67 protein-coding genes and 3 pseudogenes (2 of these 70 only partly in view) are annotated in these 54404 nt (G+C 51.6%); 36 read left to right on the plus strand and 34 right to left on the minus strand.

The window, feature by feature from the left end; translation table 11 throughout:
* The 3 genes in view from nifM to QJT81_07035 are tightly spaced (at most 4 nt apart) and all read right to left on the minus strand, a layout consistent with a single transcriptional unit that may run on beyond the window.
* Positions 1-454, minus strand: partial view of a nitrogen fixation protein NifM gene (nifM, locus tag QJT81_07025; protein ID WGZ95733.1) — the 5' portion only. It extends 428 nt beyond the left edge of the window; only the first 454 of its 882 coding nucleotides appear in the window; it begins with the start codon at positions 452-454; its stop codon lies off the left edge, out of view.
* Positions 447-887 (minus strand): nitrogen fixation protein NifZ, encoded by a 441-nt coding sequence (locus QJT81_07030; protein WGZ95734.1) that lies wholly within the window; start codon positions 885-887, stop codon positions 447-449. The genes nifM and QJT81_07030 overlap by 8 nt, the downstream gene beginning before the upstream one ends.
* A gap of 4 nt (positions 888-891) precedes the next feature.
* Positions 892-1215 carry a nitrogenase-stabilizing/protective protein NifW gene (locus tag QJT81_07035; GenBank protein WGZ95735.1) on the minus strand — a complete coding sequence of 108 codons (324 nt, stop codon included), beginning with the start codon at positions 1213-1215 and terminating at the stop codon, positions 892-894.
* 229 nt (positions 1216-1444) lie between these two features.
* On the opposite strand from QJT81_07035, the gene QJT81_07040 reads away from it, so the two are divergent.
* Genes QJT81_07040 through QJT81_07055 form a run of 4 tightly spaced genes read left to right on the plus strand, consistent with a single transcriptional unit; the run spans position 1445 to position 2936 of the window.
* Positions 1445-1576, plus strand: a complete 132-nt coding sequence (locus QJT81_07040) for a hypothetical protein (protein ID WGZ95736.1) — start codon at positions 1445-1447, stop codon at positions 1574-1576.
* Entirely contained in the window at positions 1570-1842 is a 273-nt protein-coding gene (locus QJT81_07045) for a PIN domain-containing protein (protein ID WGZ95737.1), read from the plus strand. The genes QJT81_07040 and QJT81_07045 overlap by 7 nt, the downstream gene beginning before the upstream one ends.
* 19 nt (positions 1843-1861) lie before the next feature.
* On the plus strand, positions 1862-2104 hold the full coding sequence (locus QJT81_07050; GenBank protein WGZ95738.1) for a toxin-antitoxin system HicB family antitoxin: 243 nt from the start codon (positions 1862-1864) through the stop codon (positions 2102-2104).
* 4 nt (positions 2105-2108) lie between these two features.
* Positions 2109-2936, plus strand: coding sequence for a Fic family protein (locus QJT81_07055; protein ID WGZ95739.1), 828 nt, complete (start codon positions 2109-2111; stop codon positions 2934-2936).
* Positions 2937-2947: 11 nt separating this feature from the next.
* Here QJT81_07055 and QJT81_07060 read toward each other — a convergent pair whose 3' ends face one another.
* The 6 genes from QJT81_07060 to grxD all read right to left on the minus strand — a co-directional run bounded on the left by QJT81_07060 (position 2948) and on the right by grxD (position 7432).
* Positions 2948-3481 carry a hypothetical protein gene (locus QJT81_07060; protein WGZ95740.1) on the minus strand — a complete coding sequence of 178 codons (534 nt, stop codon included), beginning with the start codon at positions 3479-3481 and terminating at the stop codon, positions 2948-2950.
* 122 nt (positions 3482-3603) lie between these two features.
* Positions 3604-3843 (minus strand): hypothetical protein, encoded by a 240-nt coding sequence (locus QJT81_07065; protein WGZ95741.1) that lies wholly within the window; start codon positions 3841-3843, stop codon positions 3604-3606.
* Positions 3844-4033: 190 nt separating this feature from the next.
* Positions 4034-5185: a homocitrate synthase gene (nifV, locus tag QJT81_07070; GenBank protein WGZ95742.1), complete on the minus strand. Its 1152-nt coding sequence runs from the start codon at positions 5183-5185 to the stop codon at positions 4034-4036.
* A gap of 107 nt (positions 5186-5292) precedes the next feature.
* Entirely contained in the window at positions 5293-5514 is a 222-nt protein-coding gene (locus QJT81_07075; protein ID WGZ95743.1) for a hypothetical protein, read from the minus strand.
* Positions 5511-7022 carry a SagB/ThcOx family dehydrogenase gene (locus QJT81_07080; protein WGZ95744.1) on the minus strand — a complete coding sequence of 504 codons (1512 nt, stop codon included), beginning with the start codon at positions 7020-7022 and terminating at the stop codon, positions 5511-5513. The genes QJT81_07075 and QJT81_07080 overlap by 4 nt, the downstream gene beginning before the upstream one ends.
* Positions 7022-7432, minus strand: coding sequence for a Grx4 family monothiol glutaredoxin (gene grxD / locus QJT81_07085; GenBank protein ID WGZ95745.1), 411 nt, complete (start codon positions 7430-7432; stop codon positions 7022-7024). Before grxD ends, QJT81_07080 begins: the two co-directional genes overlap by 1 nt.
* A 267-nt stretch (positions 7433-7699) precedes the next feature.
* Here grxD and QJT81_07090 point away from each other — a divergent pair, with 267 nt between their 5' ends.
* From QJT81_07090 to nifN, 4 genes and pseudogenes are all read left to right on the plus strand, one after another.
* A complete protein-coding gene (locus QJT81_07090; protein ID WGZ95746.1) occupies positions 7700-7951 on the plus strand; it encodes an AbrB/MazE/SpoVT family DNA-binding domain-containing protein in 252 nt (83 codons plus the stop codon).
* Positions 7941-8315, plus strand: coding sequence for a type II toxin-antitoxin system VapC family toxin (locus QJT81_07095; GenBank protein ID WGZ95747.1), 375 nt, complete (start codon positions 7941-7943; stop codon positions 8313-8315). The genes QJT81_07090 and QJT81_07095 overlap by 11 nt, the downstream gene beginning before the upstream one ends.
* 120 nt (positions 8316-8435) lie before the next feature.
* Positions 8436-9760 (plus strand): annotated as a pseudogene (locus tag QJT81_07100) (UPF0236 family protein).
* 115 nt (positions 9761-9875) lie between these two features.
* Positions 9876-10802 (plus strand): nitrogenase iron-molybdenum cofactor biosynthesis protein NifN, encoded by a 927-nt coding sequence (nifN, locus tag QJT81_07105; GenBank protein ID WGZ95748.1) that lies wholly within the window; start codon positions 9876-9878, stop codon positions 10800-10802.
* Here nifN and QJT81_07110 read toward each other — a convergent pair whose 3' ends face one another.
* The 3 genes from QJT81_07110 to QJT81_07120 form a co-directional block, all read right to left on the minus strand.
* Positions 10803-11102 (minus strand): PIN domain-containing protein, encoded by a 300-nt coding sequence (locus tag QJT81_07110; protein WGZ95749.1) that lies wholly within the window; start codon positions 11100-11102, stop codon positions 10803-10805.
* 100 nt (positions 11103-11202) lie between these two features.
* Positions 11203-11454: a hypothetical protein gene (locus QJT81_07115; protein ID WGZ95750.1), complete on the minus strand. Its 252-nt coding sequence runs from the start codon at positions 11452-11454 to the stop codon at positions 11203-11205.
* A gap of 361 nt (positions 11455-11815) precedes the next feature.
* Positions 11816-12172 carry a hypothetical protein gene (locus tag QJT81_07120; GenBank protein ID WGZ95751.1) on the minus strand — a complete coding sequence of 119 codons (357 nt, stop codon included), beginning with the start codon at positions 12170-12172 and terminating at the stop codon, positions 11816-11818.
* Between the two features lie 97 nt (positions 12173-12269).
* Between QJT81_07120 and QJT81_07125 the strand changes: the two genes are divergently transcribed.
* The 3 genes from QJT81_07125 to QJT81_07135 all read left to right on the plus strand — a co-directional run bounded on the left by QJT81_07125 (position 12270) and on the right by QJT81_07135 (position 13797).
* Positions 12270-12830, plus strand: coding sequence for a TMEM165/GDT1 family protein (locus tag QJT81_07125; GenBank protein ID WGZ95752.1), 561 nt, complete (start codon positions 12270-12272; stop codon positions 12828-12830).
* Positions 12831-12848: 18 nt separating this feature from the next.
* Positions 12849-13523, plus strand: coding sequence for a Crp/Fnr family transcriptional regulator (locus tag QJT81_07130; protein WGZ95753.1), 675 nt, complete (start codon positions 12849-12851; stop codon positions 13521-13523).
* 91 nt (positions 13524-13614) lie between these two features.
* The gene (locus QJT81_07135) at positions 13615-13797 is read left to right on the plus strand and encodes a DUF2892 domain-containing protein (protein WGZ95754.1); all 183 of its coding nucleotides are present in this window, start codon (positions 13615-13617) and stop codon (positions 13795-13797) included.
* A gap of 108 nt (positions 13798-13905) precedes the next feature.
* Here the strand turns inward: QJT81_07135 and QJT81_07140 are convergent, their stop codons facing one another.
* Positions 13906-14547, minus strand: coding sequence for a peroxiredoxin (locus tag QJT81_07140; GenBank protein ID WGZ95755.1), 642 nt, complete (start codon positions 14545-14547; stop codon positions 13906-13908).
* A gap of 394 nt (positions 14548-14941) precedes the next feature.
* Positions 14942-15079, minus strand: a complete 138-nt coding sequence (locus tag QJT81_07145; protein ID WGZ95756.1) for a hypothetical protein — start codon at positions 15077-15079, stop codon at positions 14942-14944.
* 114 nt (positions 15080-15193) lie between these two features.
* Here QJT81_07145 and QJT81_07150 point away from each other — a divergent pair, with 114 nt between their 5' ends.
* The 8 genes from QJT81_07150 (at position 15194) to katG (ending at position 20041) form a co-directional block, all read left to right on the plus strand.
* A complete protein-coding gene (locus QJT81_07150; GenBank protein WGZ95757.1) occupies positions 15194-15310 on the plus strand; it encodes a hypothetical protein in 117 nt (38 codons plus the stop codon).
* Positions 15311-15438: 128 nt separating this feature from the next.
* Positions 15439-15873, plus strand: a complete 435-nt coding sequence (exbB, locus tag QJT81_07155) for a TonB-system energizer ExbB (protein ID WGZ95758.1) — start codon at positions 15439-15441, stop codon at positions 15871-15873.
* On the plus strand, positions 15870-16253 hold the full coding sequence (gene exbD, locus QJT81_07160) for a TonB system transport protein ExbD (GenBank protein ID WGZ95759.1): 384 nt from the start codon (positions 15870-15872) through the stop codon (positions 16251-16253). The genes exbB and exbD overlap by 4 nt, the downstream gene beginning before the upstream one ends.
* Positions 16254-16331: 78 nt before the next feature.
* The gene (locus QJT81_07165) at positions 16332-16880 is read left to right on the plus strand and encodes an energy transducer TonB (GenBank protein WGZ95760.1); all 549 of its coding nucleotides are present in this window, start codon (positions 16332-16334) and stop codon (positions 16878-16880) included.
* Positions 16881-16891: 11 nt separating this feature from the next.
* Positions 16892-17083, plus strand: coding sequence for a hypothetical protein (locus QJT81_07170; protein WGZ95761.1), 192 nt, complete (start codon positions 16892-16894; stop codon positions 17081-17083).
* 73 nt (positions 17084-17156) lie between these two features.
* Entirely contained in the window at positions 17157-17453 is a 297-nt protein-coding gene (locus QJT81_07175; GenBank protein ID WGZ95762.1) for a hypothetical protein, read from the plus strand.
* Positions 17426-17782 carry a hypothetical protein gene (locus tag QJT81_07180; protein WGZ95763.1) on the plus strand — a complete coding sequence of 119 codons (357 nt, stop codon included), beginning with the start codon at positions 17426-17428 and terminating at the stop codon, positions 17780-17782. Before QJT81_07175 ends, QJT81_07180 begins: the two co-directional genes overlap by 28 nt.
* An 81-nt stretch (positions 17783-17863) precedes the next feature.
* Positions 17864-20041 carry a catalase/peroxidase HPI gene (gene katG / locus QJT81_07185; GenBank protein ID WGZ95764.1) on the plus strand — a complete coding sequence of 726 codons (2178 nt, stop codon included), beginning with the start codon at positions 17864-17866 and terminating at the stop codon, positions 20039-20041.
* Positions 20042-20094: 53 nt separating this feature from the next.
* Here katG and QJT81_07190 read toward each other — a convergent pair whose 3' ends face one another.
* Both QJT81_07190 and QJT81_07195 read right to left on the minus strand, forming a co-directional pair.
* Positions 20095-20859 (minus strand): energy transducer TonB, encoded by a 765-nt coding sequence (locus QJT81_07190; protein WGZ95765.1) that lies wholly within the window; start codon positions 20857-20859, stop codon positions 20095-20097.
* 16 nt (positions 20860-20875) lie between these two features.
* Complete coding sequence (locus tag QJT81_07195; protein WGZ95766.1) at positions 20876-21874, minus strand: hypothetical protein; 999 nt, start codon at positions 21872-21874, stop codon at positions 20876-20878.
* 224 nt (positions 21875-22098) lie between these two features.
* On the opposite strand from QJT81_07195, the gene QJT81_07200 reads away from it, so the two are divergent.
* Together QJT81_07200 and QJT81_07205 are read left to right on the plus strand one after the other, a co-directional pair.
* On the plus strand, positions 22099-23262 hold the full coding sequence (locus QJT81_07200) for a BON domain-containing protein (protein WGZ95767.1): 1164 nt from the start codon (positions 22099-22101) through the stop codon (positions 23260-23262).
* Positions 23263-23284: 22 nt separating this feature from the next.
* A pseudogene (locus tag QJT81_07205) lies at positions 23285-24333 on the plus strand (IS630 family transposase).
* A 57-nt stretch (positions 24334-24390) separates the two neighbouring features.
* On the opposite strand, the pseudogene QJT81_07210 reads toward QJT81_07205, so the two are convergent.
* Positions 24391-25715: pseudogene (locus tag QJT81_07210) on the minus strand (UPF0236 family protein).
* Between the two features lie 61 nt (positions 25716-25776).
* Here QJT81_07210 and QJT81_07215 point away from each other — a divergent pair.
* Both QJT81_07215 and QJT81_07220 read left to right on the plus strand, forming a co-directional pair.
* Positions 25777-25908: a hypothetical protein gene (locus QJT81_07215; protein ID WGZ95768.1), complete on the plus strand. Its 132-nt coding sequence runs from the start codon at positions 25777-25779 to the stop codon at positions 25906-25908.
* A gap of 116 nt (positions 25909-26024) precedes the next feature.
* On the plus strand, positions 26025-27320 hold the full coding sequence (locus QJT81_07220; protein WGZ95769.1) for a hypothetical protein: 1296 nt from the start codon (positions 26025-26027) through the stop codon (positions 27318-27320).
* On the opposite strand, the gene QJT81_07225 is transcribed toward QJT81_07220, so the two are convergent.
* Complete coding sequence (locus tag QJT81_07225; GenBank protein WGZ95770.1) at positions 27317-28828, minus strand: IS66 family transposase; 1512 nt, start codon at positions 28826-28828, stop codon at positions 27317-27319. The genes QJT81_07220 and QJT81_07225 overlap by 4 nt on opposite strands.
* Before the next feature lie 28 nt (positions 28829-28856).
* Between QJT81_07225 and QJT81_07230 the strand changes: the two genes are divergently transcribed.
* Entirely contained in the window at positions 28857-29117 is a 261-nt protein-coding gene (locus QJT81_07230) for a hypothetical protein (GenBank protein ID WGZ95771.1), read from the plus strand.
* Between the two features lie 141 nt (positions 29118-29258).
* A complete protein-coding gene (locus QJT81_07235; GenBank protein ID WGZ95772.1) occupies positions 29259-34637 on the plus strand; it encodes a CHAT domain-containing protein in 5379 nt (1792 codons plus the stop codon).
* Here the strand turns inward: QJT81_07235 and QJT81_07240 are convergent.
* Complete coding sequence (locus tag QJT81_07240; protein WGZ95773.1) at positions 34634-34831, minus strand: hypothetical protein; 198 nt, start codon at positions 34829-34831, stop codon at positions 34634-34636. The two genes, QJT81_07235 and QJT81_07240, sit on opposite strands and share 4 nt — an antisense overlap.
* A gap of 80 nt (positions 34832-34911) precedes the next feature.
* Here QJT81_07240 and QJT81_07245 point away from each other — a divergent pair, with 80 nt between their 5' ends.
* From QJT81_07245 to QJT81_07280, 8 genes are all read left to right on the plus strand, one after another.
* Entirely contained in the window at positions 34912-35784 is an 873-nt protein-coding gene (locus QJT81_07245; GenBank protein ID WGZ95774.1) for a YihY/virulence factor BrkB family protein, read from the plus strand.
* A gap of 70 nt (positions 35785-35854) precedes the next feature.
* Positions 35855-36088, plus strand: coding sequence for a MoaD/ThiS family protein (locus tag QJT81_07250; protein ID WGZ95775.1), 234 nt, complete (start codon positions 35855-35857; stop codon positions 36086-36088).
* A gap of 2 nt (positions 36089-36090) precedes the next feature.
* Positions 36091-36531, plus strand: coding sequence for a molybdenum cofactor biosynthesis protein MoaE (locus QJT81_07255; protein WGZ95776.1), 441 nt, complete (start codon positions 36091-36093; stop codon positions 36529-36531).
* Between the two features lie 21 nt (positions 36532-36552).
* Complete coding sequence (gene cls / locus QJT81_07260) at positions 36553-37986, plus strand: cardiolipin synthase (GenBank protein ID WGZ95777.1); 1434 nt, start codon at positions 36553-36555, stop codon at positions 37984-37986.
* A 52-nt stretch (positions 37987-38038) separates the two neighbouring features.
* Positions 38039-38902, plus strand: coding sequence for a DUF72 domain-containing protein (locus tag QJT81_07265; protein WGZ95778.1), 864 nt, complete (start codon positions 38039-38041; stop codon positions 38900-38902).
* Between the two features lie 90 nt (positions 38903-38992).
* A complete protein-coding gene (gene rpmB, locus QJT81_07270; protein WGZ95779.1) occupies positions 38993-39229 on the plus strand; it encodes a 50S ribosomal protein L28 in 237 nt (78 codons plus the stop codon).
* A gap of 20 nt (positions 39230-39249) precedes the next feature.
* Positions 39250-39420 (plus strand): 50S ribosomal protein L33, encoded by a 171-nt coding sequence (gene rpmG / locus QJT81_07275; GenBank protein ID WGZ95780.1) that lies wholly within the window; start codon positions 39250-39252, stop codon positions 39418-39420.
* 65 nt (positions 39421-39485) lie between these two features.
* Positions 39486-39986 (plus strand): SRPBCC family protein, encoded by a 501-nt coding sequence (locus tag QJT81_07280; GenBank protein WGZ95781.1) that lies wholly within the window; start codon positions 39486-39488, stop codon positions 39984-39986.
* On the opposite strand, the gene folK is transcribed toward QJT81_07280, so the two are convergent.
* The 4 genes from folK to QJT81_07300 all read right to left on the minus strand — a co-directional run bounded on the left by folK (position 39952) and on the right by QJT81_07300 (position 41751).
* Positions 39952-40476 carry a 2-amino-4-hydroxy-6-hydroxymethyldihydropteridine diphosphokinase gene (gene folK, locus QJT81_07285; protein ID WGZ95782.1) on the minus strand — a complete coding sequence of 175 codons (525 nt, stop codon included), beginning with the start codon at positions 40474-40476 and terminating at the stop codon, positions 39952-39954. The genes QJT81_07280 and folK overlap by 35 nt on opposite strands.
* On the minus strand, positions 40458-40829 hold the full coding sequence (gene folB, locus QJT81_07290) for a dihydroneopterin aldolase (GenBank protein WGZ95783.1): 372 nt from the start codon (positions 40827-40829) through the stop codon (positions 40458-40460). The genes folK and folB overlap by 19 nt, the downstream gene beginning before the upstream one ends.
* A gap of 101 nt (positions 40830-40930) precedes the next feature.
* Positions 40931-41407, minus strand: coding sequence for a glycine zipper 2TM domain-containing protein (locus QJT81_07295; GenBank protein ID WGZ95784.1), 477 nt, complete (start codon positions 41405-41407; stop codon positions 40931-40933).
* A gap of 68 nt (positions 41408-41475) precedes the next feature.
* Positions 41476-41751, minus strand: a complete 276-nt coding sequence (locus tag QJT81_07300) for a glycine zipper 2TM domain-containing protein (protein ID WGZ95785.1) — start codon at positions 41749-41751, stop codon at positions 41476-41478.
* A gap of 243 nt (positions 41752-41994) precedes the next feature.
* Here QJT81_07300 and QJT81_07305 point away from each other — a divergent pair, with 243 nt between their 5' ends.
* Positions 41995-43302, plus strand: a complete 1308-nt coding sequence (locus tag QJT81_07305; protein ID WGZ95786.1) for a glycoside hydrolase family 18 protein — start codon at positions 41995-41997, stop codon at positions 43300-43302.
* A 31-nt stretch (positions 43303-43333) separates the two neighbouring features.
* Here the strand turns inward: QJT81_07305 and QJT81_07310 are convergent, their stop codons facing one another.
* Positions 43334-44512, minus strand: coding sequence for a M20 aminoacylase family protein (locus tag QJT81_07310; protein ID WGZ95787.1), 1179 nt, complete (start codon positions 44510-44512; stop codon positions 43334-43336).
* Between the two features lie 89 nt (positions 44513-44601).
* Here QJT81_07310 and QJT81_07315 point away from each other — a divergent pair, with 89 nt between their 5' ends.
* Together QJT81_07315 and mltB are read left to right on the plus strand one after the other, a co-directional pair.
* Positions 44602-45315, plus strand: a complete 714-nt coding sequence (locus tag QJT81_07315; GenBank protein ID WGZ95788.1) for a hypothetical protein — start codon at positions 44602-44604, stop codon at positions 45313-45315.
* 71 nt (positions 45316-45386) lie between these two features.
* Positions 45387-46538, plus strand: a complete 1152-nt coding sequence (mltB, locus tag QJT81_07320; GenBank protein ID WGZ95789.1) for a lytic murein transglycosylase B — start codon at positions 45387-45389, stop codon at positions 46536-46538.
* Between the two features lie 35 nt (positions 46539-46573).
* Here the strand turns inward: mltB and corA are convergent, their stop codons facing one another.
* The 10 genes from corA to QJT81_07370 form a co-directional block, all read right to left on the minus strand.
* Positions 46574-47527, minus strand: a complete 954-nt coding sequence (corA, locus tag QJT81_07325) for a magnesium/cobalt transporter CorA (protein WGZ95790.1) — start codon at positions 47525-47527, stop codon at positions 46574-46576.
* Between the two features lie 23 nt (positions 47528-47550).
* Entirely contained in the window at positions 47551-48414 is an 864-nt protein-coding gene (rapZ, locus tag QJT81_07330) for an RNase adapter RapZ (GenBank protein WGZ95791.1), read from the minus strand.
* Positions 48415-48418: 4 nt separating this feature from the next.
* Positions 48419-48907, minus strand: a complete 489-nt coding sequence (locus QJT81_07335; GenBank protein WGZ95792.1) for a PTS sugar transporter subunit IIA — start codon at positions 48905-48907, stop codon at positions 48419-48421.
* Positions 48908-48913: 6 nt separating this feature from the next.
* Complete coding sequence (gene raiA / locus QJT81_07340) at positions 48914-49249, minus strand: ribosome-associated translation inhibitor RaiA (GenBank protein ID WGZ95793.1); 336 nt, start codon at positions 49247-49249, stop codon at positions 48914-48916.
* Between the two features lie 62 nt (positions 49250-49311).
* Complete coding sequence (locus QJT81_07345; GenBank protein ID WGZ95794.1) at positions 49312-50757, minus strand: RNA polymerase factor sigma-54; 1446 nt, start codon at positions 50755-50757, stop codon at positions 49312-49314.
* Positions 50758-50918: 161 nt separating this feature from the next.
* The gene (lptB, locus tag QJT81_07350; GenBank protein WGZ95795.1) at positions 50919-51644 is read right to left on the minus strand and encodes an LPS export ABC transporter ATP-binding protein; all 726 of its coding nucleotides are present in this window, start codon (positions 51642-51644) and stop codon (positions 50919-50921) included.
* Positions 51641-52117, minus strand: coding sequence for a lipopolysaccharide transport periplasmic protein LptA (gene lptA, locus QJT81_07355; protein ID WGZ95796.1), 477 nt, complete (start codon positions 52115-52117; stop codon positions 51641-51643). Before lptA ends, lptB begins: the two co-directional genes overlap by 4 nt.
* Positions 52118-52124: 7 nt before the next feature.
* Positions 52125-52565, minus strand: coding sequence for an LPS export ABC transporter periplasmic protein LptC (gene lptC, locus QJT81_07360; GenBank protein WGZ95797.1), 441 nt, complete (start codon positions 52563-52565; stop codon positions 52125-52127).
* Positions 52562-53116: a 3-deoxy-manno-octulosonate-8-phosphatase KdsC gene (kdsC, locus tag QJT81_07365; GenBank protein ID WGZ95798.1), complete on the minus strand. Its 555-nt coding sequence runs from the start codon at positions 53114-53116 to the stop codon at positions 52562-52564. Before kdsC ends, lptC begins: the two co-directional genes overlap by 4 nt.
* A gap of 442 nt (positions 53117-53558) precedes the next feature.
* Positions 53559-54404, minus strand: the 3' portion of a protein-coding gene (locus QJT81_07370; GenBank protein ID WGZ95799.1) for a tetratricopeptide repeat protein. It continues 2478 nt past the right edge of the window; 846 of the gene's 3324 nt are visible here — the last part of the coding sequence; the start codon falls outside the window, past its right edge; its stop codon occupies positions 53559-53561.

A 54404-nucleotide genomic window follows, 5' to 3' on the forward strand; every position in this document is an offset into this window, starting at 1 on the left:
GCACCAGTCGCGTTTCCGGCTGCATGAAACGCTCGCGGTTCATCTCGTAATAGAGCTGTACGTCGATGTCGCCGACGGTGATGCTGCGGGCGGCGATTTTTTGCAGGATGCCGTCGAACAGCAATTCGCGTTGCAGGGCTTGGCGCAGGGTGTCGGGGGTTAAACCGTTCTGGCTGAGGTCGATGGTGAAGTCTTCGTCGTTGGGGTAACGGTCGGCGATTTCTTGCAGTGCCATGTCGACCCGTTCCGGCTGGATGAGGATTTGGCTGGCTTCGGGGCTTTGTAAGGCGAGTGATTCGAGGTGGAAACTGCGGTCGGCACGTTGGCAGACACGGTTGAATTCTTTTTCGTCCAGATGCGGCAGGTTTTTCTGGAAGGCTTCCAGCGCATTGCGCAGCAGGTGGTAGCGGTAGGCGGGCGGCTTGCCCATGATGGCGAAACTTAGGTTAGGCATCGGGGACTTCCTCCAGCAGCTTTTCGGGGACTTGCAGCGTGCGTCCGGGGAAGCGTACATGGTAGGCGAAACCTGTCGGCAAGCCACTGATCACTTTGAGGATTTCGCCGACATCGCCGGGGTTGGCGATGACTTCGCCTTCGATGGCGAGGGTGACTTTAGTGGTTACTTTGTCGCGGAATTGGTAGAGGCTGGGTTCCCATGGGTCGTCGCCGCCGATCAGCTCTTCTTCACGGCAACCGACGGTTTTTTGTTCGTCGAGGAAGTGCACTGAATAAATGATCTGGTCTTGCAGGAAGGTGCCGACATCACGCACGTAGCCGACACTGCCACGCTTTACAAGTAGGTTGCCGATGGTTGCGCCGTAAAACGTGCCGTCGTCACGCACGTTGCGGATCACGCGCACTTTCGCGCCGTATTCGTATTGGGGCATGGCGTTACCCCTTCCCGAACAGGCTTTCCAGCGGGACGAAAGCGGTTTGCGGTTCGTTCATGCGGTAGATTTTCAGCACTTTTTCGGTCTTGGCATCCGAACCCACGAAGTCGGTATACGCTTTGGTGAGCAGGCGGGTGTATTGCTCACGCAAGCCATCGTCGTCCGCTGGTTTCGGCTCTTTCGTCAGGTAGTTGTGGAAGCGTTGCAGGATGTGCAGGCGGTTGACATGCACCACGGTCTGGTCAAACGCGATGTCGAAGTAGTTGAGGAAGTCTTCCGCGCTGACCAGTTCTTCGAGGTCGAGGGTGAGGTCGGTATCGGTCATGTCGTACTCCTTGTGCCAAATGAGGAAGATCAAGCAAAGGGCGTGCCATGTTGGAGAATTATTTGTTATTCAGTGGTTTGGGTGTTATTGGTGTGGGGGTGTGTCGGATTTGGTACAGGGACGGGCGGTCGGGGATTGTGGGGAAAAGAACATTAAACCGTAACGTGCATGATGACCTTTTGCCCTTTTCTTGGCAGCTTCAGCGATACAAGGTAATATCACATACCATATGAAACTTGTGATTGATACCAATGTCATCATTGCCGGATTCCGTTCCAAACATGGCGCATCCTTCCAGTTTTTGCAACGCATTTGGCAAGGCAACCTGCCGTTTTTGTTGTCTGTGCCGAGGATGTGCTGAAAAGGCCGGATACCCTAGCAGCGACAAATTTGACGCTTGACGAAGTGGATACTGTGCTGGATGTCTTGTGCCTGCGTGGTAACGAAATCCTGATTCATTACCTGTGGCGACCACAACTGACTGATGCAAAAGACGATATGGTGCTGGAACTCGCCGTGAACGGCATGGCAGAAGCCATTGTGACCTTCAATGTAAAAGACTTTCAACCCGCAGCCTCGCATTGGAATGTCGCTACGATTACCCCAGCGAATGCCTGCGCAACCTGAAACAACGAGAGGTGTAACCATGAGCCAATACGCACTGCGCCTGCCAGACTCCCTGTTGAAGCAAGCGCGTAAAACCGCCAAACGTGACAGCGTTTCCATGAACCAACTGTTCATCACCGCCATTGCCGAAAAGCTGGCGGTGCTGGAAGCCGAAAACCTGATTCTCCAGCGGGCAGCACGGGCAGACTTGAGTGCTTTCAAGCGCATTCTTGACCGTGTGGCGGATGTTCCCCCCATGCCCGGTGATGAAATTCTCAACTAGACATATGCAAAACCCTTCCTACAAGTTCCAGACCTCCGCCCAGTTGACCAGCAAACTGGCAGCCATTGATGCCGCGCAAGCCGACATCCAGCGTTTGCGTGCGCAACAACCTGACCGCTGGCAACCCATCCAGCAAAAGCTTCGCGCCGAATGGACGTATGACAGCAACGCCATCGAAGGCAGCACATTGACGCTTGGCGAAACCATCTTCTTTTTGCAGGAAGGGCTGACGGTAGAGGGCAAACCGTTCAAGGACTTTCTCGATGCTCGCAACCATGCCGAAGCCATCGACCTGCTGTTTGACGTGGTAGCACAAAAACGCGCCATTAGCGAAGGGTTGATTAAGGAACTCAATGCCTTATTGCTGGCTGGTGTGCAATCTACCCCTGCACTGAATTCCCAAGGGCAACGGGTACAAAAGCCCGCCACACCAGGGCAATACAAATCGCAGCCGAACCATGTGTTGCAACAAGACGGTTCAATCCACCATTACATCGAACCGTTACAAGTCCCGCTGGAAATGCAGCAATTGTGTGACTGGGTGAACGCAAATTTGAGCCAGCTTCATGCGGTCACGGTGGCGGGAATTGCCCATTACAACATGGTGCGGATTCATCCCTTCGATGATGGCAACGGGCGTGGGGCGCGGATACTGATGAACCTGATCCTGCTGATACAAGGTTATACCCCCGTGATTGTGCGCACCACCAAACGGCGGATTTACCTACAAGCCTTGGCAGCAGCGGATAGGGGGGATATTGAGCCGTTTCTGGATTTCATCGCTGACTCCATGCTGGATACGCAGCGGGTGATTCTGGCGGAATTGCGTTAGTCCAAGAGGAATTAACCCGCAGCCCTACGCAACACCGCCACCCCTTGCTGCTCATACAAATGCTCCTGCGCCAGCGTCAGCAACGCCTTCGCACCCAGCCGGTCATTGCTATCAATGTCCACGAGCGTTTGCAGCCGCCCGACCGCATCCGCCAGTTCCCCCAAGCGCATTTCCAGATAGCCCGCGCCTTTGTGCGCCATCAGGTAGAAGCGCGTCAGGGTCATGGAAACCAGCACGCCTTGCCCCAGATGCAAGCGGGTTAAATGCCGCCAGTCTTCCGGCAAGTGCAGGCGTTTGCCGCTGACGGCGATGGCTTTGTGTGCCACGTTCAGCGCATCCCGAAGGCGGTGCTGGTAGTAGAAATAGCGGTACAGCGCGACCAGTACGTTCAAATCTTCGGGGGCGAGGAAATAAGCGCGAAGTAGCAGGGTTTCGGCCTCCGGTTCTGGGTAAAGGCTGGCAGCTTCCTCCAGAAGCGCGGCAACCTCCGGGTCGATGGCGGCGTTGAAATAAAGGTCTTCGGCTTCAAAATCCTGCAAATCCATGATGTTAGTCCCCTGATTTTTTAAAGTGAATCGGATGTTCGGTGATGGGTGTGTTAGGTAATTCGTCGTCGCACAGATCACGGGCATCGCAATGATGGCATTCCGCGCTGTCGTCTTCTTGTTCAGGCAAGCATCACCACGCAAGCGCCGTGGTCGATGAAAAAGCGTCGCCCGATTTTCGCACCGGGGTGGATGTCGATATTCGTCCAGAAGCGGGCGAAGTACGAAATGAAACGCGGGAAATAGCGCCAGTTGCGCTTCCACAAGCTGTGGGCGATGCGCTGCAACATGACCGCGTGAATGCCGGGGTAGAGCGTGGCAACTTCCCAGCGCGAACGGGCGGCGGGGTCACGCTGGAACACGCAGGTGATGTCTTCGGTGATTAATTGCCAAAGGGAGACCCCCCCATCCCCAGCCCTTCCCCCGCAAGGGGTGAAGGGGGCGAAGAGGAAGAATGAGGGGCGGAACTCTTGTTCCCTCCCCCCTTGCGGGGGGCGAAGCGCGGCGATTGAGCCGCCGGACGGGTTAGGGTGGGGGGTAATCCGGGTATTTCTAATGACATATCCCCACCTCCGCCACACATGTCTGTTGCAAAAACTGCTGCAAATCGTCCGCTGTCGGTGGGCGTTTGTGTTGGGTGGAAAAACGCCGTACCAGCGCAAGAATGGCTTCGGCCTGTTCATGCTCCAGCGGTACGCCAAGCAGGGCGTAGGCACGTTGCACCCCGTGGCTACCGGAATGTTTGCCCAGCACCAGTTGGTGGTGCCGCCCCATGTCCGCTGGGTCGACGCCTTGGTAATTGCGCGAATCTTTCAGCAAGCCATCGACGTGGATGCCGGATTCGTGGGTGAACACGCCTTCGCCGACCAGACTTTTTTGCCAGCCGACCGGACGACCGGAGGCTTTTTCCACCAGCAAGGAGAGTTTGGGGAAGCGTTTCAAGTTAACGTCGCAGTCCAGCCCGTACAAACGCCCCAAGCCCAGCGCGACTTCTTCCAACGGTGCATTGCCAGCACGTTCACCAAGACCGTGGACGGTGGTATTAATGTGGGTAGCACCCGCACGGGCAGCGGCGAGAGAATTGGCAGTGGCAAGACCGAGGTCGTCATGGGCGTGCATTTCGATTTCCATGTCGGTATGCGCTCGCAGCGATGTCATCCAGTCGTGGGTGGCAAACGGTTCGAGGATGCCCACCGTGTCGGCGAAGCGGAAGCGTTGTGCGCCTGCCGCTTGTGCCGTTGCCAGCACTTGCAGCAGGAAATCGCGGTCAGCGCGGGAAGCGTCTTCCCCGCCGACGCACACGCCAACGCCCAAATCTTTGGCGATTTGTACGTGCGCCCAGATTTGCTGCAATACCCAAGCGCGGTCACGCTTGAGTTTGTGGGTGATTTGCTGGTCGGAAACCGAGATGGAAATGTCGATCATGTTCACCCCCAAATCACGGCACAGCAGGATGTCGTCGCGGCGCATCCGGCTCCACACCATCAGCCGCGCATTCAAGCCAAGGCTAGCAACGGAGCGGATGGAGTCGCGTTCTTCCTCGCCCATCGCGGGGATGCCGACTTCGAGTTCGGGTACGCCCAATGCATCCAGCCCGCGTGCAATCGCCAGCTTTTCCGTGAGGGAAAAAGCCACGCCTGCGGACTGCTCGCCGTCGCGCAGGGTGGTGTCGTTGATGGTGATGAAACGCTTGCTGTGGTGCATGGTGTTCGCCTTGCTGATGCTATTGGGCTGTTATCAGCAAGTCTTGTGCCAGATGCCTTATCTTATTGTTATTAATTGTGTTTTCGTTTTATCATAGATAATGGCTGTTAGGTTTGCGACAAGTCATTAGGAGTAGCCTGTTGCGCATCCCACAACTGCTTGAAACGCAAATCCAGCGCGGAAAGTTCCGCATCCACGCTTTCCAGTGCTTGGAAACCTTGGCGAGGTGGCATTTTGCCTTCACCCATCGCTTGTTTGAGGCTTTCGCGTTGGGCGAATACCGTGGCGATGCGGGTTTTCAGGTCGGCGAGTTCTTCGGCTGCGGTCATGGCTGGCGTTCTTTGGGTAGGTGGGAATAAGGGGGCAACATTTCCAGCCGGGTGTCGATGACGGGATTGCCGACGGTGAAGTGGTAGAGGCTTTGGAATTGGGTATCTTGCAGCCCCAATACTTCATGTACGCTGTCGTCGAAGAAGCAGCCGATGCCTGTGCCGCGTACTCCGGCGGCTTCGGCTTGCAGGTAGAGAACTTGCCCGATTAAGCCTGCTTCCCAGTAAAGGTGGCGGTAAACGGGTGCGCCTTCTGCCAGACCTGCGTCGAATTCTGCCAACATGCCGAGGCTGAAACTGCTGGTGGAGGCGATGTCTTGGTGGCAGGAAAGCGTGCGGGCGGCTTTGCGGGCATCGGCTTCCAGCAGGTGGAACAGCGGCAGGTTATCGGGGCAGCCTTCTGGGGTTTGCCAGCGGAAATCGGGGTTCATCGCAGAGCGCAAAGTCGTTGCGGCTGCTGCATGGCGGGGCAGGGCGTATAGGCCAGCGGGTAAGCCTTCGACACGATGTACGAATAAGACTGGGTGGAGGCGAATGGGCAGTGTCCATACATCCCACGGCACGGGATTGTTGGCAGGCAGTAAGGCAGACAGCATCGCGTAAAAAGTGTCGCGGGGTAGGGTGCTGGTTTTGCCGCTGAAGGCTTGGGCGCTGCGGCGTTGGCGGATAAGCGGGATTAGGTTGGGTTGGGGGATGGTTGTTGCGAGTGAAGAGGGCGTATGCAATACGCCCCTACGGGTAGATACGGTGGCGGTGGTTATTTCTTCGATGATTGGCCAGTTGTATTTGGGGAGGCCGCCTAGTGCGTTGGCTTTGCCGTGCCATTGGGTGACGGTGGGGAGGTGGAAGGGGGCGGCAGAACCTGTGTGAATGCGGAGTAGCATGTCGGGGTGTTCGGCTTCTGCGCCGGTGAAATCGTCCGTCCGGTCGAGTCCTAATAAAGTGGCGATTTCGGTATCGGTGACGGGGAGTAGTTCTACCTGTAAGCCGATGGCAGCGGCGGCATAGCGGATTGCGCCCAGCACGTGACCGGCATCAAGTTGCACGTAGCGAAAAGCACGTTCACCGTATTTCCACGCTTCGCGCCACGCGATGCTGCTCAAGCCAAGCAGGAGTTGGGGCGGGGAATCGCTGTCAGCCAATTTGCCGCGTAATTCCAGTGCGTGTTCGTGGGGGGCGTAGTGGTAAACAGCATCGCCCAGCCCGTCGATACCGTTGGCGATAACGTAGCCTTCGGTGGGGTGCAGGTTGCCGCTGGATGGGTTGCAACGCAATGCCCAGCGGTCAGGGCCGTATTGTTTCCACGCGGATAGACCGAGGGAGAGTTGCAGTAATGCTGCAATCCCCCCCTTTTCTTCCAACGGCAACTCCACCACATCCGCGCCAGCAAACCGCCGGAACGGGTTCGGCTGTTGATCCCAGTCCAGATACTGCGGCCCTTTGGCGTAGGCATCCAGTCGGTGTTTGGTGCGTTCGTGGTAGGCACGTACCGTTTGCGTGGTGTCCATTACAGGGTGAGTTGTACCAGATTGTTAGCGGCGGTTGCCGGTTCACTGCTGATGGTAGCGGAAACGCTGGGTTCTGGCAGTTTCCCTTGTTTTACCAGTGCCGCGAGTTGGGTTTGCAATTCACCGCTGTTGTACAGCTCTTCCACGATGTCGCTACCCCCGATCAATTCGCCGCCAACGAAAACTTGCGGAAAGGTCGGGAAGTGTGAAAAGCGCGGCAAGTATTCGTAGATGAAGGGTGATTTCAGCACGTTGACGTAGGCGAATTCCACCCCGGTTTTTTTCAGGTAGCTGACCGCTTTGCCGGAAAAGCCGCATTCGGGCGCGTCGGGCGTGCCTTTCATGTAAATCATTACCGCGTTTTCGGTGACTTGCTGCTGGATTTTGTCCAGTGTTTTGTTGCTGCTCATGGTGTGTTCCTGTCAGGTGAACGAATAAACAGGGTTAAAGCAGGAAACGTGCCAGCCTGAATTTTCCACTTTTTATCAATCACCTGTGATTTTTTTTGCGGTCGTTTGAATGGTGGGTTCAGGACGATTTGTTGGGTTCACGATACTGCTGCAAGCTGTTTATCGCCAGCCATGCAAGTAATCATTGGCAAAAGATTTATTTGCCAATAGGTATATTTACCACTATCTTTAAAAGACAATCTAAGCAAATCTTCCAAGGTAACAGTCATGCAAGAATGCACCATCGCCATTGGACAAAATGGTCGTCTCGTCATTCCGATGGCGATGCGTAAAGCCCTGAATTTGCAGGAGGGGCAACGCTTACGCCTGAGGCTTGAAAATGAATCTATCATCCTAGAAAAACCCGTCGATATTGTGAAAAAACTGCAAAACCGTTTCCGCAACGTGTCTGTGAGCCTAGCGGATGAGCTGATTCAGGAACGTCGTCAGGAAGCGGCAAAGGAAAACCATGATTCTTGATGCTTCGGCGCTGCTGGCCTTGCTACAGGACGAGCCAGGTGCGGACAACGTGCAGGCTGTGCTGCACCGCTCCATTATCAATACTGTCAACTGGTCGGAAGTGATTCAGAAACTCTCGGTGCATGACCCGGACGCAGCGGACATTCGTGCCGAAATAGAGTTAACCGGCTTAAAAATCATGCCGCTCAGCATCGACCAAGCCGAAATCGGCGCAAGCCTTTGGAAACAAGCCAAACCCTTTGGCCTGTCACTCGCTGACCGCGCCTGCATTGCGACAGGCATTGATCGCAAAATGGATGTAATGACCACGGACAAAATTTGGCAGGAAATGGCGCTGCCCATTACCATTCATGTCATTCGGTAAACACCTATGTGAAAATGTTGTGTCCTGTCACGAATCCCCCTACTTGAGGGTGTGAACAAAAGTGCGGTGTCCTGTAGACTAAGATGGCATCCCCTAAAACCAGAGAAAAAGGACTTTCCCATGTTGACAGTTAGCTCCCGCGACCAAAAACTTTTAGAAGCCTTGAACCGCAACCCCGCATTAAAAGCTCGGATGGAAGGGCTAATCGAGGTGGTTGAAAATGCCGGTGATGACATTATCAAAGCAGCAGACGCCGAACAGCGGGTGATAGAAGAACTGCGCCAAATGGGAAATGATGCGATCACTGCATGGGCAAACAAACGTGTAGAAAAATGCACAGCCCCAGCCTGTGAAGAAGGCATTGGGAAGTATGTAAAGAGTGGAAAAAAAACTGTCATTGGCACACGACCTACGGAAAAATCCACATAAGCGAACCGGTCTACCGGATTCCCGGCAAGCGTGTCCGCCCCTTTAGCCAGAGTGCCGAGGTTGTTTGCCGAGGCTGTTCGCTCCCGCTGCAACGGGCGGTGACGGACTTTGGGGCGGACTGTTCATTTGCTCAAGTGCCTGATAAATTAGAAGAACATTACGGGATACGGCTGGCATCCAGCAGCATCCGACACATCACCGAAGGTCACGCCAAACGCATCCATGAATCCCAAGTGTTGATAAAAGACTATCCAAGCACGTTGGGAAAAGCCTATGTCATTGCCGAAATGGACGGCAGCATGATCCCCATCGTCGAGATTGACGAAACAGCCCCCGACAAGCGCAAAGGCAAAAAGGAAAGCTGGAAAGAAGCCCGCCTGTGTCTTGCCCACGCCAAAGGCAGTGCTACGCCAACGTTTGGCGCAATATTCGGTGGCACGGTAGAAGATGCTGGAAAAATCTTATTCGACACCGCCTGCCGTGCTGGATTTGGAAAAAGCACGTTCCTCCATGCGGTGGGTGATGGGGCAAGCTGGATCAACCGTCAAGTGGATGAACAATTTGGCACACAAGGACATTACCTGATTGATTTTTATCATGTTTGTGAATACCTATCAGCAGCATCCGCAAGCTGTTCATGCCTCAAGGACAAGGATAAATGGTTTGCCAAACAGAAAAAAGCCCTACAGGATGGTCAAGCTCAAGCGGTCATCGACACACTGAAACCTTTCCTCGAAGCAGAAACGGTAGAAGACAGTAACGCCCCAGTACGAGCTTGTCACCGTTACCTGAGCAACCGCATTGAGCAACTGGATTACCCGACAGCAAAATCCCTCGGATTGCCCGTGGGGTCGGGCGAAATAGAAAGTGCACACCGTTACATCATCCAGCAACGCTTAAAAAAATCGGGGGCATGGTGGAAAAGTGATAATGCGGCGGATATGTTGGCGTTGAGGGTCATGCGGGGAAACCAGCAATGGAAGCATTATTGGCGAAACACCGCTGAGGCGGCATGAGGTTTACCGCACTTTTGTTCACACCCCCTACTTGATTAACGATTTGTAGCATTTCCCACAATCAGCCAGCAAACAATTACTATAAAAACAAAGCATTAAGCATCTGGCACAGCCTTTGCTTTACCTCCCCGATGCCGCTACCGCAGGTACGCAACCCGGTAAACGTCCGCGTCAGGTCAATGTACTGGTGAATGCCTCGCTGACCCCCGGCGATTTGGAAGCCTTGAAAGACACCATCGAACTGTTCGGCCTGCGCCCGGTGGTGATCCCCGATTTGTCGGATTCGCTTGATGGGCATTTGCCGGATGAAGACGTCAGCCCGCTGACCATCGGCGGCACGCTGGTGTCGGAAATGGCAACGCTGGGCGATTCGCTGGCAACGTTGGTGATTGGCGCGTCGTTGACGGCGGCGGCGGATACCTTGCACCAGAAAACGGGTGTGCCGGATTACCGCTTCGACCATTTGATGGGGCTGGCGGTGAACGACCAGTTTGTCCATACCCTGCACACGCTTTCCGCCGAACCTGTGCCGCCCAAGCTGCAACGCCAACGGGCGCAATTGCAGGATGCGATGCTGGATACGCACTTCATGCTCGGCCTGTCGCGCTTTGCCATTGCCGCTGACCCGGATTTGCTCAATGCCTTTTCGCAATTGCTGGCGGAAAACGGCGCGTATACCGTGGCGGCGGTTGCTCCGGCGAATGCGCCGATTCTCAAGCACATCGCCGCCGACAAGGTGCATATCGGCGATCTGGAAGATTTGGAAAAGGCGGCGGAAGCCAATGAAGCCGAAGTGCTGATTTGTAATTCGCACGGGCAGGAAACCGCATTGCGGCCGAGTATTCCGCTGTTACGTGCAGGTTTCCCGCAATACGACTTGCTGGGTGGGTATCAGCGGCAGTGGATTGGGTATACGGGAACACGCCAAACGCTGTTCGACATTGCCAATATTTTGCTGTCGCTGGAGAAGGGCGAAATTCACCCGTATCAGTCGATTTATGCGCAGAAGCGGGATGGGGAAGGGGTGCAGGCGCGGCATTGATTAAAGGAATGGGTTGATTACCATCAGCCCTGTATCTAGCTTAAAGCCGTGTTGCAGATCTTCACTCAATACAGCACTACAGCCGTATTCAGAGGCAGCAGCCAAAATCAGGCTGTCGTAAAAACTCAGCAGGTAACGTTTGGAGATGGCAACTGCTCGTTTTGTTATCTCCGCAGTGAGCGGCACGACTTCCACATCTACTTGAATATCCTGTAAAACTGCTTCGACTTCCGCAAACTTGTCGGGGAATTTCCGGCGCAACACGTTGCAAAATTCATTGAGTGCCTGCGCACTGGTCATGGTGTCTCCCGATGTAACCAAGCGTTGGGCAATTTCCTATTTGGCTGGATCTTGGGCAGTGTTGGCGTAGATGAGGATATTGGTATCGAGAAAAAAGGGTCTATCGCTCATTGGCTTCTTCCCGATTAAAGCGGAAACCACGGGTATCCAGTTGCAGCGACTTCAGTTTGCGCCGTGCAGGTTTTGCCAGCACTTGCTTCAGTCGTTGTTGCGTTGATAGTTCGCCTGTTTGCGTGACAGGCGTTGAGGTTTTCCGCAAACCATCTAGCAACCGCTGGATCAGCGTCAATTGCTCACTGAAGGTCAGGCGTTCTGCTTCATGTAAGATGTTTTCAACTGTTTGTATATTCATAAAATATTCCTGATTTTTTAGTGCGCTTACCTGACATGTTACCAGCAGTTTAGCACTCTCTCCAGAATCAGCAGATGTCAGACATGTCCCATAAGCCTCCTGCCATTGTCGCATTCCCGACAACCTGCAAAACCAAACAACCCATTACTAACAATCACTTGGATAACTGGCATACCCCTTGCAACATCCCTGTAAACACGATTACGAGGTAAGCAGCTATGGCGGCTCTGACACGGCGGCTCACAGTTCTCGGACAAGACACTGAGGAACACTTCATGGAAACAGCCATTAAAGTTGCGTTTGCATCCACCAATATGAAGCACGTTGACCAGCATTTCGGCGCGGCGGAATCGTTTGCGATTTACGCCCTGACCCCATACGTGAGCATGGGGATGTGGGCAGTATCGCGTTCTTCGGGCGATTCGTTGCGCTGTTGTTCGTGCTCAAACGCATTCAGCGGCGGGTTGGGGGTAAATTTTACCTGTTCTGGGTTGAAGCTCACTGGGGCAGGGCGGTAGCCATAACGCGCCGCCATCTCCAGCAACAGGGTGTAACTGTCCTGCAATTCGTTCAAGGTACTTTGAATGCTGTTATGGATAGTGGTGCGGATTTCAATGCCTTTGGGTACGCAGGTTCGCAGTGTGCCATCTTCGTTGAAGCGTTCGTAACCCTCGATATACCAACGTTTACGGCGAATACCTGCATCGCCACTGCGCAAATGCTCGGCATCGGCGCGTATTACCCAGACAGGGATTCTTCACTAGACACGGCTCCTCGTCTTTGTTTGAATCAGCCCCTTTTACGGGATATTCGCTGTGGAAGCTTTTCTTGTCTCAACCGGCATTGTTGCCCTCGCTGAAATCGGCGATAAAACCCAACTACTCTCGCTGGTGCTTGCGGCAAAATTTCGTCGCCCGATTCCCATTATTCTCGGTATTTTGGTTGCTACCTTGTTGAATCATGCAGGTGCGGGTGCAATTGGCGCGTGGGTTACAACTTTGCTGGGTGAAAATGCCTTGCGCTGGATTCTGGGTTTATCGTTTCTGGCAATGGCGGTGTGGATCATGATCCCCGACAAGCTGGATGACGATGATGTGAAGGTGGATGCTACGCACTACGGCATTTTCGGCGCAACCGTGGTGGCGTTTTTCCTCGCGGAAATGGGGGATAAAACCCAGATTGCGACGGTGGCGTTGGCGGCACAATACGCTTCTTTGTTCTGGGTGGTTGCCGGTACAACGCTGGGGATGATGATTGCCAACGTTCCGGCGGTGTTGCTGGGGGATAAGATGGCGGGCAATTTGCCGCTGAAGTGGGTGCATGGGATTGCCGCCGCGATTTTTGCTATGCTGGGTGTGTTTGCATTGTTTGGCTAAGTGTTACCGAGGGTATTCATGTCTGGTTTGAGTGCATTCCGTTTTGCCGAGGCATTCCCGTTTCTGGCGGTATTGGGGGAAGAAGCCTGTGCCAGCTTCCAGCCGCACATCGGTTTTGCCAGCATCCCGGCGGGGCAGCATGTGTGCAGGGAAGGCGATATTTGCCCGCAACTCGCCATCGTGCTATCCGGCAGCGTGCGCGTATACAAGGTGGGCGAAAATGGGCGGGAAATTACCCTTTACCGCATTGGGCGCAATGACAGTTGCATCTTGACCGCTTCCTGCATCCTCAGCCAGACCCGTTTCCCGGCGCTGGCGGTGGTGGAACAGGCGGTGCAGGTTGCGGTCATTCCCGCCGTCCGGCTACGTGAGTGGGTGGCGCAACATGAGGTGTGGCGCGGTTATGTGTTTGGCCTGATGTCGCAGCGGTTGGCGGATGTGATCACGACGCTGAATGAAGTGGTCTTTCGTCGCGTCGATGTGCGCTTGGCAGAATATTTGCTGAAACTGGATGCACAACAGGTGCAGCTTGCTGTTACCCATCAGGAACTGGCTTCGGAATTGGGTACCGCGCGTGAAGTAGTCAGCCGCATCCTGAAAGATTTCGAGCGGGAAAACCTGCTTGCCCTGAGCCGTGGAACGCTGACAGTGCAGGATCGGGCAGGTTTACAACGCAAGGTGCAAATCCTGTAGTTACGTGACTTTGTTACAGACGGGGCGCATTGCCGTTTGCCATCATGGGCTGTCGTTATTACAGGCTGCAAGGCAGCAGGAGATTTTTACCATGACATGCAATGTTGGTTCCACTGATAAAATGCTGCGTATTATCGCAGGTCTGATCATGATCGCGCTGGGTGTGTACTACCAAAGCTGGTGGGGGGCGGTGGGTGTAGTGCCATTGCTGACTGGCTTGCTTGGGTGGTGTCCTGCCTATTTGCCGCTGGGTATTTCGACCTGTAAAAAGTAACATCGAGCGTACTGCCGTGACCTGCAATTTTGATCGGGCATGGGGGTTAAAAAGTGCGAGCCTGCATAGTAGCAGGCCGCGCTTTGCTTAGGCGTTAGCTCGGTATGATTACAGCGATTTTTTGCAGAAATACCAGTCGGTGCATTCGTAACCTTCGTTCATGCGGGCTTCTGCGCCTGCGACATCTTGCGGCGGTGGTACGATGACTTTATCGCCCGGTTGCCAGCCTTCTGGGGTTGCTACTTTGTTGGCATCCGAGGTTTGCAAAGCTGCAACCAAACGCAGGAATTCATCAATCGAACGCCCGTTGGTCATTGGGTAGTACACCATTGCCCGCATAATGCCGTTCGGGTCGATGATGAAGGTGGCACGCACGGCGGACGTATCCGCTGCACCGGGGTGGATCATGCCGTAGGCATTCGCCACTTTCATGCTCAGGTCTTCGATGATCGGGAAGCCGATTTCCACTCCGAATTTTTCCTTGATATTGCGTACCCACGCGACGTGGCTGTAGTAGCTGTCGATGGATAAGCCCAATAGGTCGCAATTCAACGCGGCGAATTCGCTCTGGCGTTTGGCAAATGCCATGAATTCGGTGGTGCAAACCGGGGTGAAATCAGCCGGGTGTGAGAACAGTACCAGCCATTTGCCTTTGTAATCTTCCAGCTTTTTTACACCGTGGGTGGTGCGGGCTTCAAATGTCGGGGCTGGCTCGTTAATGCGTGGCATAGCGTTTGTCATGTTTTCCATTTCAGTATCCTTTACTGTGATCAGTTGATGTCATCTAAGAAAGATTGATCTTGCTAGTCGATCGTTTTGCTTTCCATGATCGGTATATTATTAAATACTGATTCGTTTGTGAAATGGATTATTTGGGATGATTCGTTCGATTTTGTGATTAATATCGGCGTATCCCTGATGGCAGCGGCAGCGTAACCGTCTCAGTCGGTACGCCGCTCGCCACTAATGCGCTATTTCCAACCCACCTTATCCATGATCATCACCGCCTGTGCGTTGTGTTTGCCAAGGTTGGACAAGTTCAGCGCATCGCTTTTGAACGCACCCCAGCTTTCGCCTGTACCTTGGCGGGATTGTAGAACAACACCGTGCGCGGTAAGTCAGCCCAAACCACTGATTAGCAGGGTCACGCAAAGTTTTTGCTGAACGCATCCAACAGCGGCTTGATCAACTGTTCTTCACGAGCAGAATACACATTCACTTCATTAGCCAGCACTTGGGTGCTGCACAACAGAAGCAAACTAACGGTCAATTTTTTCAACATAATGATCTCCTTCTTACTCCCCTCGCCCCTTGAGGGAGCGCTGGCATTGGGTACAAGTGCTGTGCTGATTGGTCGCCCGCTGATTTACGGTTTGGCAGCGGCGGGGCGCTGGGCGTGGCGCATGTATTGCGCGTGTTGTGGGAAAAATTGGAGGTGGCGATGGCATTGACAGGTTGCCGTACTTTGACGGACATTCAGCAGCGCACGGTATTAACTGAGATTAGTGCTTGAAAATGTAAATAGTAACAATTACCATCTTTCGCAGATTTACTTGACACCATTAGCCATCCCCCCAAAAGCCACGGTAGCCAAGGTTCAGTAAAACCCTGCGCTTAACTTTACGAGGTTTTACTAACACAATGGAATTTCTCAAACTGTATCTGGATCACATGGTGCTAGGCACGCTGGGCTTTATGAGCTTTATTATGCTGGCGTTCGCGGTGGAGCGTTACATTTACTTCTGGCGCATTAAACTGGCGGAATTCAAGCACATTGAGTTGCTGAAAGTCGCGCTGACCCGCAATCTGACCACCATTTCCAGCGTTGGTGCGAATGCGCCGTATGTGGGGCTGTTAGGCACAGTGTTGGGGATTTTGATTACCTTCCACGAAATGGGGCAAAGCGCAGGCAAGCTGGATGTGAACAGCATTATGTTAGGTCTGGCAATGGCACTGAAGGCTACCGCTGCTGGCTTATTCGTCGCGATTCCTGCCATTCTGTTTTACAACGGCTTAATGCGTAAGGTGGATGTGCTGGTAGCGCGTTGGAGTGCCTTGCAGGATGGTTACGCATGAAACGCTTTGACCAGATCAATATGATCCCCTTCATCGACATTATGTTGGTGTTGCTGGCGATTGTCCTGACCACGGCAAGTTTTGTGTCGCAAGGGCTGATTCCGGTTAATTTGCCCACTGCCGCACAAGTCAGCGAACCGTCGAACGACGACGAACCGTTGGAAATCGCCATCAATGCGCAGAATGAGTTTTTCCTTGGTGAAGAAAAAATCACGCTGGAACAAATGGCTGAAAAGCTCAAAGTACAAGCTAAGCCAGAAACCCTGATTGTATTGCGCATTGATAAAGCGGCTGTGTTTGAGCATTTCGTCAAATTGATTGATTTGCTGAAAGCACAGAAACTCAATAACCTTTCGATACAGGCACAGCAAGCGCCATGAAAACCAATCATATCAGCGGCTTTGGTGTTTCCACGGCTGTGCATATTGGGTTGGCGTTATTGCTAATGCCGCTCCTGTTTGCCGCAATCTAAGCCTAAACCCAAGGAAAAGCCGAAACCGGAAAAGAAGGTGGAAAAACCCTTGCCCAAACCTAAGCCAGAAAAGGATTTGCGTAAGGAGCAAGAGGAGCGCGAACGCCGCGAGGAGGCGCGTCGTGAGCGGGAAGAGCAGCAACGCCAACAGGAAATGCGCGAACAGCAACAGCGTGAAGCCGCCGAGCGTCAAGCACGTCAACAGGCGCAACAAGAAGCCGCTGCGCGTGCGGCAGCACAGGCTCAAAACGAAGTGCCGGTGATTACCAACCCGCGTTACCGCCGCCCACCGCGCCCACCGGAGTATCCACGCCGTGCGCTGGAATCGGGTACGGAAGGCACTACCATTGTACGTGCTAACGTTAGCCCCAGTGGTAGCGTGATAGCTGCCAGAGTTCAGAAATCCTCTGGTAATGACTCACTGGATTCTGCTGCGGTCAAAGCGGTTCGCGGTTGGAGCTTTGTACCGGCGACCCGTGGTGGGCAAAGCATCGAATCCATCGTGCAAGTACCGGTCAATTTCAGAATCAATTGAGGAGAACTCTCGTGAAATCATTAGCCAAAGCCTGGCAAACGTGTATAGCCATTACCTTAAGCGGCATGTTGGGGGCTTGTGCTAACGATCCTGTAAAGGAACAAGCTGCGGGTGCTAAACCGATCAACTACGGGTGTTCGGGAACGTCGATGAACGATTGCATGACATTTCATTCGCCCACCAGCCCAGCGGTGAAACGTTAGCGTGTAGTGTTATTTGTGTCTGTTGCGTGCTTCAGGCATCCTGTTAATTCTATTGATTATCAGGAACTGAGCAATGGAAACCATCAACAGCCAGCGCCGTCAGGTATTACTGTCAATGGGCGCAGGCGGAGTTGCTTGGCTGGCATGGCGTGCCACATGGCAACCCGCCAGTGCTGCCACTCCACCCGCCTGTGTCATTACCCCCGAACAAATGGAAGGCCCGTATTTCGTTGATGAAATGCTCAACCGTACCGACATCCGCACCGATCCCACCGACGGCACAACCGTATCCGGCATTCCCTTGCAACTGCAATTACGTATCCATGCCGTCAATGGTGCAGCTTGCTCGCCTTTGTCCAGAGCGCTGTAGACATCTGGCACTGCGATGCTAACGGTGTGTATTCCGATGTGGAGGATTCCAGTTTCAACACCGTTGGCAAGAAATTCCTGCGGGGTTATCAGGTGACAGATGCTGAGGGCAAAGTGACGTTCACCACCATTTACCCCGGCTGGTATCCGGGGCGCACCGTGCATATCCACGTCAAAGTCCGGGTAGACACTGCCGACGGTAAGGCGCAGGAATTCACTTCGCAATTGTATTTCGATGATGCTTTTACCGATGAAGTGTACAAACTTGCGCCGTACAACAGCCGCGAACAATCATTTCTGATAAAAAATAGAATGATATGTTCGTTTTAATCAGCTTGATGGATTGATGCAAAAAGACTAAAACTATTAAGGAGCTTTACACAACACCAATCACCACGAGGAGAGAACACCATGAGTGACATAAGCAAGTGTCCTGTTATGGGACATGCCAACACACCCGCCGCCAGCAATGCTGGGCGTGGCACATCCAACCGCGACTGGTGGCCTAACCAGTTGAAACTCAATATCCTGCACCAGCACACTGCCAAATCCAACCCGCTGGGTGCAGATTTCAATTATGCCGAAGAATTCAAAAAGCTCGATCTGGCAGCCTTGAAGCAAGACCTCTACGCGCTAATGACCGATTCGCAAGACTGGTGGCCTGCCGACTACGGTCACTACGGGCCAATGTTCATCCGCATGGCGTGGCACAGCGCAGGCACGTACCGCATCAGCGATGGGCGTGGCGGTGCGGGTCACGGCAATCAACGTTTCGCCCCGCTCAATAGCTGGCCGGATAACGTCAACCTCGACAAGGCACGCCGCTTGCTGTGGCCGATCAAGCAAAAATACGGCAACCAGATTTCATGGGCTGACTTGTTCATCCTCGCTGGCAACTGTGCGCTGGAGTCGATGGGCTTCAAGACCTTCGGTTTTGCGGGTGGGCGCGAAGACATTTGGGAACCTGAAGAAGATGTTTACTGGGGGGCGGAAGCCGAATGGCTGGGCGACAAACGCTACAGCGGCGAACGCGATCTGGAAAACCCACTCGCAGCGGTGCAGATGGGCTTGATCTACGTGAACCCCGAAGGCCCCAACGGCAACCCAGACGCGCTCGGATCGGGGCGTGATGTGCGCGAAACCTTCGCCCGCATGGCGATGAACGACTACGAAACCGTCGCACTCACGGCTGGTGGACATACCTTCGGCAAATGCCACGGCGCAGCCAGTGCTACCCACGTTGGTGCTGAGCCGGAAGCCGCAGCCATTGAACAAATGGGCTTAGGCTGGAAAAGCAGCTTTGGCAGCGGCAAAGGTGGCGACCAAATCGGCAGCGGCTTGGAAGGTTCGTGGACACCAACGCCGACCCAGTGGGACAACAGCTATCTAGATATGTTATTCAATAACGAATGGGAACTGACCAAAAGTCCCGCCGGTGCATGGCAATGGACTCCCAAAACCGCGACCGCAAGCAATCTTGCCCCAGCAGCAGATGACCCAGCCAAACGTGTGCCGATCATTATGACCACGGCGGATATGGCGATGCGTTTTGACCCGATTTATGAACCGATTGCGCGGCATTTCCAGCAGAATCCTGATGAATTCGCCGATGCGTTTGCTCGTGCTTGGTTCAAACTGACGCACCGTGATTTGGGGCCGCGTTCGCGTTACCTCGGTGCGGAAGTACCAGCGGAAGTGTTGTTGTGGCAAGACCCTGTTCCGGCAGTCGATCATGCGTTGATTGATGCGCAAGACATTGCTGATCTGAAAAGCAAGATTCTGGCATCTGAGTTGAGCATTAGCGAACTGGTCACAACGGCTTGGGCTTCAGCCTCCACTTTCCGGGGTTCGGATAAGCGCGGGGGCGCGAACGGTGCACGGATTCGTCTTGCCCCTCAAAAAGATTGGGCAGTGAATCAGCCTGAGCAACTTGCCAAGGTATTGAGCGTGTTGGAAGGTATTCAAAGCGCGTTCAATGCAGCGCAAACGGGTGGCAAAAAAGTCTCAATGGCTGACCTGATTGTATTGGGTGGGTGCGCAGCAGTGGAGCAGGCAGCACAGAATGCAGGGCATACTGTCACCGTGCCGTTTGCACCGGGGCGTACAGATGCCACCCAAGAACAGACTGATGTGGAAGCCTTCGCTGTACTTGAGCCAGTGGCAGACGGTTTCCGCAATTACCTCAAAGGCAAATACTCAGTGACAGCCGAAGAAATGTTGCTCGATAAGGCGCAATTGCTGACGCTGACTGCACCGGAAATGACCGTGCTAGTCGGTGGGATGCGAGTGTTGAATGCTGCCTTTACCCAGCAGCCTGAAGCCCTTACCACGGATTTCTTCGTGAATTTGCTGGATATGCGTACTGAATGGAAGCCTACTGACGATGCGAATGTGTTTGAGGGACGTGATCGCACCACAGGTGATGTGAAGTGGATAGGTTCACGGGTTGATCTTGTGTTCGGCTCGAATTCTCAACTGCGGGCGATAGCCGAAGTGTATGCGCAGAACGACGCACAAGCGACGTTCGTGCATGATTTTGCAGCGGCTTGGAGTAAGGTGATGCACCTCGACCGTTTTGATTTGGCTTGAGGTTGAGTGAAGGCGGGAGCGGTGTTGCCCAGTCATGGGTGATGCCGCTTTTACTACCAATCCAGTTTGAAATTCACCTTTAGGGCAAAATCCCACCGTGCTTTGTTAATACTTACCGGAAAGGGTAATGCACCGGATGTGGCATTCACCGCTTGTACTGCTGCTTTATCCAGCCATGCATTGCCAGAACTCTGACTCACTCTTGCCCCGGTGATCGTGCCATTCGGCAACATTGTGAAAGAAACTGTCACCGTGCCTTCTACCTCTTCCTTTATTGCCATACGCGGGTATTGCTTGCGCGTGGCAATGAGGTTTTGCAGTTTTTGGCGGTAAGCGGCTTCGGCAGCGTTGTTATCTGCTACGGGAGCCGGTTTCGTGGGAACAGACTTGGCTGCTGGTCGCGGGGCAGGTGTTACTGGGTGCGGAACAACAGGGGCAACCGATGCTGAGGCGGCTGGTGGTGATGGAGTCGGTGACGGCTCGCGTTCGCGTGCGGGCTGTGGTCGGGGCTTGGGTTTGTCGGCTGCCTTTGTCTCTGGTTTAGGTTTAGGCTTTTCGACAGGCTTCTTTTCTGGTTTGAGTTTAGGTTTTTCGACAGGCTTAGGTTCCGGTTTGGGCAGTTCGGTTACCGCTTGAGGTGCTGGCGATTTTACGGGTGGCAGGGGGGGCGGAGCAAATTGTGCCAATGACAATGGTATGGGGTGCAGCTCCTCCACCTTTCCCAGCTTATCCTGCCACAGTAACAACGGCAGACTAGCCAGCAATAGGCTGACATGTACCAAAGCTGAAACGCCAAAACCGGTCAGGTGGTATTTCACAATTATTACCCTTTGTTCAATCAGCTAAGCGAGCCAATGCCTGTGTGAATACTTCTCTCTCCATGCGCAAAGCCGTGTGTTTTTTCACTAAGGTAAAGACGCCGCATACCTCGTGCCAACCGATGCCTTGCAGCCAGTCCGGTAAGCTCACGGTGCCTTGCCCCTTGCGTGGCATGATGTAACACCCTCCTGGGCGGTAAAGCAGGTTGTAAGGTTGATTAGCCCGATGCAACCCTTCAATGATTTCCCATGCGGCTTGTGCAGAATCGGCACGCCAGCAGTGCAGCGGGTAGGTTTGTGTGCCGCCGTTATGTTGCCACTGAGCGGCTTCCACCGGAAAGGGTAAGGGGCGAATAAATCCCTGAAAATGCAAGTGATTGACGGATGCATAAGCCCCAACACTATTAAAGGCGATACCAAAACCCGGTAAGTATGTGGTTGTGTTGGTCGTCAATGCCATCATGCGTTCATGGTAATGTTGTGTCAGAAATTGCGGCAGGGTGGCGAGTGGCTCAGGCACGATCAGCATGTGCCAAGGTACAAATGAAAATTTGTTATACAATACCCGCAAATTCATGCCTTCTGCGATGCCTTCCCACAAGATTTCTGGGCGCAGGAAGGGCTTATTGAAATGAAATTTGTCGACGGCAAATCCTTGGTACATCTCGCTGAATACCTCACCCGATACGCGTGCAGGGCGCAGACTACGTAATGGATTGATCACCAATTCCCAAGGTTCAACCCGTTCATATTCCCAGTCAGAGAACATCTCAATGCCAGTTTCCAGTAGCGCGGCGAAGGTGGCGACATCATCCACCGGGCCATCAGGCTTGCATTGTTGCAGTTGTGCAAAGGTCTGGTGCAATGGCTTGTCGAGCCGTTGGCGCAATTCCGCATCCTGCATACTGTTGGCGAGTACCAAAATAAATGCGCCTAAGCCGTCGGGTGTAAGCATCTGTTGCAAACCATCGGCAAAGCGGGTTTTGAAAGCTTCTGGCGATGTAGTGAAAAGCATGAAGGTTGCACCTTGTATGGTCGTGAAAGGGGTGATGGTTATGGCGGTGGCTGTTGTTGTTGTCAAGTGTTAAAGCGCTGCTGGGGGTAATGAATCCCTCTTAAACGCATAATACCGGTAGACGGAAAAAATTACCCGTTTGCTTGGTATTTTAAAAAATTTAGTAAGAAAAATACTACTACACTGACTATTGGATATTCACAATATAACCAAAGGATAGTGTTATGGAAGAAAAACGCTCTTGCTGTTGCGGCGAATTGCCTGCGCTGTGGTGGTGGTTACTGACCTTGTTAGGTTTACCCTTACTGTTTTTACTGATGACAGGTGCACGTCAGGGAACAGTTGAAGCGGATTTGACAACCCGTGGTACAGCCGCATTGAAGGCTGCGGGTATGGATTGGGCTACAGTCAATCTTGATCAACGAGGGCGTGATGCCCAACTTAACGGTATGGCAATTTCAGAAGCTGACCGTGATGCAGCGTTTAAGGTTGTCCAAGGTGTTTACGGTGTTCGTGAAGTACAGAACTTAGTTGAAGTGGCGGCGACGCCTGAACCTGTGGCGACAGCACCCGTCGTTGACCCATTGCCTGTTACCACGCAAGCGTCTGCTGATGCCGCCCAAAGCACACAAACGGCGCAAGCCCCAGCCGTATTAACGCCTCCAAGCTTTTCCCTTCAAACAATCGACGGTAAAGTGGTTTTGCAAGGTGTGATGGGGTCGCAGCAAGACATTGATGCAGCGGTGAGTGCCGCACAAGGCGTGTATGGTGCTGCACAAGTCGATAACCAACTGCAATTGACTGACGGTATTGCGCCTGCTAGTTGGCTGAGTGGTTTGTCAGGCTTGTTACCTGCTTTGCAAGGTTTGGAAAATGTTGTTCTCAACATATCAGCAGACGGTAATAGCATCAGTGGTCAACTGCCATCGGATGCCGATAAAGCCACCTTGTTAGCTAAAGCCCAGCAAGTGTTGGGCGATAACTTAACGGATCAGCTTATGGTCGAAGCGTCAGAGCCAACTCAAACGGCTCAAGCAACAGATGCTGCAAAAGCGGCTGTTCCTGCGCAAGAAGAGCAAGCGGTGATGGATTGCCAGCAGCAACTGAATGATGCCATGCAAGGCAAAACTATCTTGTTTGAAACCAATAAGTCGGCCATTAAGCGGGACAGTATTGCGTTATTGGATTCCTTGGTTGGAATCGTGTCTTCGTGTAAGGATGTGATTGCCGGTCGTGGTATTCAAGTGAGTGGGCATACCGATAACGTGGGTAACGATGCTTACAATCAGAAGTTGAGTGAACAACGTGCAGGTGCAGTGAAGGATTATACCAGTCCGTGCCATAAAATAGTTTTTTTGATCAAGGAAATATGGTTAGATGACTGGTAACAAAAGCAGCCATGAGTAATGTATGACATTAAAAATCACTTTCACTGAGGATGAGATAGCGGAGCTGTTCTACTGGAAGGAGCGCCATCCTCATCCCAGAGTCCGTAAGAAAATGTCCGTGCTGTACCTGAAATCCCAACAGTTGACGCATAAGGAAATCAAACGATTGGAAAGGATTACAGAAGCCACGCTGCTTGCCTACCTAAACGCCTACCTACAACCTAACGGTTTAGAAGCTCTTAAAGAAATACGATTCAATAAACCACAGAGTGATTTGATGGCATATAAAGACAAGATTGAAGCCTATTTTCGTGAATATCCCCCCGCAACCAGCAAGGCGGCAGCCGCTAAGATTGAGGAGCTGACAGGCATCAAACGCAGTGAGGACAGGGTACGTGTCTTTATGAAGAAAATAGGGATGGACATCCATAAAGTGGGGATGATACCCGCCAAAGCTGATGTGGAAGCACAAGAAAAGTTCCTGGAAAATGAACTAAAACCGCGCATTCAGGAGGCTAAGGAGGGCAAACGCGCCCTTTTTTTGTCGATGCCGCCCACTTCGTGTTAGCACCGTTTCTGGGGTTTTTGTGGTCATTTTCCCGCGTATTCATCAAAGCCCCCTGTGGTCGACAACGCTACAACGTATTGGGCGCACTCAATGCGATAACGCTACAACTCATCACGATCACTAACGACTCCTATATCAACGCTAACAGCGTGTGTGAATTATTGGAAAAAATTGCAGCGTTAGCACTCAAAATACCGATCACTTTGGTCTTGGATAATGCCAAGTATCAACGCTGTGAAGCCGTGTTTGCCTGTGCGAAAAGGCTCAATATTGAACTATTATTTTTACCGACCTATTCACCCAACCTCAATCTGATTGAACGGTTGTGGAAGTTCGTCAAGAAAAAATGCTTGTACTCGAAATACTATGATAAGTTTCCCGCTTTCAAGGCGGCCATCACCAACTGTCTCGACAAGCTGGATACCGATCACAAGAAAGAACTGACCCAGTTGATGACAACAAATTTTCAAACCTTTAAAAATGTTCAGGTCTTGACGCTGTAAGGTATACCTTGTCAAGCAGGGTGTTGATAGTGGGTGTGAACAAAAGTGCGGTAAACCTCATGCCGCCTCAGCGGTGTTTCGCCAATAATGCTTCCATTGCTGGTTTCCCCGCATGACCCTCAACGCCAACATATCCGCCGCATTATCACTTTTCCACCATGCCCCCGATTTTTTTAAGCGTTGCTGGATGATGTAACGGTGTGCACTTTCTATTTCGCCCGACCCCACGGGCAATCCGAGGGATTTTGCTGTCGGGTAATCCAGTTGCTCAATGCGGTTGCTCAGGTAACGGTGACAAGCTCGTACTGGGGCGTTACTGTCTTCTACCGTTTCTGCTTCGAGGAAAGGTTTCAGTGTGTCGATGACCGCTTGAGCTTGACCATCCTGTAGGGCTTTTTTCTGTTTGGCAAACCATTTATCCTTGTCCTTGAGGCATGAACAGCTTGCGGATGCTGCTGATAGGTATTCACAAACATGATAAAAATCAATCAGGTAATGTCCTTGTGTGCCAAATTGTTCATCCACTTGACGGTTGATCCAGCTTGCCCCATCACCCACCGCATGGAGGAACGTGCTTTTTCCAAATCCAGCACGGCAGGCGGTGTCGAATAAGATTTTTCCAGCATCTTCTACCGTGCCACCGAATATTGCGCCAAACGTTGGCGTAGCACTGCCTTTGGCGTGGGCAAGACACAGGCGGGCTTCTTTCCAGCTTTCCTTTTTGCCTTTGCGCTTGTCGGGGGCTGTTTCGTCAATCTCGACGATGGGGATCATGCTGCCGTCCATTTCGGCAATGACATAGGCTTTTCCCAACGTGCTTGGATAGTCTTTTATCAACACTTGGGATTCATGGATGCGTTTGGCGTGACCTTCGGTGATGTGTCGGATGCTGCTGGATGCCAGCCGTATCCCGTAATGTTCTTCTAATTTATCAGGCACTTGAGCAAATGAACAGTCCGCCCCAAAGTCCGTCACCGCCCGTTGCAGCGGGAGCGAACAGCCTCGGCAAACAACCTCGGCACTCTGGCTAAAGGGGCGGACACGCTTGCCGGGAATCCGGTAGACCGGTTCGCTTATGTGGATTTTTCCGTAGGTCGTGTGCCAATGACAGTTTTTTTTCCACTCTTTACATACTTCCCAATGCCTTCTTCACAGGCTGGGGCTGTGCATTTTTCTACACGTTTGTTTGCCCATGCAGTGATCGCATCATTTCCCATTTGGCGCAGTTCTTCTATCACCCGCTGTTCGGCGTCTGCTGCTTTGATAATGTCATCACCGGCATTTTCAACCACCTCGATTAGCCCTTCCATCCGAGCTTTTAATGCTGGGTTGCGGTTCAAGGCTTCTAAAAGTTTTTGGTCGCGGGAGCTAACTGTCAACATGGGAAAGTCCTTTTTCTCTGGTTTTAGGGGATGCCATCTTAGTCTACAGGACACCGCACTTTTGTTCACACCCGTTGATAGTGCTTTGATCAAGAGCGCTGGTTTTGGTGAAAGCAAGCCGATTGCTTCAAACGATAATGAAGCTGGGCGCTCGCAGAATCGTCGCATTACCTTTGACATCAACCCTGAGTAAGGAGGGATAACGTTATGCTGTATTTATTTTCAGAATTGTTCATGTGGCTCTTGCTGACGTTTGTCTTCGGCTTGGTAATGGGTTGGTTTTCACGCTCAGGGAAAGAGGATTAAATCATGACGATGTTTTTGATACAGGCACTACTGTGGTTGCTCGCGGCTTTTGTGCTGGGATATTTTCTTGGTCGTTTCCTGAAATCCTTATTGTGCCGCAGGGCTGAGGTGGAAGCACCAGTGTTGCATAATTATCGCCCTATAGATGCGCCTGAAACCTATCGACCGAAAGTGGCGGTTGGTGAGAATGGTTCTATGCGTGTGAATGTACCCACCGTAACGACAGTGGTGGGGGGCGCAGCCGCAGCGGTTGGAGCGGTGGTAGCCGCACGTGATAAGTTTGATGCCAGTGTTGATGTACCGGATGTGTCTTGGAAGAAGCCGGAGGTTAATTTACCGGACGTGTCGTTGAAAGTGCCGGAGATTGATGTGCCAGATGTTTCTCTGAAAGCACCAGAGGTTGAGCTGCCAGAGGTATCATGGAAAGCGCCAAGCCTTGATGTGCCGGATGTTGAGGTGAGCGTTCCCACGCTGGATTTGAGTGGCGTTGACCCGCACAAGCCGATCCTTGATTTACCGGAGATGGACGTTGACCTGCCAGCGGTTGATCTCGATATGCCGGATGTGTCTTTGAAAGTACCAGCGGTTGAGCTGCCAGAAGTTGATCTTGATGTGCCGGATGTGTCTTTGAAAGTACCAGAGGTTGATGTGCCGGATGTCAATGCGGATGTAAACGGTGGTTTGTGGGATGCTGCAAAAGCCGCAGTGGTTGCTGCGGGTGCTGGCGTAGCTGCTAAAGTCGCTTTTGCTGCACCGGAGATTGATGTGCCAGAGGTATCATGGAAAGCGCCAAGCCTTGATGTGCCGGATGTTGAGGTAAATGTTCCCACGTTGGATTTGAGTGGGGTTGACCCGCACAAGCCGATCCCTGATTTACCGGAGATGGATATTGAGCTGCCAGAAGTTGATCTTGGTGTGCCGGATGTGTCCCTGAAAATACCAGAGGTTGATCTGCCAGAAGTTGATCTCGATGTACCGGATGTATCTCTGAAAACACCAGCGCTTGATCTGCCTGACACTTCATTGCAAGTGCCAGAAGTCGTATTGCCTGATGTCAGTGTGGATGCGGATAGTGGCTTCTTGGATGTGGTTAAGGCTACCGCTGTTGTAGGTGGTGTGGGTGTATTGGCGAACACTGTTTCCGCTGCTGAAGTTGATCCAGTGGTTGATCAGGCAAGTGATTGGCTTGAACGCTTAGTGCAACAAGTGAAAGCCGCTTATCACGGGCGTAACCCCCGTGCCGTTAGCCGCTTATGGGGTAGTGACTATCGTAACTGTTCACGGAACAGCTCCCCTTAAGCGGCAAGAAATCCAGTAACCGGATTCAGTACTTGCGGTGGAGGAATCGGCAAACGCACCGTCACTGGTTTTTTGGTCAGTGCCTGCTGGCACGCCTGGCGGATAATTCGGTAAGCGCTGACACCTAGGCGTTTGCAGGTTTCCACAATAGTCAGTATTAACGGGCGGAATTGGTCGCCCCGGAAAGATTGGCTGAAAAAACTGGTCTTACGCCAGATGACATAGGGGCGGATGGCACGTTCGGCGGCATTATTGGTCAGAGGAACACCGGGATGACGCAGAAATGTCCATAACATAAGCTCATCATCCAGTAAACGTTGGCACTGGTTGGCGGTTTTAGTGGGCTTATCAGGATGTTGTGCTTGCCGTAAGCCGCTACCTGCCAACAATGTCTGGCGGAAGGCTTCGCGGAGTTTATCCATGCGTTGCCGGTAGAGTCTGTCAGCGTAAGCGCCTGCGAGCCTGCGGTTATGTAAGTGGACAATCAGGCGTGCCAGACGCAGTAAACGTTTCCCTAAGATGCCTGCACGCCCGTAACGTTGTGCCATTTTTTTGAACTTGCGGATGATATGCGCCCAGCACAGTTGCCGCCGTTCAGTGGGGTGGTGGTTATAGCCGCCGTGCTGGTCGGTCACGAGTATGCCATCGAATGCACCCAACAATTCATCCGCTGCGCCTTTGCCGCGTGAGTAATGCGTCATGAAGTACACCACCTGTGGCGAACACATCACCCACAACCATTCACGTTCGCGCCCACGGTAGTGACTGGTTTCGTCCGCGTTTACCACCGGGCTGCTACGCACCGCTTCACCCGCCTGCGCATATAAAGGCGCTAACCAACCGCTGACGGGTGCAGTCGCTTCACTGATCGCACCGCTACTGAAGGATAACTGCCATTGTTCTTCCAGCAGTAACTGGATTTGCCGCGTGGATAGGCGGCAAGCCCCGTTCATCAGGGTAATCCAACTGATCAATCCTGCTCCCATCTGCCCACTGGGGACGTCTTCGGGCAACTCAGCTACCTGACGTTTCCCACAGCAAGTACACGTACCCGCATACAGGCGGTGTTCCGTTACATGGTAAGCGACTTCCGGCAGGTCAAACACCTGATGACGCTGGCTCGGTGTGGTTTCCATCGCCAGATGACCCCCACAACGGCAACAGCCTTCAGGATAATAGTGCTGGATAGCGTCCAGCCGCGATTCCTCCACTAAGGCACGTTCATGTTTGCTGTGCCCCGGCTGACCGCCGCGTTTTAGCGCGCTTTTGGGTTTGCGTTCGCGCTGGGCGCGTTGTTCGGGCGTGTCCCGTGAGGGTGGGTTAGAGGAGTTACTGGAGGAGTCATTCAGGCGTTCTTTTAGTTCTGTCAGTTCCGCTTCCAGTCGTTTGACCCGTGCTTGCAAAGCAACCACCAACGTCAGCAGATCACGGTTAAGCTGCTGGGAGGCTGCCAAATCGGTGGGCAACGCAATGTCGGTAAAATCGGTGGTGATGGTCAGATCGTTCATTCATCAAGCATAGCTCAAGCTGTGGCAGTTGCAAGCTCGTGAACAGTTACGTGACTATCAGCATGATTGTGCAACGTTGGAAGGTTACGATTCCATCAGCCTGCAACCTGCTACTTACGACAAATTGGGTTCTAGCCATTGTGGCGTCCCTAGAGCAGGTTTTGTGGCTGTCGGTGGTGATGTCGGGAATATTGAGCCTAATACGGGTATCTTGTTTCATTACTGCAATATCGTAGTATGCCGCGATGCCGGTGATACTCATCACTTTATCCATGTTGTGACGGATTAAATTACTCCATCCATTCTCTGAAACCCACCCAGCATGAGCAATTGTTGGGTCGGGTTTTTTCTACAACAGCGCACCGCACCATGGTAGAACCCCTGTTTTTGTACTACACAATAGTCAGTCGAAAAATAATGCGGGGGACGCATGGAATCCATCAAGATCAGTGGCAAGTTAACCGGGCAAGACTTTCCACATAAAACCAGCAATGATTATGCCGATATTCTGACGGTTACTTGTCAGCAAGAAGTCACACTGGAAGCCTTACGCAGTGGCGGTAAAAGCGTCGAGTTGAAAGACATTGACCCCGACACCTTAGTCGAACTGGAATTTGAAGGCGGTTTTAAACGTTGGGTACGGGCAGGGGATTTACGCGCACAAGCTACCCAAGAGGCGAGTCGCTCCGCTACGAGTGAGTTCATGCTTACGCCTGCCAGTTTTGAGGTGAGTAATCAGCGTGGGGCTGTCGGTCTGGTATTAAAGTTTCTACGCTTGCTCAAAGTTGATCCGGTCAGTGACATGAGCGATGCCCTGTCTGAACTGTTAGTCGATAAGCTGGAAACCCGCAAAATTCCTCAACCCGGTGTGTACCGTTGTGCCAGTACCGACAAGTTGGAGCTGGAATTAATCACGCAAGCCGGAGACATCGACACCAGCAAGCCAGTGTTACTGTTTTTGCATGGCACGTTTTCCAGTACCGATGGCAGTTTCGGGGAATTGTGGGAATCCCGTCAAGGTTACAACGCGGCTGCATGGTTGCAACGCTTGTTTGCGCCTTATGGTCAGCAAGTGTTGGCGTTGGAACACCACACGCTCACCGTCAGCCCGGTGCACAATGCACTGCAAGTCTTGCGCTTGTTGCCGCCGCATACACGCTTACACCTGATTAGCCATTCACGCGGTGGTTTGGTGGGCGAATTGCTGTGCCAAGGGGGGTTGAAACGCAAAACCCGTGATTCTGGCGATAAGTTTTTGGACAGTGACGAGGTGTTTGCGCGTGCAGAACTCCAGCCCTTTGAACATCATGCCCGCACACAAGATATGCAAGGCTTGCAGGAAATCGCGGCCTTGCTCAATGACAAGCAAATCAGAGTAGAACGCTTTGCACGGGTGGCTTGTCCGGGACGTGGTACGGTGTTGGCTTCGGAACGTCTCGAAGATAACCTGTCAGTCATTTTCAATGTGTTGAGTTTTATTCCTGCACCCCGGTTTCAGATGTTGGCAGAGTTTGTGCGCATGGTGTTGATGGCGACTGCCCGCAAGCGTACCAACCCGCAAGAGTTACCGGGCTTAGAAGCGATGATGCCGACTTCCCCCTTGGTACGTTTGCTGAATCGCCCCGATGTGCAGCTCGATTCTGACATTACGGTGATTTCTGGGGAGATGCGTGCCTCAACGGTATTGGGGCATTTTAAGGAATGGGTGACGCAACGCTTTTTCGGTGAGGAAAACGATTTTGTGGTGAATACCGCCGGAATGTACGGCGGAGCGCGGCGGTTGCGCGGGATGCGTTTTTATCTGGATCAGGGCGATGATAGCAGCCACTTTAATTACTTTCGTAAGGGCGAAGTACGCGAACGTTTGATTAGCGCGTTGCAACACCCGGATAGCGATTTGCGCTTACGTCCGTTGTTGACGGAAACGCCGGTCACACGTTCAGTAGCGCGTGCTAACCGTAGTGGGCAAAAAGCCAAACGCAGCACGGTGTATTTCCTGCCCGGTTTTATGGGGTCGAGTCTACAGGCTAACGGTACGCCGGTGTGGTTGGATATGTCGGCGTTGGGTTGGGGCGATTTTTCCCGCCTGCAAATGGACAGTGCCGGTGTGCAGCCGAATGGTGTGTTGGATGCGCCTTATCGCCCCTTGCTGACGATGCTGGAAGCCAGTCACACGCTCGTGGAATTTGACTACGACTGGCGGCGCTCCTTCGCTGAAGCTGGGCGACGTTTGGGGGATGCGCTAGAGCAAGAATTGGATAAAGCCAAAGCCAGCAATAGCAAGTTGGTGTTGCGTTTGCTGGCACATTCCAGTGGCGGTTTGGTGGCTTTGGCGCTGATGAGTGAGTCGCCTAACGTGTGGCAACGGCTGCGCGAAGAAGCGGATTGCAGGGTGGTGATGTTGGGTACGCCGTTGCAGGGAACGTATGCAGCGGTGCAAATCCTGTTAGGGCAACACCGTTTGCTGAGCTTGTTGAATTTGCTGGACGGGCGCATGGATGAGCGCGAAGGGCAATTATTGGCACAGCAGTTTGCGCGTTACCCCGGTGTGCTGGAATTGCTGCCTGCCGCTTATTTGCACGAAGACCGTTGGCAAACCTTATTAGGCGAGGCTTTTCACGCATGGCCTGCCCGCAACTTACTGGCGGATGCGCGGCGGGTGCGTGAACATTTACGTGCGGTGGAGCTGGATACCCAACGCATTATTTACCTGTATGGCAAAGCGAGCCTGACCCCGGATGATGTGCAAGAATACAACGGTAGCTTACGGTTTCATGCCAGTGGAGCCGGGGATGGCGTAACCTTGTGGGCAGAACTGCCCGCCAAATTGCCAACCTGGTATCTGCCAGTGGAACATGGGCGTATGACCAGCCACAGTGAGTATTTCCAAACCTTGCAATATTTGCTGGATGATGGTTTGTCGCGCCAATTGGAAACCCAGCCGCCTGCGATTGGTAAGGCGGTGGGGCAATGGCTGCCGACGATTCGCAGCGAATTATTCCCGGATGAACAGGAATTGCTGGCAGCCGCGTTGGGCTACCATACGCGCATGACACAGGAGGAAGTGCGTCAGCCAGTGGAAGTGCGTGTGGTGCATGGCAATCTGGAACAAGTGGCGCATCCCGTTGTGGTGGGGCATTACGAGGGGGATTCGATTATCAGCGCGGAAGCCTTGCTGGATAAGCGCTTACATGGGCGACTCAGTGAATTGCACCGCATGGGCTTGTATCCGGGGGAACTGGGTACGTCATACGTTTTCCTGAATCCTGGACACAAGCCGGGGGGCGCGGTCATCGTGGGTTTGGGTGAGGTCGGCAAGTTAACCACCGGGGAGTTAACCGCCAGTTTCACACGGGCGATGATGGCCTATTCCCTGAAAATCCGGGAAGAATTGGAGCGCGTGCCTTTAAGCACCACACAGGCCGAGGCGGAATCAGTGCCAGTCCATGTGGCAACGTTGCTGATCGGTACGGTTGGCGGGGGGAGCATCACCCTAGCGGATTCGATTACGGCAATATTGCGTGGCATGACTCATGCCAATCAGGCATTGGATAAGAGCGAACGTGGTTTGCGTTTGCGTTTGCGTTTGCAAGTGATCGAGTTTATCGAACTGTATGAAGACCGTGCGGTGGAGGCGGCACGATTGGTGCAAGATTTGGTGTTGCTGCCGGAGTTTCGCAACGATTTCAACGTCAAGCGTTTAATGCAATGTTTGCCGGGTAAACGTCGTCGGGTGATGTATAACGATCCGCCGGGTTGGTGGCGGCGGATTCAAGTCGAGGCCAGCGCTGATGGCCTGAAATACACGGCACTGACTGACAAGGCACGCGCCGAGCTGGTGTTGCAAGCCACGCAACGTAAGTTAGTGGATCAATTTATTGAGAAAGCGATTACTTCCAACGCGGATGACCCGGATACGGGCAAAATCTTATTTGAATTGTTGTTACCGGCGGCGATGAAGGAGCAAGCACCGAATGCTGAAAATCTGGTGATGGTGTTGGATAGCGCCGCGTCAGCTTATCCGTGGGAATTGTTGTACAACCGTTTTGATCATGAATCACAACCGCTTTCCGTGCGCTTTGGCTTGGTGCGTCAGTTGCAGGTGGGACAATACCGCCAGCGGGTGGTGAATCCCGTGGATCGTTCGGCGTTGGTGATTGGTGATCCGCCGGTTAAGGGTGAATTTGTACGGTTGCCAGCGGCTAAGCAAGAGGCTGAAACGGTGGCTAATTTGCTAGAAGCAGGCGGTTTCAGCAAAGTGACCCGCGAAATCGGCACCGATTCACAAGCGATTTTGAAAGCCTTGCACACGGGGGATTACCGGGTATTGCATCTGGCAGGGCACGGGGTGTACCGCTATCGCCCACACCCTGACAGTACCGTGGAAGTGAGCGGGATGGTGTTGGGTGATGGCATTTTCCTGACGCCAGTTGAAATTGGGCAAATGCGCAAAGTACCGGAATTAGCGTTCATCAATTGCTGCCATTTGGCTCAAATGGACTTCATGAGTGCCGAGGTGCAAACCGCCGTCAGCAGCGACCGTAGCAAATTGGCAGCGAGTTTGGCGCAAGAACTTATCCGTATGGGGGTGAGAGCGGTTATCGCAGCAGGGTGGGCCATCAATGACAATGCGGCAAAAGTGTTTGCTGAACAATGCTACAACGCGTTGTTGCAAGGGTATACGTTTGGCATGGCGACGTTGATGGCTCGGCGTGAAACCTGGCAGCAATACCCGCAGAGTAATACTTGGGGGGCTTACCAATGTTACGGTGATCCTGATTACAAACTGTTAAGCCGTCAGCCCGATACCAGCGGTAGCGATAAGACGGTCGATAGCTGGCGTTTCGTGGCAGAAGTGGAGGTGGTTGCTGAGTTGCAAAACCTGATCCATGCAGCGGATACTGCCCAGACCAGTGATATTGCGTGGTTGCAGGAACGTTTGCAGCAATTGCATCGGGCGATTCCGGCAGAATGGTTGTCTCATGCCGACATCCTGTATGCCTTGGGGAGGGCTTACGGCAAGCTGGATTTGTTTGCTCCGGCGTTGGATGCGTACCAAGCGGCGTTGGATTCGCCACAAGCCGATTACCCGGTGATTTTGCTGGAAGACAAAGTGAGCTTGCAAACCGCTTGGGCCTTGGCATGGGCGCAAGGCAAGGTGGAAGCACCTGCTACACGCTTGGCAAGTTCCCCCGCTGCGTTGATGGATGATAGTTTCAAAACGCTCCAGTTGCTGGATGGTTTGGGCAACAGCCTGCAACGTTTTGAAGAGGTCGGCAAGTTTTGGAAGCGTAAGGCATTAATGACAACGGGCGAGGAACGTGCGGATGCGTTACGTGAGATGGAGCAAGCTTACAAGCGTGCCCATGAGTTTGCTTTGCAGGAAACGCATACGGTGGCGGGGTATCCGCTGATCAATTGGTTGACGTGCAAAGTGGTGCGCTACTTGCGCGGGCATGTGAAGCAATTGGATCGGCAAGAGTTGAAGCATTGGATGGATCAGGCACGGCAATGTGTTGAATCAAGCGACCGTGGCGCAGTTTCGTTTTGTTCGGGGATTACGCGAGCCGAATACAGCTTGCTGCATTACATTATTGGCGCACGGCTGAATGAAACCACCCAAGTACAGAAAGTGATCGCCGATTATGTGCAAGCGGTTGGGCGCGGGGTAGCACCCCGGCAATTACGCTTTGTGCGGGAACATTTGGACTTTTTACGCACGATGCTGAGTGAGTTTCAGGAAGAAAAACAGCAATTACAGCCTGTCGTCGTGGCGCTATTGGAGATAGAAGAAAAACTATCGGTTTAGGTGGGTTGGATCAGCAGTAGCAATAATCCCGCGAGCAGGTAATACGCTGAGAATTGGATGGTAAGCGGTTTTTTGAATTCTTCGGGGATGTAGTCTTCCACAAAGGGAAAGAAGTAGCGGATGCCACCAATGATCAGTGTGGTGATGCCAAATAGAACGAGAACAAAGCCAATGGCTGCAAGTAGATTCATCATGATGTGGGTACTGTCACTGTGTATTTGATGAGAACAATAGTAGCATTAACTGCATATCTATCGCAGGAGAGCCTCCCTTAATGTCACCAGTCAGACGCGCCCTTTCATTTTTGAAACGGGCGCTGATTAGTTTCCGTGCCAATCAGGGCATCCTGCTGGCGGGTGCAATTGCCTATTACACTTTATTATCCATTATTCCGCTGTTCACCCTGCTGATTGTGGCGTTGTCTCACCTGATCAACGAACAGCAATTGCTGAACATTGTCGAAAGTAACCTTAGCCCAATATTCGGTACACAGGCGAAGGTGATTACCTACCAAATGGAACTCTTTCTGCAAAACCGACAGGCTGTGGGTTGGATCGGGTTGGTGATTTTGATCTTTTTCAGTTCCATGGCGTTTACTGTGCTAGAAAATGCTATGTCGGTGATTTTTTTTCACCGGGTTAATATCCACCGCCGCCACTTTCTGGTGTCAGCCATTATCCCGTATGCCTATATTCTGGTGCTGGGCATCGCTATCCTGCTCATTACTATCGTTAGCGGTGCGCTGGATTTGCTGCACGGTGAAGTTGTAACCCTCCTGTTCTGGACGCTGGAACTCGACCGTTTCACCGGCAGTATTTTGTACGGGTTCGGTATTGTCGGTTTGACGCTACTGCTGGCTTCCTTCTACATGGTGATGCCAGTGGGCAATATTTGCTTTCGCCATGCACTGGCGGGCAGTTTTTGTGTCGCGATTTTATGGGAAATCACGCGCCACCTGTTGGTGTGGTATTTTTCTACCCTGTCGATGGTCAATATTATTTACGGTTCACTGACCACCGCCGTGATTGCACTGCTGTTTCTGGAGGTTGCCGCCATTATTCTGCTGTTTGGGGCGCAAGTCATCGCGGAATATGAACGGCAAGATATGGACAACGCAGAGAATCCGCCGCCTACCCTGCATACTTAAGAACTATCGCTTACTACAAACCGCTAAAGCCATTAAACTTAATGCCTAACTGGAAGCGGAGTCATCATAAATGCCTATTAAAGTACTATTTTTTGCCAGTCTGCGTGAGCGTATCGGGCAAAGCCAGCGGTTGTTGGAAAGTGACATGCCGTTGACCTTACAAGAGGTGTGGCAACGCAGCAGCGGCGAATCTCATCTACCGGGAAATGTGCTGATGTCCATCAACCAAACCTACGCTAATGCCAGTAGCCTGGTACAACCGGGTGATGAAGTGGCTTTTTTCCCCCCGGTTACCGGAGGTTGAGGATGCAATACGTCGAAGTGCGGGAAGCGCCGTTTGATCCTTGGCAATACCTTGCTGAATGGCAAAGCCAGCACCCTTTGGATGCACGAGCGGGGGCAACGGCTGTTTTCGTCGGTACGATGCGGGACTTCAATGAAGGTGATGATGTTACCGGCATGTATTTAGAACATTATCCCGGTATGACCGAGCGCCAGTTAGAAACGCTGGTGGCGGCTTCGGTGCAGGAATGGTCGCTGGATGCAGCACTGGTGGTGCATCGCGTCGGGGAAATTGCGCCCGCTCAGCCGATTGTATTGGTCGCTGTTTGGTCTGCTCACCGGGCTGAGGCATTCGACGCTTGCCGCCACTTGATGGAAACCCTTAAACACACCGCACCTTTCTGGAAGCGTGAAACCTTAACGGATGGTTCAGTACGCTGGGTGGATAAAAATACGCCCGGATGAAGTCATCACTAAGGAATACCTGTGACTGCTTATTTGAGTAGCTGGTTCAACACAGGCTTGCTGTTGTTGGATATTTTTATCGTGGCAGTATTGTTGCCGACGGTGGTGCAACAACGCCGTGAGTCGGGGGCAACCTTGGCGTGGGTGTTGGTGATTGTGTTTGTGCCTTTCCTTGGTCTGTTAAGTTTCTGGCTATTTGGCACAACACGCTTGCATTTGCGCCGTCGTAAACGCCGTCGGGTAGAAGAAAAGTTTGCTAATGCGCTGCAACAGGTGCAAATCAGTCTGAATGGTGAGCAGCGTATTCGTGGGATTCCGCCGTCTTTACTCACATTGGTGCATAAATTGGATGAAATCGGCCCACTAGGGGGGAATGCGGTCGAGATTATGCGTGAAGGTGAGCATTTATTCGATACGCTGGAGCAAGCCTTTGCTGCGGCTAAGCAGCATATTCATCTGATTTACTACATCTGGGAACCCGACTATACCGGGGAACGGTTGCGGGATGCCTTGGTGAGGGCGGCACAGCGGGGTGTGACGGTACGGTTGCTGGTTGATGATGTGGGTTCGCGCCAAGCGAAAGCGGGCTTTTTTGCACCGTTGTTGGCGGTTGGTGGGCAAGTCGAGCGTTTTCTGAAAGTGAATGTGCTGAGTCGCCAACTCAATCTGAATAACCGTAATCACCGTAAAATTGTCATTATTGATGGCAGTATCGCGTTTACTGGCGGGATGAACGTGGGGGATGTGTACGCAGGCAGGGGTGAGCCGTGGCAAGATTTGCACGCCCGTATTCAAGGACCGGTGGTGTATACCTTACAGGAGGCATTTTGTCAGGATTGGTATCACGCGACTGGTGAGGATCTGGTCAGCGAGGTATATTTTCCGGTGATTCCTGATGCAGGCACGATTCGCGCTCAGTTCCTTGCGAGTGGCCCTGCGGATGAGCGTTGGCAGGCCATTCACACCGTCTTGTTTGCGGCAATGAATCTGGCAACCGAACGTATTTGGATTGAAACCCCTTATTTTGTGCCGGATCGCCCGATTCTGATGGCGTTGCAAACGGCGGCCTTGCGCGGGGTGGATGTGCGTTTGCTATTGCCCGGTAAATCGGATCATCCCTTGGTATTGTATGCGGGGCGTTCCTTTATTGATGATTTGCTGGCAGCAGGCGTGCGAGTGTTTGAAATGTACCGAGCCATGCCTCATGCGAAAGCGGTGATGATTGATGGCAATTTTGCCACGCTGGGTTCAGCCAATATGGATCAGCGCAGTTTTCGCTTGAATTTTGAGGGCAACATCTTTTTTTATGGCACGGAAATCGCGACGAAACTGGAGCAAGATTTCCTCGCTGTGTGCGCGAATACCCAAGAAGTGACTGAGGCACAGCGACGTAAGCTGAGTAAAAGCCAGCGTTTGGTGGAGAGTATTGCCCGTTTGCTTGCACCTTTGTTGTAACGTATTGAAATTTTATGTTAAGGTTTTGATAGTTAAGTATTAGGAGCGAGTTGTGCAAGCACTGCCTTATTATCTGGGTTTGCCATTATGGGCGAATGCACATTGGAAAGGTTCGTTGTTTCGTGCTGATGCAAAACCGGCAGCCTTTCTTGCGCAGTACGCTCAGGTGTTTAATGCAGTGGAAGGTAATACCACATTTTATTCTGTGCCCTCCGTGGATATGGTGCAGCGTTGGCTAGCGGCAACGCCAGAGAGCTTTCGTTTTAGCTTTAAGTTTCCACGGACTATTACACATCAACATCAACTGCTACATGTGGCGAAAGAGACGCAAGAGTTTTTGCAGCGGATGCAGCCGTTAGGGCAGCGTTTGAGTGGGTTAATGGTGCAATTACCTGCTACATTTGCGCCTGATTCACTGTCAATGTTGGAAACATTCTTGCGAAGTTTACCCGGTGATTACCGTTATGCGGTGGAAGTGCGGCATCCTGCTTTTTTCACTGATAAGGTAGCTCGCACCACTTATAATGGCGTGTTGGAATCTTTGGGAGTCGATCGGGTAATTTTTGAGAGTCGCCCTTTACATGCTGCCCCGGCGCTGGATGTGGCTACTCGTGAAGCGCAAAGCCGTAAACCACGCTTGCCGGTGCAGTTGGATACAACCGCGCAACAGCCGGTGCTACGTTATATTGGACACCCGGTGCTTGAGGCTAACCATGCGTGGTTGGATCGTTGGGGCGCACAAACAGCGCGTTGGATAGGGGAAGGCAAGTGTCCGCGTATTTTTTTGCATACCCCCGATAATACCCTCGCACCAGCACTGGCGCAGATGTTTCACTATCAGCTTCAGCAGCGTCTATCAGGGTTGGCTGATTTAGCGTTAGGGTTAGCAGAGCCGGAACAGGCAGTGCTGCTATAAAAAAATAGTCGCTTGGGTTGCTTGCTGGGGGGGGTTCTGGTATCCTCACGCGCCTTTAGAGTTCAAGAATCGCAGATTTGGAGTATCCAGATGTCTCGTGTATGCCAAGTAACAGGTAAGCGTCCGATCACCGGCAACAATGTGTCGCACGCTAACAATAAAACCAAACGTCGTTTCCTGCCTAACCTGCACGCGAAACGGTTCTGGGTGGAAAGCGAAGGGCGTTGGGTGCGTCTGCGCGTTTCTACTAAAGGGATGCGTATTATCGACAAGCACGGTATTGATACCATTCTTGCCGACATTCGTGGTCGTGGCGAAAAAGTTTAATTTACCGGAGGTAACAGCGAATGGCTAAGAAAGGCGGTCGTGATAAAATCAAGCTGGTTTCTTCCGCAGGAACTGGATTTTTCTACACCACAACCAAGAATAAGCGTACCACGCCGGACAAATTAGAGTTCAGCAAGTACGATCCGGTTGTGCGTAAGCATGTCATGTTTAAGGAAGCCAAGATCAAGTAATTGATGACTTGCGATTCTTTACCAAAGCCCGGCATTGCCGGGTTTTTGCGTTTGTGGAAAAGGCAATGGAAAACAGTATCATGTGGATTGTCATAAGCTTGGGTATCCTGCTGTTGTTGATACCTGTGGTGGTGGGGTTGTTGATGTCGCCTTATCAGCAGGTTACGCGGGTTGAGTTGATCAAGGCATCTATTGATGACGTGTGGAATGCGTTAGCTGACTTTTCTCAACAAGCCCAATGGCGTACTGAGCTGACGAGTATGCAAATGTTGGATGATGATGAGGGGCTGCGCTGGGTTGAGCAGTCAGCAGGGCAAGGTTCAGTCGTCTTACGTAAACTCAAAGAAATTCCTTTAAAAGAGTTGCTGGTTGATCGGGATCAAGGCAGCGGCAAGGGGACATTTCATGCCCGTTTGAGTGCAGTTCCGGGTGGAACCCGCATCACATTTACCGAAATGCTGGAAACCCGCACACCGTTTGGGCGCATCAAGGCGCGGATGAAGGGAGAGCCAGACAGTCGTTTAGACCATTTCATTCAGCAGTTAAAAGCCCGGTTTGCAGTGTAAGTGGGAGGCAATCCAATGCTACGACGCGCAGCGCTTCAGCAGATAATGAGGAGGTTTGTGCAAGGTCTGCCAAGGTGCGCTTCAGTTCAGGGTGCAATACACCAGGGGCAATTTCTGCCAGTGGAAACAGCACGAAGGGATAAGTCAGAATATCCTTGTGCGGTAAGTTAACGCTGGGTTGCAGGTTCAGATCATCGTAGAGAAGCAAGTCGACATCTAAGGTGCGTGCACTGAATTTTGCGTCGTTGCGCACACGCCCGTGGGTACTTTCTAAGGCCTGCAAGTAGTGTTTCACTTCATTAGGCGTTAGTGTTGTGGTGAAACCAGCCGCTAAATTGAAAAAAGGCTCGCTTTCAAAACCAACTGCCGGGGTTTCGTAAACAGTAGAAAACTGTACTTCACCAAAATCTTGCTGTAAACGCTGCATACAGGCGCAGACGTTAAGCTCGCGCTCGATATTACTGCCAATGCTTACGTAGACATTTGCCATTGACGGTCACCGCGTTCAATTTTAACCCCTACTTCGCTGGAACCACGCACTGCGCCGGGTTTCCCTACGGTTACTTGAATCCAGGGAATCGAGAACTCGCGCATCAGGGTATCCGCGATGGCTTCCGCTAAGCGCTCTACTAGGTCGTAATGGGTATCTTCGACTAATTGCACCACGCGTTTGGCGGCGGTTTTATAATTCAGGGTGTCTTTGATGTTGTCGCTGGCAGCAGGAATACGGTTATCCCAGCCCATTTCCAGATCAATGCGAATTTTTTGCAGAATGCGCTTCTCCCATTCATAAATGCCGATGTGAGCCTCTATTTTCAGGTCGCGTACATAGACTATATCCATACGTTGCTCTTGTTGTCAGTGTTGGGTATGGATTGTAATACAGAAACCCGCACCCTGTGAAAGAGGGTACGGGTTAAGGGAATTAAGATGCTAACACGCGGTTAGCGTGATAGTTGCCACTGACCACGGCTGTCTTGACAGGCTTGGGTCTGAATATTTTGGTTTCTGCCATCAATTGTGCCCACAATGGTAACAGGGCGGCAGATGGTGCTTTGGTTGTTGACATTAGCACGGTAAACCTGACCGGGGTTAACGTTATATTGATAGCCAGTGTTCGGATTTTGCCATGTGGCGGGACGTCCACTGTAAATGGATTGCCCTAAGTATTGCTGGTCACGTGCATCCAGTTGCGCTCCCCACTGACTGCCAATGTAACTGCCTACCATGGTGCCAAGGATAGTCATCGCTGTTTTGCCATCACCATTACCGAATTGATTACCAGCCACTCCACCTAGTACAGCACCCACCATAGAACCGGTTTGCGCATTGTTGATAGGAGCAGTGCCGACACATCCTGTTAATAGGATGGATGTTACTAATGCACTAGCGACGAGAGAGCGATTGATCAACGTTTTCATTGGGACACTCCTTGTTGAGAGAGGGAAGACTTGCAACCTAGGTTTCAGGTTGCAAGTCGGAACGAGGCTTAGTAGCCCCGGTTATAATACGGTGCTGGCTGAGGTTGTTGATAGTAACGGTCTTGCTGAGCACCCACTTGACTACCGACGGCACTGCCTACCATCGTGCCAACGATAGTGGCGGCTGTTTTACCTTGACCTTGACCGACTTGATTACCTGCAACCCCACCGAGTACCGCGCCTGCCATTGCACCAGTTTGTGCATTGTTCATTGGCACACCGGTACACGCAGTCAATGCTGCTGTTAATGCCATAATCCCCAATGAATAAGTAACAGTTTTCATGTATAGCTCCTTAGTAAAAAATTATGTTTCTGGGCTGTCGCCACGTTTATTTGCCAAACTCTGGTGATTCTTTAGAGTGATGATGTCCAGAGTAGTTCAGTAGGATGCCATTATTTTTTTAGGTGTTCAAATAAACTGCCGGTGTGACCACATGATTGCAAAATATTTATTCATTTTATCTATGGTTTGCAATAATAGGCTAATATCTTGGTTTTGATGTATTAGGCGATGGGAGAATCCTCAATGATTATACATAGGGTTGCAAAGGCTTGGACGTTGCTGTTGTTGACAGTGACGCTGTGGACAGTGACATCTTCCCTACAAGCTTCGGCTGAGAAGTCGTCTAAACCGTGGGTGATGGGTTACTTACCCGCTTATGAGCAAAGTGGTAGTGGCAGTTTTGACTTCATGGATAAAGATGACTGGAAGATGCTGACTCATGCTGCACATTTTTCGGCACATGTGAATGCTGATGGAACGCTGGATTTCAATGCGGAAAAAATGAGTGAGGCTAATCGCACCGCCGCCATTCAGGCAGCCCATCAGCGCCATGTGCCGTTGGTGTTGAGTGTGCTGGCTTGGTATGACGTGTATGAGCCAGTGATTAAAAATGCCAGCACGCGTAAAACCTTGATTAATCAGATTCTTGAAGTGCTGAAGGAAGGCTACGATGGTGTGGATTTGGATTTAGAGCCTATTCGCGCCGAACAAGCCGGAGCTGAGTACCAAACGTTTGTGAATGAGTTGCATACAGCTTTACAAACACTTAACAAAACCAATAATCCTAAGATGTTGGTGGAACGCCCGTTATTGACCTTAACGACTGGGGTGGAAAATGTTGCCGATGACAGTCCGGGGCAATTACGTACCTTGTTAGCTAGCATTCAGGATAAGGTAGATCAGATTAATGTGATGGGGTATGACTTGTCTTCGCTCAGTGATGAGGTGATTTGGCATGACGGGGCATTGCATGACGGGGGGCAGAAATACCCTGCTTATGTTGCCCGCTCGGTGGTATCGGTCAGCCGGTCGCTGCAACAATTTATGGATGGCGGTGTGTCACCCAGCAAATTAGGCTTAGGCATCAGTTTAGAGGTGCGAATTTGGCAAGGTGGTAAAGTCAAAGATACAACCGAGGGTGTGACAGCACCCATGCAGGAATGGAGTATTGCTCCCAAAAGTTGGAATACCGGTACACCACGGGCAAGTGTGGCGCAGTTGTTAGACCCAGACTACGCTTGCATGACTACCCCAGCCGGAGAGGTTGCTGCTTACAAATGCGGGTATTCGCCCGACTATTATCGTTGGGATGATAAAGCTAAGGCGGCCTACTTAAGTATTAATAATCCCGGTTCTGATTACGATGCCTTTATTTCTTACACTGATGAGCGTGCTGCACAGGAAAAAGTCATGTTTGCAAAAGAAAAAGGCTTAGGCGGCATCATGATTTGGCAGATGCGACATGATTATCGTGAAGATCAACCAGAAGGGAAGAAACGCCCGATTATTAAAGCAGTGCGTGATGCGCTCAACCGTGAAACCGGCAAGTAGCCCGTTTCACGGCGGACTATTGGTGGGTGATTTAATGGCAAATATGTTGCACCAGCCGCACCCAGTAACTTGCACCTAGTGGCAATATAGTGTCATTAAAATCGTAGTACGGATTATGCAAAGCGCGGCTTTCAGTCGCGTCGCCGTTACCGATCCAAATGTAGGCGCCGGGACGGTGCTGAAGCATATAGGCGAAATCTTCAGCGCCCATGCTTGGTGGTGGATTCCATTGTACACAGGCTTCGCCGACGAGTGCTGTGGTGACTTGATAACAGATTTCGGCATTAGCAGGGTGATTGATGGTGGCGGGGTAGCCTTCCATAAACCGCACTGTGGCATTGGCATTTAGGGCTTGTGCAGTGTGTTCCACTAACTGTTGCAGGCGTTGTTTCAAGTGCTGGCGATCTTGTGGATCGAGGCTGCGGATCGTGCCATGCAAGCTCACGGTTTCTGGGATAACGTTGTAAGCGCTGCCACCAATCATGCGCGTGATGCTGATAACACCGCCACTGGTGGGCTTGAGGTTACGGGAAACAATGCTTTGGGCAGCCGTAATGATATGCCCCGCCACTAATACGGGGTCTGTTACCGTGTCGGGCATGGCGGCGTGTCCGCCCTTGCCCTGAATCTCAATATCGAAGCTGTCGGTGGATGCCATCACCGCTTGTGAATGTACTGCAAAATGCCCAGTGGGAATTCCTGGCCAATTGTGCATTCCGTAGACTTCCGCAATCGGGAAGCGCTCGAATAAACCTGCTTCAATCATGCGTTTTGCTCCGGCATTGCTTTCTTCCGCAGGTTGGAAAATGAAATAAACCGTTCCGGCAAAGTCAGGGGTTTGCGCCAGAATCGTGGCCGCGCCGAGTAACATGGTGGTGTGTCCATCATGCCCACAGCCATGCATTTTACCGTGATGGCAGGATGCATGGGCAAATGTGTTCAGTTCGGTCAGGGGTAGGGCATCCATATCTGCCCGTAAACCAATGTGTTTGTCGCCGGGATGTGCGCCGCGCAAAATTGCTACCACGCCTGTTTCACCAATCCCTGTGTGAACTTCCATACCTAATGCTTGCAAGCGGGCAGCGATTTGTGCGCTGGTGCGGAATTCTTCGTAAGCCGTTTCTGGGTGTTGGTGAATATCACGACGCCACTGCTGCATCTCTGCATGGAGGGAGTGGCTGGCGGCAATTGGGTCAAGTTTGGCGGTCATGTTACATCCTTTCTTTTCGTGTGTAGTCGCGATTTTATGGGGTATGTCTGGTATTCTTCTCATGATTCATCTTCGCAGGTATCACGCTCATGAAAACACTACAAGGCATCGTGCTCTTAGCCACTTGTTTAACAGCAAGTCAGGTGCAGGCGCAAGATCCACCCACCGCAGTACCACAACCCGCAGCACCGGACACACTCACCTTCCCGCCACAGCAGGGGGCGAATACTCAGCAGGCCACCTCGCAGCCATCACCACCTAGTGCGAGTGTAGGGCAGCCGGGGCCTAGGTTTCCTGCACAAGTAGCACCACAGACGCAGCCACAGACAACTTATCCTTACAGCAATGGCAATTATACGAATTATAACTACCGCAGTTATGGTTATCCTACCTATCCCTACAGTTATTACCCGTATGCTCAACAGCAGGCTTACAACCCTTATGCTCAGGCATACAATCCGTATGCACAACAACCGATGTATAACCCGTATGCAACACCTCGGATGATGCCCTATCCGCAGCGTCCACCGGTTCCACAAAAAAAGGAAACCAAGCCGTGGGGCGATACGCGCTACATCTGGCCTGACTTTTATACGGATTTTACGGGCGATGCGTTTGACAAAATGATTAATGCTCCCTATGACATGGGACGGATGCCGGGTGGTTGGAAATTCCCTTCCATCAGTATGCCTGACCCTGTAACGGTGAGTGATGCGATTGCGAACCAAGTGCCGCCCTTTGCAGAGGAAGCAGGAAATATGGTTCCCGTCGATGATATGGGCAATATAGTACCGTTTAAATAAAATCTTGGTCGTGTTAAACTATTAAGCAGTTTTTGGGGCTTAATAATATGAAATGATCATTGGAGATTTAAATGCATTTGCCGAAAAGTTCTTTTAGCCGTGGTGCAGCACTTGCACTAGTGTTTAGTTTGGGAGCCTGTAGTTCCGTACCTGAAAAAGTCGACACTGCTGAAAATAGTAGTACTGCTCAGCAAGCGAGTAAGTCAGCACAACCCCAAGTGAACGGTGATTCGGCACAAGTCGTCAGCTATGGTGGAAAGGGTGTTGGCAATTACACCGCAGCAAATTTAGGCGGTGATTTTGCGGGTAACGCACAGTTGCTGAGATTCATCGACAATATGGTACAAACGCACGGTTTTAATCGCCAGTACTTGTATGGGGTGTTTTCTCAAGTACGTAACCGCGATGATGTTGCACGGCTGTGGGCAGGTTCCAGTGCTGATCCGGGTAGCCCTAAAGGTTGGCACGCTTACCGTGATCGTTTCGTGACGGCTGCCAATGTGCAACGTGGCACTGCGTTTTGGCAGGAGCATTCTGCCCATTTGCAACGTGCGCAACAGCAATACGGCGTTCCGGCAGAATATATTGTGGGGATTATGGGGGTTGAAACCCGTTGGGGACGTATCCTCGGTAAACATCGGGTAATTGATGCCTTGACCACTTCTGCTATCGTGAATCAACGTCGTAGTCAATTCTTCTTTGACGAGTTGAAAAACTACATGTTGATGACACGCAGTGAACGCATGGATCCGCTTGCGCCTAAAGGTTCGTTTGCCGGTGCAATGGGGTATGGGCAGTTCATGCCGAGCAGCTTCCATGCTTTTGCGGTGGATTTTGACGGCGATGGTGTGCGTGATTTGTGGAATCCTGTCGATGCGATTGGCAGTATCGCCAATTACTTTGCTAAGAATGGTTGGCAACCGGGTGGTGAAGTGGCAGTGCCAGCCCAAGTGGCATCCAATCAATACGCTAGTGTACCCGATGGTTTTAAAGTCAAATATTCTATGTCTGATTTACAGCGTATTGGCGTTACCCCTAAATATGGCAGAGGGTCGGCGGGTACGGTACATTTATTGGCATTGAGTACTGTGCCGAATGGTTACAAAGAACCGTGGATTGGCTACAAAAACTTTCATGTGATTACCCGCTACAATCGCAGTAACTATTATGCGATGACGGTGCATTTGCTGGCGCAATCCGTGCGTGAGCGTGTCGGTAAGTAATGCATTGTGGCGTAGGGGCGAAAAATCTTTCGCCCCTACATCCAGCCTTTGCGTTTGAAAAACCAGTAGGGTGTCACCCCTGCCAGAATCATTAAGCCAATTGCCATGGGGTAGCCAAATACCCAGTCTAGTTCCGGCATGACACGGAAATTCATCCCATACAAGCTGGCGACTAGCGTTGGCGGCAGGAATACCACAGCAGCAATCGAAAACATTTTGATGATTTTATTCTGTTCGATATTGATGAAACCTTGCGTGGTTCCCATCAGGAAGTTGATTTTATCAAACAGAAAAGTGGTATGAGACATCAAGGTATCAATATCACGAATGACTTCAGGGATAATGTCTTGCCCTGCCTGGGTGTCACGTAACTGGCGTTGTAAAAAGGAAATAGAACGTTGCGTATCCATCAGGCACAGGCGCACTTTACCGTTGCTATCTTCCAATGCTGCGAGGTCGTCGATGGCACTTTCTAAATCCGTGTCGGTTTCTTCCAGCACTTTATGGCTGATAATTTCGAGTTCATGGTGTAAATCTTCGATAGTATCGGCAAGGTTTTCCACTTTTTGCTCAAACATGGTGAGTAGTAAGTGGCGAGGGCTGCGTGCCTCTACTTGACCGCGCCGTGCCCGCATTCTAAGTAGACGAAAATCAGCCAGCTCTTGTTCCCGCACTGTAATCAAGCGGTCAGTTTGGAGGATGAAAGCCACGGTGGTGGTTTCCATGCGGCCTTCGCTTTGGGTGACAAACAAGGAGTGAACGTGAATGCCGCTGCTATCGGTGAAATAGCGGGCAGAGGATTCGATTTCCTCGACATCATCGGATTCCGGCAGTTCGGTGTGGAGCAGGACTTCTAGGCGGTCGCGCTCTGCATCTGTCGTGTCTTGGGCATCAATCCAGCCGGTATGGGAAATGGCATAATCCAAGAGTTGATCGCCGAGCTTATGCTCGACTAATTTGCCCTCTGCAAAGCCGAAAAACCGTAACATTGCTTATCTCCGGTGTGGGGTATTTAACGAACGTAGTTGAGTTCGCGATGCCGCAGGATCACATTTTCACCCATGGTCTGACGAAAATGTTGATACAAGCGTTCTGCTAAATAAACGGAACGGTGTCGTCCCCCGGTGCAGCCAATGGATACCGTTAGGTAGGCTCGCTGGCAGTTGCTATCTAAACTGGGTAGCCAGTGGCTCATGAAATCGCGGATATCCGTATACATGCGTTGTACATCATCATGCTGTTCTAGCCATTCGATGATACCCGCATCACGCCCTGTGAGTGAACGCAGGTCAGGCTCCCAGTAAGGATTAGGTAAACAGCGCACGTCAAATAGAAAATCGGAATCGTTCGGTGGATTGTGTTTAAAGCCAAATGATTGAATCATAAGCGATAAATGTTGCTGCTCTGTTTGAGAAATGCGTGCTTTAAGCATTCGGCCTAATTCGTATACGCCGATATGAGAGGTATCCAAGCGTAAATCAGCATCAATTGCTAAAGGTTCTAACAAGGTGGATTCTAGCGCAATCGCTTTGTCTAACTCTTGGGTCTCGCTGGTGAGCGGGTGGCGGCGGCGGGTTTCGTTATAACGTTTGCGCAAGATTTCTTGTTCAGCGTACAAGTACACGACCTGAGTGCTGGGAACACGTTGCCGTACCCGCTTAATAATGCTTGGTGTATCGAGCAGGCTATCACGCCCGCCTCGGATGTCGATACCGACCGCAAGATAGGGCTGCTTGGCAATTTGTGGTGTGCCCAGTAAGGCTTCCAGTAATTGCGAGGGCAGATTGTCGATACAGTAGTAACCGTTGTCTTCGAGTGTGTGCAAGGCGTAGCTTTTGCCTGCTCCCGACATGCCGCTGATAATGACTAGGTGCATGGGATTAAGCCGCAAGTGCACCCGCAAACGGGTGGCTAGGTGGATCGAACAGTTCAAGGAAATGATCCAGCATGGTTTGCGTGTCTTGGTAACAGCAAATTTGCTCAATCAGGGATTTTTGTATCAGGGTACTGGTCAGTTGTGTGATCAGTTCTGAGTAATCAGGGGCTTGGTTGGCTGGTACGAGGATCGCCATGAACAATTGCACCGGTTTTTTATCCGGTGTGTCCATTTTAACGCCATCTTCCAGCAACAACAAAGCCCCACAAGGTTGATGAATGGACATGCACGCATGGGGAATGGCAACGCCATTCCCAATCGCGGTACTACCCAGCTTCTCCCGGTTGGTCAGGGCATCGAAAATGGCCTCTGCCTCCAAATTAGGTTGGCCTAAGGCAAGCATTTCCGCTAGTTGCTCAAAAGCACGTTTCTTACTGGAAACGTCAGGTTTGCAGGCAATCCGTGCGGCAGAGAGCAGGGTAGTCATGTCCATGAGGTATCAGTCCATTGTTTCTGTTGCAGCGACCATTTGGGCTGCTTCCTGGCGATGATGGTCTTTCACTTTTTCCTTGTGTTTGACAATCTGTCTGTCTAACTTATCTGTCAGAGCATCAATCGCTGCATACATATCATCGGCGTAGGCATCCGCGAACAAGTGATTGCCATTGACGTGGAAGGTCGCTTCTGCCTTGTGACGTTGTTTTTCGACTTCCAGGATGAAATGAATTTTCATTACCTGGTCGAAGTGGCGCTTCAGGCGTTCAGCCTTTTCACGCACATAGTTATTCATGGATTCTGTCACTTCTAGATGATGACCAGTGATTTCTAATTGCATAATGCAAGCTCCTTGTTCAGGTCATGGAAGAAACCATGCCCCACAGTATGTGGGTGCATGGCTTAGGTCGGAATCAATGTCTTCCGGTCATGCGATGACGGAATGGACATTGCTTCACGGTACTTGGCGACGGTGCGCCGGGCTACATTGATACCCTGCTGATTGAGCAAAGTAGTCAATTGGTTATCACTTAAGGGGGAATGTTGATTTTCCTCAGTAATCAGTTTTTTGAGCATGGCGCGAATCGCCGTTGAGGAGCAGCTAGACCCAGTATCGGTGTCTACCTGACTGGAGAAAAAGTATTTGAATTCAAAGATACCACGTGGGGTATACAGGTATTTGTTGGTGGTGACGCGGGAAATGGTGGATTCGTGCATTTCTAACTCTTCTGCAATGTCCCGGAGAATCAGTGGCTTCATCGCCTGTTCTCCATATTGCATGAAAGCGCTTTGGCGTTCAACTATTGCTTTGGCAACACCTAACAAGGTTGAGTTGCGACTTTCCACGCTGCGAATCAGCCAGCGGGCTTGTTGCAGATTGGACTTGAAGTAAGTAGCATCGCGTTCACTTTTCACTTGCCCTAACATGTCAGCATAGTACTGATTAACTTGCAGATTTGGCGTGACTTGCGCATTTAGTGAAACCACCCATTCTCCTTTGATCTTACGGACATAGGCATCTGGTACGATGTAATCAGCGCTGGATGCTGAATAAGCACTACCCGGTCGAGGTTGTAAACTACGCAGCAACAGGAGAATTTCTTCTAACTCGCTGTGTTCTATTTTTAATCGTTTGCTGATTTCTTTATAGTCGCGCCGTTCCATCAAGTCCAGATGTTTTTCAACCAACTGACGGGCTTTGAACAAAATGCGGCTTTCGGGTAAGTGAGTCAGTTGAATTAGCAGGCATTCACGCAAGTCACGTGCCCCTACACCTAAGGGGTCAAGCTGTTGGATAAATTTAAGGACGACTTCAACATCTTCGCGTTCGATAAGAAGTTCTTGGCTAAGTGAGTCTACAATATCTTCCAGCGGGTCACATAAGTATCCTGCTTCATCCAGTGAGCCGATAATCACGGTAGCAATCTGCTTGTCGATGCTGGTGAGGTTGCTCATGCGAATTTGCCATAAGAGATGTTCTTGCAAACCACTATCGGCGGTATCGCCTTGATTTTCCAGGAAGCCGCTGTTATCACCATTGCCATCACTATTGCTGCTGCGGGTGTCGTAAAGGTCTTCCCACTCCGCATCCACATGCAGTTCGTCAGGAATGTCCTGATCAAATTGTGCGGTATCTTCGGGAGCATCAGGGAAAGCCTCTGGTTCAGCAGTATTATCACTGTTGTCAGCGCTTGACACTGGTTCGCTGGGTATTTCCGGGCGTGAATCGTCGGTTTCTTCTGCTAATTGCAGTAAAGGATTTTCTTCCAGTGCTTGCTGGATTTCGTTCTGTAGCTCAAGTGAAGACAATTGCAACAAGCGGATGGCTTGCTGTAACTGCGGGGTCATTGAGAGTGTCTGACCAAGTTTGAGATCGAATCCCTGTCTGAGCATTTTTCTTGTTGTTCCTTGTGCTTGTGAGCGATGAATCCTAACGTTCCACAGCTTTCATACTACCCTAATCGTTTGCCAGTGCAAAGATGCGATAGTCGGGGTGAATGACACCTGACTCACAGTTTGAAATGTTCACCAAGATAAACGCGCCGCGCTTGTTCATCTTGTAAGATGGTGTCGGGTGAACCCTCGACCAGAATTTTCCCTTCGCTGAGAATATAGGCGCGGTGGCAGATCCCCAGCGTTTCCCGCACATTGTGGTCAGTAATCAGTACACCAATATCACGAGTGACCAGATGACGGATGATCTTTTGAATTTCGAGAACAGAAATGGGGTCAACCCCAGCAAAAGGTTCGTCTAGCAAGATAAAGGCTGGGTCACTGGCAAGTGCACGGGCAATTTCAGCACGACGGCGTTCGCCACCCGATAAGCTAATGCCTTGGCTGTCACGGATATGGGTTAGCTGGAATTCTTCCAGCAAGCTATTCACTTTGTCTTGGCGTTGGCTGTGATTCAGATCTTTACGCAACTCCAGTACTGCCATGATATTTTGTGCTACGGTCAGTTTACGAAAGATACTGGCTTCCTGTGCTAGATAGCCGATACCTTCACGGGCGCGTTCGTGCATGGCTTGCGCGGTGATGTCCTTATCGTTGAGCAACACTTGGCCTTCATCAGTACCTACCAAGCCCACAATCATGTAAAAGCAAGTGGTTTTGCCAGCACCATTTGGCCCTAATAAGCCGACGACTTCCGCATTGTTAACGTGCAAATCCACACCTTTGAGAATTTGGCGTTTTTTATAACTTTTTTGCAGGTTATGTGCAGCTAGGGTATTCATTCGGCAGCTTTGTTGGTGGGGTAAAACACGGCGGATACTCGCCCGGTTTTGCCTTTGCCGCCTGCTTTGAGCTGACCTGTGCCGGTGAGGTATTCGATATGGTTGCTGGTAAAACGGTCTTGGTCTTGCAAAAGTTCGGCGTCACCGTCGAGGATTAGGCGTTTTTCCTTGACCAGATAGTGCATTTCACGGGCTTTGCCGCTGGCGAGTTTGCCATTGTCCATTTTTTGCTTGAGGCTGACGGGTACTCCGATGGCAAAAATACTGACAATTTCATTATTGGGGGCGTTAATCTCAATGCGGGTGGCAAGGATTTCCAAGGTTCCCTGTTTGATGGAAACGTTGCCCTCATAAGTAGCAGTACCTGCCATTTTGTCAAATACAGCGGAATCGGCTTCGATTTGTACCGGCGCTTCCACATCCGATTTCAGGGCGTGAGCGGTGGAGGTAATACCCGCGAGTAGCAGGCACAACAGCCATTTATTTAACCTGGTAAGTTGAGCGCACATTTGAATCAAATCTCAGTAAGTTGTCATCGAGTTTAGCGGTAAGCCCGGTTGATTGCATCGTGCCGTTGGGTGCTGTAATGAATACGTCGGCATCGGTAGAAATTTCCCGTGTCGTTTGATCATACAACAAATGGTCTGACTGTAGCTTGAATCCGGCGCTGGTATTGATTTCTGGGGCGATAATACGGCTTTGACGTTTACCTTGCCAATGCGACAAATGCTGCCCGGAAAGCTCGTAACTGATGTTGCCATCTGCCTCGACTGCCATAATGGAAAAATCCACTAGGTAATAGTCAATCTGATCTTTTTGCATGGTGACGCGCCCAAGATCGGTTTTGCTCAAATAATCTTCAACTTGGGTGGTCAGCAGAATCAGGAGCAAGACGACGATCAGCGTGATGACATGTTTCATGTCAAATAGCTTGCCAGTTTGGCTTGCAATTTGCCATGAGCATGTAACAGCATTTCACAAACTTCGCGTCCTGCACCACGCCCGCCATGGGTTTGTGTCACCCAATGCGCGTGCTCTTTGACATAGTAATGCGCATCACCGACCGCGATAGCAAAACCAACCTGCGCCATGACGGGTAAATCCACCACGTCATCACCAACATAGGCAATATTTTCCGGTTTAAGACCTGTTTGGGCGAGCAAGTCAGCAAACGCTGGGCGCTTATCGCGGTAGCCTTGCCAGATACGATTACGGGGAATTTTTAGGTTATCGGCACGGTGTAGGACGAGTTCGGATTGTCGCCCGGTGATCAGTGCCATTTCCAGCCCGCTTTCCAGCAACATACGGATACCGTGCCCATCCTTAGAGTTGAAGGCTTTGTATTCTTGCCCGTCATCACCATAAAACAGACTACCGTCGGTCAATACACCGTCAATGTCGAAAATGACCAGTTGGGTATTGCGAGCGCGTGCCAGAACGTGTTCGGGAAGGTGGTCGAAATTAGCTATCATGTAAGGCGAGTCCTGCGCATAAAAGTCATTACGCCGCATGATAGCGGGATTGTGGGGGGAACCCAACCCTATTTAATGCGCCAACTGCCTTATCTTACGGCAGCGGTTCCATTATGCGCGGTGACGTCTGCGTCAATTACCTTAGCAGCCACCCCCCCGCCGCCTCCATGACTCCCACCGCCGCTACCTCCACCACCTCCACAGCCACTAGTACCACTATCGTTGATAGTAAGCAATGAAGAAATGATCGCTAACATTACCATGCCGGTCACCAGCCATCCCCACCCCAACAGCGACCACTCTACAATAGCCCCTGCAACAGCCCCTACAAAAACGCTAGCAGGATAAAAATGGGGTTATATCTGGGTGATCCGATCCCTAGTGTTTTTTCCCTGCTTGCGAGTGCTGAATAGGTGCATTCGCGTATTGCCTCATGCTAGTTTCACAGTTTTGTTGCTTTGGCTTGTTTCAGCAATTGCTGCGTGTAGTTGTATTTTTCCTCAAAAACCTTCGGATTTTGCTCTGCAAAAGGTTCAAGTAGTTGAACAGATTCTTGCAAGAGTGGGATGGCTTGGTTAGGTTCATTCCATTCAAGGTTTGACTTGCCGAAGGACTTCAAGGTATTCGCTACATCGGGCAGGTAGACCAATGGGTTGTCCTTGGCAAGCGCACGGTAGATGGCGAGAGCCTCCGTGTACAATGCTTCGGCCTCCTCGCGCCGCTGGCTATCATTTGCTACCAAAATGCCAAGGTTGTTAAGTACCATTGCCATATCTGGCTGATTAATTACGGGGTTGTCTTTAGCAAGCACACGGCGGATAGCGAGTGCTTCGGAGAACAATGTTTCTGCTTCCTTAAGCCGCTGGTTGTCCTCTGATACTAAGTTAGCAAGGTTGTTCAGCGTACTCGCTACATCATTTTGATATATTGTTGGGCTATCCTTGGCAAGTGTGCGGCGTATAGCGAGGGCTTCCGTATACAGGGCTTCAGCCTCCTTAAACCGCTGGCTGTCCTCTGCTATCAAGCTACCAAGATTCGTCAACGTTGTTGCTACATCCGGCTGATATACTGCTGGATTATCCTTGGCAAGCGTCCGCTGGATGGCGAGGGCTTCGCTATACAGGGCTTCAGCCTCCTTAAACCGCTGGCTGTCCTCTGCCACCAAGCTACCAAGATTGCCAAGCGTACTTGCCACAGCAGGTTGGTACACCGATGGGCTATCTTTGGCGAGTGCGCGGCGGATGTTTAAAGCTTCCGTATACAACGCTTCTGCTTCCTTACTTCGTTG

Source organism: Candidatus Thiothrix putei (assembly GCA_029972225.1).
In the GTDB taxonomy this organism is placed as follows: Bacteria; Pseudomonadota; Gammaproteobacteria; order Thiotrichales; family Thiotrichaceae; genus Thiothrix; species Thiothrix putei.

Excerpts from the sequence above, each read along its gene's own strand:
- QJT81_07030 (WGZ95734.1), bottom strand. The coding sequence starts at position 887 with ATGCCCCAATACGAATACGGCGCGAAAGTGCGCGTGATCCGCAACGTG.
- QJT81_07035 (WGZ95735.1), bottom strand. The coding sequence starts at position 1,215 with ATGACCGATACCGACCTCACCCTCGACCTCGAAGAACTGGTCAGCGCG.
- QJT81_07040 (WGZ95736.1), top strand. The coding sequence starts at position 1,445 with ATGAAACTTGTGATTGATACCAATGTCATCATTGCCGGATTCCGTTCC.
- QJT81_07050 (WGZ95738.1), top strand. The coding sequence starts at position 1,862 with ATGAGCCAATACGCACTGCGCCTGCCAGACTCCCTGTTGAAGCAAGCG.
- QJT81_07055 (WGZ95739.1), top strand. The coding sequence starts at position 2,109 with ATGCAAAACCCTTCCTACAAGTTCCAGACCTCCGCCCAGTTGACCAGC.
- QJT81_07060 (WGZ95740.1), bottom strand. The coding sequence starts at position 3,481 with ATGGATTTGCAGGATTTTGAAGCCGAAGACCTTTATTTCAACGCCGCC.
- nifV (WGZ95742.1), bottom strand. The coding sequence starts at position 5,185 with ATGCACCACAGCAAGCGTTTCATCACCATCAACGACACCACCCTGCGC.
- QJT81_07075 (WGZ95743.1), bottom strand. The coding sequence starts at position 5,514 with ATGACCGCAGCCGAAGAACTCGCCGACCTGAAAACCCGCATCGCCACG.
- QJT81_07080 (WGZ95744.1), bottom strand. The coding sequence starts at position 7,022 with ATGGACACCACGCAAACGGTACGTGCCTACCACGAACGCACCAAACAC.
- grxD (WGZ95745.1), bottom strand. The coding sequence starts at position 7,432 with ATGAGCAGCAACAAAACACTGGACAAAATCCAGCAGCAAGTCACCGAA.
- QJT81_07090 (WGZ95746.1), top strand. The coding sequence starts at position 7,700 with ATGCAAGAATGCACCATCGCCATTGGACAAAATGGTCGTCTCGTCATT.
- QJT81_07095 (WGZ95747.1), top strand. The coding sequence starts at position 7,941 with ATGATTCTTGATGCTTCGGCGCTGCTGGCCTTGCTACAGGACGAGCCA.
- QJT81_07110 (WGZ95749.1), bottom strand. The coding sequence starts at position 11,102 with ATGACCAGTGCGCAGGCACTCAATGAATTTTGCAACGTGTTGCGCCGG.
- QJT81_07115 (WGZ95750.1), bottom strand. The coding sequence starts at position 11,454 with ATGAATATACAAACAGTTGAAAACATCTTACATGAAGCAGAACGCCTG.
- QJT81_07130 (WGZ95753.1), top strand. The coding sequence starts at position 12,849 with ATGTCTGGTTTGAGTGCATTCCGTTTTGCCGAGGCATTCCCGTTTCTG.
- QJT81_07135 (WGZ95754.1), top strand. The coding sequence starts at position 13,615 with ATGACATGCAATGTTGGTTCCACTGATAAAATGCTGCGTATTATCGCA.
- QJT81_07140 (WGZ95755.1), bottom strand. The coding sequence starts at position 14,547 with ATGGAAAACATGACAAACGCTATGCCACGCATTAACGAGCCAGCCCCG.
- QJT81_07145 (WGZ95756.1), bottom strand. The coding sequence starts at position 15,079 with ATGTTGAAAAAATTGACCGTTAGTTTGCTTCTGTTGTGCAGCACCCAA.
- exbB (WGZ95758.1), top strand. The coding sequence starts at position 15,439 with ATGGAATTTCTCAAACTGTATCTGGATCACATGGTGCTAGGCACGCTG.
- exbD (WGZ95759.1), top strand. The coding sequence starts at position 15,870 with ATGAAACGCTTTGACCAGATCAATATGATCCCCTTCATCGACATTATG.
- QJT81_07175 (WGZ95762.1), top strand. The coding sequence starts at position 17,157 with ATGGAAACCATCAACAGCCAGCGCCGTCAGGTATTACTGTCAATGGGC.
- katG (WGZ95764.1), top strand. The coding sequence starts at position 17,864 with ATGAGTGACATAAGCAAGTGTCCTGTTATGGGACATGCCAACACACCC.
- QJT81_07195 (WGZ95766.1), bottom strand. The coding sequence starts at position 21,874 with ATGCTTTTCACTACATCGCCAGAAGCTTTCAAAACCCGCTTTGCCGAT.
- QJT81_07200 (WGZ95767.1), top strand. The coding sequence starts at position 22,099 with ATGGAAGAAAAACGCTCTTGCTGTTGCGGCGAATTGCCTGCGCTGTGG.
- QJT81_07220 (WGZ95769.1), top strand. The coding sequence starts at position 26,025 with ATGACGATGTTTTTGATACAGGCACTACTGTGGTTGCTCGCGGCTTTT.
- QJT81_07225 (WGZ95770.1), bottom strand. The coding sequence starts at position 28,828 with ATGAACGATCTGACCATCACCACCGATTTTACCGACATTGCGTTGCCC.
- QJT81_07235 (WGZ95772.1), top strand. The coding sequence starts at position 29,259 with ATGGAATCCATCAAGATCAGTGGCAAGTTAACCGGGCAAGACTTTCCA.
- QJT81_07240 (WGZ95773.1), bottom strand. The coding sequence starts at position 34,831 with ATGATGAATCTACTTGCAGCCATTGGCTTTGTTCTCGTTCTATTTGGC.
- QJT81_07245 (WGZ95774.1), top strand. The coding sequence starts at position 34,912 with ATGTCACCAGTCAGACGCGCCCTTTCATTTTTGAAACGGGCGCTGATT.
- QJT81_07250 (WGZ95775.1), top strand. The coding sequence starts at position 35,855 with ATGCCTATTAAAGTACTATTTTTTGCCAGTCTGCGTGAGCGTATCGGG.
- QJT81_07255 (WGZ95776.1), top strand. The coding sequence starts at position 36,091 with ATGCAATACGTCGAAGTGCGGGAAGCGCCGTTTGATCCTTGGCAATAC.
- rpmB (WGZ95779.1), top strand. The coding sequence starts at position 38,993 with ATGTCTCGTGTATGCCAAGTAACAGGTAAGCGTCCGATCACCGGCAAC.
- rpmG (WGZ95780.1), top strand. The coding sequence starts at position 39,250 with ATGGCTAAGAAAGGCGGTCGTGATAAAATCAAGCTGGTTTCTTCCGCA.
- QJT81_07280 (WGZ95781.1), top strand. The coding sequence starts at position 39,486 with ATGGAAAACAGTATCATGTGGATTGTCATAAGCTTGGGTATCCTGCTG.
- folK (WGZ95782.1), bottom strand. The coding sequence starts at position 40,476 with ATGGCAAATGTCTACGTAAGCATTGGCAGTAATATCGAGCGCGAGCTT.
- folB (WGZ95783.1), bottom strand. The coding sequence starts at position 40,829 with ATGGATATAGTCTATGTACGCGACCTGAAAATAGAGGCTCACATCGGC.
- QJT81_07295 (WGZ95784.1), bottom strand. The coding sequence starts at position 41,407 with ATGAAAACGTTGATCAATCGCTCTCTCGTCGCTAGTGCATTAGTAACA.
- QJT81_07300 (WGZ95785.1), bottom strand. The coding sequence starts at position 41,751 with ATGAAAACTGTTACTTATTCATTGGGGATTATGGCATTAACAGCAGCA.
- QJT81_07305 (WGZ95786.1), top strand. The coding sequence starts at position 41,995 with ATGATTATACATAGGGTTGCAAAGGCTTGGACGTTGCTGTTGTTGACA.
- QJT81_07310 (WGZ95787.1), bottom strand. The coding sequence starts at position 44,512 with ATGACCGCCAAACTTGACCCAATTGCCGCCAGCCACTCCCTCCATGCA.
- QJT81_07315 (WGZ95788.1), top strand. The coding sequence starts at position 44,602 with ATGAAAACACTACAAGGCATCGTGCTCTTAGCCACTTGTTTAACAGCA.
- mltB (WGZ95789.1), top strand. The coding sequence starts at position 45,387 with ATGCATTTGCCGAAAAGTTCTTTTAGCCGTGGTGCAGCACTTGCACTA.
- corA (WGZ95790.1), bottom strand. The coding sequence starts at position 47,527 with ATGTTACGGTTTTTCGGCTTTGCAGAGGGCAAATTAGTCGAGCATAAG.
- rapZ (WGZ95791.1), bottom strand. The coding sequence starts at position 48,414 with ATGCACCTAGTCATTATCAGCGGCATGTCGGGAGCAGGCAAAAGCTAC.
- QJT81_07335 (WGZ95792.1), bottom strand. The coding sequence starts at position 48,907 with ATGGACATGACTACCCTGCTCTCTGCCGCACGGATTGCCTGCAAACCT.
- raiA (WGZ95793.1), bottom strand. The coding sequence starts at position 49,249 with ATGCAATTAGAAATCACTGGTCATCATCTAGAAGTGACAGAATCCATG.
- QJT81_07345 (WGZ95794.1), bottom strand. The coding sequence starts at position 50,757 with ATGACCCCGCAGTTACAGCAAGCCATCCGCTTGTTGCAATTGTCTTCA.
- lptB (WGZ95795.1), bottom strand. The coding sequence starts at position 51,644 with ATGAATACCCTAGCTGCACATAACCTGCAAAAAAGTTATAAAAAACGC.
- lptC (WGZ95797.1), bottom strand. The coding sequence starts at position 52,565 with ATGAAACATGTCATCACGCTGATCGTCGTCTTGCTCCTGATTCTGCTG.
- kdsC (WGZ95798.1), bottom strand. The coding sequence starts at position 53,116 with ATGATAGCTAATTTCGACCACCTTCCCGAACACGTTCTGGCACGCGCT.